The organism is Anabaena sp. UHCC 0253 (assembly GCF_009712085.1).
In the GTDB taxonomy this organism is placed as follows: Bacteria; Cyanobacteriota; Cyanobacteriia; order Cyanobacteriales; family Nostocaceae; genus Dolichospermum.
This window is the reverse complement of sequence record NZ_VILD01000001.1, coordinates 425,458-466,811: the sequence shown is the minus strand read 5'-3', so window position 1 is coordinate 466,811 and position 41,354 is coordinate 425,458. Positions and strand designations below refer to the sequence as shown.

Genomic DNA, 41,354 nt, shown 5'->3' with positions numbered 1-41,354 from the left:
AGATTTTAGACAAAACTCGATTAACAGTAAATGTCCACAAATTAGGATTTACTGGTTTGAAGCTGAAGAAATTTTAGATAAAAAATTTAATGTCACTCCAGAATTTTCATCTTTGCAAAATCTTACTTTTATTATTAGTTTAGGAAACACACAAACGGATATTCAACAATTAATTCAATCACTGAATCATCTTACCCATATCACACTGTTGACAACTCAGTATTCGGTATGTAATTATAAAAACGATGATATATTTACCAGTACTATATCCATTTCTCCCCGTGAGGCTTTTTTTGCTAATAGTGAAATTCTCCCTTTAGAGAAAACCCAAGAACGGATTTGTGCAGAAATTATTTGTCCTTATCCTCCAGGAATTCCTGTATTAATGCCAGGAGAATTAATTACAAAATCAGCTTTGGAATATCTTCAACAAGTTAAAATGACAGGGGGATTTATTACTGGTTGTGGAGATGAAACTTTGCAGACTTTAAAAGTTGTGAAGTTATGAAAAGTAAGATCCACGATTTCTAACTTTAAATTTATGGCGTTGCTGATAGCCTGCGTGGCGATAGCCATATTGAGGTATGAAATTCCTAAATTGAACTTTAAAACTCTTACCTTTGCGTCTTTGCGCCTTTGCGTGAGACTAAAATTCATACCGTTAATCAGCAACGCCAATTTATAATATAGTTACAACATAAAAAAATCGAATATTTGCTTGTATAATGTTATAAATCAAGTAAGAGTGCTATAAAATAAGAATACAGAATTAGGTTTTAAATCAATGCAGATAAAAACTTTCGTTTTTGCAGCTTCACTTTCCTTGCTTACTAATTTTAGTCTACCTGCTTTCGCACAAACTCCAGCTAGTTCCATTCAAGAAGCAGAAAAAATCAATAACGTTAAAAAATTATTAGATATAACTGGTTCACGAAATCTTTCTCGCAAAATAATTACGCAACTAATAGATAGCTTGAAAGCTGAATATCCCCAAGCACCTGCAAAATTTTGGGATACGTTTATGGCTGAACTAAAACAAGATGAAATGATAGATGAATATATCCCCATTTATAGCAAATATTTTACTAATGAAGAAATCAAAGGAATTATCGCATTTTACGAAACACCATTAGGAAAGAAAACATTAGCTGTGATTCCTCAAATTTCTAAGGAATCTACAGCAATTGGCATTAGATATGGTAAACAAGCAGCCGAAAGGGCATTAGAAAAATTGAAAAAAGAAGGATATATTAGTCCTGATAAATAAAACTCCATATCAACTAATGATCTTTTTTCTCCTAACTCCTTCTATAGTGCAGTAGTAGCTGCTGTTTCTTCCTCAAGTTCATAACCATGGGCTAATCTTTCCATAGCACTGTCAATCAAATCTAAACCTTGTTGGACAGTTTCTACTAAACTTAATTTCCCCCGCAAATCAGCAGCACCAACAAAGCCTTTTGCATACCAAGTCATGTGTTTACGAGCTTGACGTATCCCCCTATCTCCCTTGTATTCCCATAGGGCAAAAAGATGTTCTCTGGCGCATTCTAAGCGTTGAATTGGGTTAGGAGATGGTAGTAATTCTCCAGTTTTCAAGAAATGATCAACTTCACCAACTAAAAACGGATAACCTAAAGTTCCACGAGAACACATTACTCCATCTGCACCCGTTTGTTCTAAACATTTTACCGCAGCTTCTACAGAAAAAATATCCCCATTACCAATTACAGGAATTGATAAAACTTCTTTGACTTTAGCTATCCATTCCCAGCGTGCATTACCATTGTAACCTTGAGAGCGAGTGCGTCCATGGACAGTAATCATTTTTGCACCCGCATTTTCCATGCGTTTAGCAAAATCAAGAATGGTAATTTCATGATCATTCCAACCAATGCGGGTTTTTACTGTCACAGGAACATCTACTGCTTTGACAACTTCTCGCACAATTACTTCGGCAATTTCTGGTTGACGCAATAAGGAAGAACCACCCCCATTTTTAGTAATTTTATTAACAGGACATCCCATATTAATATCAACAGTATCTGCACCTTCAGCAACGGCTTTTATTGCTGCTTCTGCTAAAAAATCGGGACGACAATCAAATAGTTGAATACTGATAGGTCGTTCTTGAGGATCTACTTCCATTATTTTTGGTAATTGGTTAACATAGTGTAAACCTGTAGCATTTACCATTTCTGTATACATCATAGATTCTGGTGCATAACGACGCACTAAGCGACGAAATACCATATCTGTCACCCCCGATAATGGAGACTGTAAAACACGGCTTTTAACTTCAAATGAACCAATTTTTAGAGGGGTGGATAGTCTAGCTTGGAGTTCGGGAGAAAGGGAAATCATGGTAGGAAATGAAAATACAAATTATGTGAAAATTCTAGAGGAATCCTGTTTGATTTTTGTAGGTTGAGTTAAGCGACAGCGCAACCCAAAAAATGCTTATAAATGTTGTTTTACATAAAGGAAAAGGTAAAACCAGATTTTTCAGGAATCATTGAGGATTCTTTGATGTAAGTAGGTAGATGCTAATCAACCCAACTATGTAACGAACTGTAAATTACCCAAAACTGTTGGGATTGCTGCGTTCCACTCGCAATGACATAGTTATAAGTTTTCCCACCTACCTACTTAAGTTATTAGTTAGGGACCGAGGAAAGGAGGATATACTGAAACTATTCTAACTGATTTGTGGAAATTTATCAAAATAGAATTTATGATTCAGAATTAAGTACCTAATTAGGAAATTTTAGCTATTTATGAAGACTAGGAGTCAGGGTAGTTAGATCATCAATGTTTAACTTGATATTGGTACAAATGGCATCTAAAGGTAAATCATTTTCATCATAACCAAAGGGATTTTCTATTTCTAAACCAATTGCTTCAATACCTAATAATGTAAAACTGACTAAAGCAGAAATAAACCCTGTCCACCAACCAAGACTTTGTACTATTTGAAATGGTAAAAGAAAACAATATAATAACAATAATTGTTTTAAGTGAATAGCATAAGCTAAGGGCATTGGTGTTTTCAAAATCCGTTCGCAAGCACCTAAATTATCTACCAATAGATTTAGTAATGATTGTAAAGATGCTAGTTGATAACTATTGATGCAATTGCGGTTATACTGCTGTTCTAAATAATCACTAATCCAAAAAGCAACCTCTAAAGGTGGATTATTCATATTTTTTAATTTGATATATTTAGACTGGGATATTAATTCTTCTAAATCACTACTGATAGGTTCACCTCGTAAATGTAGTTTTGTTGATACTCCAAAAGCAACAAGTAAGTTTAAGGCATCAATTTTACGACTTTTATCTTCTGGTTCTTTTTCATCAATAGATACCCAAATTTGTCGGGCTAAATTACGGATAGCATTAACCATTGAACCCCAGCTTTTTCTCCCTTCCCAAAAACGTTCATAAGCTGTATTGGTGCGGAATACTAATAATAAACCTAAGACAATACTAGGAATAACACTACCTAAAATAGGTTGAGAAACGGGAACTTTAAAATGATAAAGGATAGAAATTAATACCCCAAAAATTCCAAATAAAATCACCTGTTGGTAAATTGCAGAAATTACTGAACCTTTGATTCGTAAAGCGGTTTGCAGCCACTGTGCTTCTTTCCGTACCATAAAATTTTCCTGTATATCCAATATGATAAAATATACAGGCGATCGCTACACCTGCCAATACCTAATTAAGGTTTTAATTATTGGTGTTGCTAAATGAAAGTATGAATTTGTTTCACGCAGAGGCGCAGAGGACACAGAGGAATAAGGGTTTGAGAGGTTTTTTACGTTAGGTGGTTGAGTGTTTTTTTATTTGGAAGTCCCTAAGAGAACTCTAAGATACAAGGTTGGGTTAAGCGACAGCGAAAACCAACAAATACTTATAAATATTGGGTAACAAGAGCGTCACTCGATTTTGGATTTACAATTTTGGATTTGGGATTTACGTTAGCGAAGCGTACGCAGCGCAGCGAGTATTTTTCCGTCAGTAGAGGACGGGGAACCTATACCAAATTTTCTCATCTAAAATCTAAAAGTGCATGGTTTAAAACTCTTGTAGAGACTTTCCTTATTCTATTCAAGACCTAAACTTTCCATGAGTTTAGTTAAAGAAATGCCATGTATTTTTGCCAACTCTGCCATATATTCTATGCGCTGTGCTTGTAATCTATCTATCTGTTCACCTAGATATAATAATGCTTGATATTCTTCTTTCGTTAATGTTTCTACTTCTCTTTTATCTATCAAATTTTCATAATTATTATGATCTATGACCATATCTTGATGTGTTTTCAAGAATAATTGTACTTCATTTTTTAGCAACTTGGTTGCTTTTTTGTGAGTAGACAAAATCACAAGTTGAGAGATAAATTCTTCTAAATTATTGTGGGTTAATTGTTCAGCAGCTTTAAGCAGTTGTTCTGAAGATAATTGAACTTCAATGTTTATGCTTGGCATATTTCTCAACTCATCAGCTAGATTGTCAATATTTTATCAAGTTTTGAGTATCTCTACAAGATAAAATACAGCAGATTTCAGGTAAATGAGGTACAAAGTTTAAGAACAAAGCTTTGTCAAAGCCAGACTTTCAACCAGTTCTCTGTTCCCTGTTCTCTGCTGTCAGTGCGATTGAGTAGCTTCCTTGTAACTCTGACAACTCGGAAAGTTGTCGAAATTTAAGCACATCGCACTTAAAAACTAAATGTTACGTAAAGTTGTTTTTTGTAAAGTAATATTAACTTGATGACACAGATTTTATCCAAACCAATGAGAGGTTTGACAATTGGGTTCAACAGTTTCACAAAGGTAATTACTAATCCAGTCTGATTTATCTCTGATAATTGAGGAAATACCTTCATGAATTAACTTTTGTAAGTGTAGTTGTTGTTCTAAAGGATAAAGAGGTAACTTACTCCGAAAAGAGTGAACTTGAACATCATCATTGAGTAGTAAGCTATGGGAAATTTGGTTATGAAAGCAAGGAAGACGATGAATAACGAAGGAAATTAACTCTTGACGTAAATCAGGAATTGCAAAAGCTTGTTGATAAGGTTGGTATGGATATGTATCTAATACACTGTTAATTTCACCGATAACGGCTTGCTGTGTTAGTTTAATTACTGTTTGCATGATTTTTATCTCCTGTTTGTTAAAGTTAGTAAATTTGTTCAACAGAGTTTTTACTGTTATTTTACGAAATTTATCCCTACAAACTTTTTTACGGCAAGGCTTTTTGACTTTAATTTGTTGTATATTAGCCGTTAAGATATATGACTTTAGCTCCATAATAATAATTATGCCAAATTTCTTTGGCTCTCATAAAAAAATACACAAAACGCAGTATTAACCATTAGGGATCACTTTTTGGCACTTATTATAAATATTAATTATGGTTAAAATTACTGGAAATTTAAACTTACTATGTACGTTACATAACGGGCAAAAAGTTGATAAATTTCTGGTTATTTTTGTAAAAAATAAATAGAGAGGAATACAAAAGGCTGAAATCTGCTACTGATCTTGGTGGGGGAATGAAGGAAAGAAGAAAAACAGTTAAGAGTTCTCCATTTCTTGTTCCCTTCTTAGGTAGAATAGGGTACAGACAAGCTGCACGGAAGAGAGGAAGGGAAATTGGAAGAACTCAGGGCGGTATTGGAACTAGCCACGGAAGAAGAACTACAGGACTTGACAGCAATTCTGTTTAGTCGCAAGTTTAACCCCTTAGATTATGTTCACACACCCGAACCCATAACAGTGCAAAGCCAAGATCGGCAAGCTTGGTTAGATGCAATAGAAGATCGGTTTCGTTTTTTAGCGGCTGATGGGATCACGGTATTACGGCGACGTACTGATCAAGTAACTTACCGACAAGCCTTAATTCAAGTATGTAAATATCTCAAAATTCACTATTATCAAAATTTAACAACAATTGATTTAGAAGCCGAGGTATTTTTGCATCTGTTAGGAAAGGTTTGGAAAAAACTACCAGAACAAGAAAAACAAGAATTAACTATCAAGGTGCAACGTCAATTAGTAGAATCAAAACTTAAACAACCATTACCTTTATCATTGCAACATGATCCTTTAGGATTAATTTTTAAAGGTGGTAGCGCCTTAGCTGTCACTTCTGTGATTCAACCTTATGTTCTCCAACAAATTGCGCGTCAATTTGCTATTCACTTTGCTACTTATCAAGTAGCTAAAGAAGCAGCAATTACAGGGACAGGATTAGCAACTAAACAGTTTCAAAACTATGTAGCTTTACAAATTTCCCGACGGGGGATGACAGTGAGTGCAGCCCGTTATAGTGCTGTTCGTAGTATGTTTGCTTTTGTGGGTCCAGTGATGTGGGCTTGGTTTTTTGCTGATTTGGGTTGGAGAGCGATCTCCACAAACTATGGCAGAATTATTCCTACTGTCTTCACCCTCGCGCAAATTCGTCTTACCCGTACAGAATGCTGGGAAATCGCTTAAATAAAACTTTTTATCATCCAAACCCCCGCTTACAAACCCCTTGGAATTGGCTGCAATTTGGACTAATATCTTTCCCCCTGAGTCCATTTTTAGGCGGTCTTTCTATAGTTGTGGCATCATCATTAACGTGGCGCAAACAACACCGGATTATTAGCCAGAATCCAATTCACAAGGGATTTGCTCTTTTGAGTATCTTACTACTCATTACTACCGGATTTGCCTCTCATAAACTAGAGGCTTTTTTAGGTTTATTCAACTTAGTCCCCTTCTTTTTCTTTTTCACTGGACTCACACCCCTAATTCAAACACCAGCCCAATTAAGACAAATCTCTTGGATAATGGTGTTTGGTTCTGTACCTGTTTTAATAATAGGTTTTGGGCAATTATTTCTTGGTTGGAATTTCCAATTTCAGTTTCTCTGGATTGTCTTTGATTGGATAGTTGCACCAGAACAATCATTATCAGGACGCATGACTTCTAACTTCATGCACCCTAATACTTTAGCCGCTTATTTAGTAACTATTTTTATTTTGGGTTTAGGTTTATGGCTAGAAAATTATCGCCAACTCAAACAAAAAAATCGCCTGATTATCTTTTTAACAATTGCGGTATTTGCGAATTTTATCGCTTTGATTTTAACTAATTCTCGGAATGGCTGGGGAATCACTATCTTTGCCTGTTTAGCTTATGCCTTATATCAAGGTTGGCGGTTAATTGTTGCTGCTATTATTAGTATTTGCAGTAGTTTTCTATTAGCAGCTTTTGCCCCTTCACCCATTTCCCAATTTTTCCGTAACTTCGTTCCCTACGGAATTTGGGCGCGGTTAAATGATGATATGTTTCCTGATAGACCAGTGGCATTAATGAGGAAAACCCAATGGGAATTTGCTCTTAATTTAACTCAACAACATCCTTTAACTGGTTCAGGTTTACGCAGTTTTGGTGGACTGTATAAAACCCAGATGCAAATTGATGTTAACCATCCCCATAACCTATTTTTAATGCTGTCTGCGGAAACTGGTTTAATTACTACTTTACTATTTTATGGGTTACTAATTTGGATATTAATTGCAGCTAGTCAACTTCTCTGGAAATCCCCATCTATAGAACCAAAAAATCGCCTAATATTCTTTAGTTATATTATCACTTTTATAAGCTGGATATTATTTAATACTGTTGATATTACTATTTTTGATATTCGGTTGAATACTCTTTCTTGGATTTTTGTCGCTGCATTGTGTGGAGTTATGTATCAATATAGCAGGAAATAGGGAAAAGATGCAATCTTAATAATAAGATATCTACAGGTATTGGATCAAATCTTTGAATTTACTAATGATGGAAATAGTCAACCGTATAGTATATCCATTTAAAGTGCCATTTATGGCAGCATCCCAAATTTATTGGTTGTATCTGCTTTCAACTATAATACTGGCGACAATACTATATATATTTGGTTTACCCAATCGTGACAAGGAGAAAAATTTACTAGAATACCTTTTACCCAAAGAAATTTATTTACATCCTTCATCTATTACTCAATACAAATATTTTTTTTTGATTTCTTTATTCGAGATATTTTTCGTAGTCCCAGCAACAATATATGTAGCAAAAATTGCCGACATAACTTGCGAAAGTATCACACAAATTACAGGAATCACCACACCTTTTTTATTAACGCATCCCCAATTGTGGCATCATATCATATTCAGCATTTTTGTAGCATTATTAGGTGATTTTGCTAATTTTTTCTACCATAATCTTGCTCACAGAATCTCAATTTTGTGGGAATTTCATAAAGTACATCATTCAGCCGAAGCCCTCACACCATTGACGGTATATCGTATTCATCCATTTGAGATGTTTTTAGGTACAACGACGATTGTAACAATGTCCAGTTTAGGAACAGGTATTTGGTTCTACTTATTTGGTAATGGGATGAAAGAGCTATTAATTTATGGAGTCAGCTTTGAGATTTTTATCTTTTATTTAGCAGGTTATAACTTGCGTCATTCTCATATCTGGTTAGCTTATCCTCAGTGGATTAGCCATATTTTCATCAGTCCAGCGCAACACCAAATTCATCATAGTGTAGATCCCAAACATTATGATAAAAACTTTGGTTATATTTTCGCATTTTGGGACTGGATTTTTGGTTCTTTATATGTACCAAAAAATTATGAAAAATTGGACTTTGGTTTATCAGATGGTGAATCAACCTTATTTAATAGTGTCACCAATATGGTTTTACAGCCTTTGCGAGCAATTAGACAGAGAATCAGCAAAAACTCAGTATAGATATAACAACATGAGATATTCTCAAAATAAGTGCATTCATCACCTTTTTGCAGAGCAGGTAGAAAAAACACCTGACGCGGTAGCAGTAATATTTGAAAACCAACAATTGACCTACAGAGAATTGAATGCAAAAGCTAATCAACTGGCACATCATTTGCAAGCAATGGGGGTAGGTCAAGAGGTATTGGTGGGTCTATGTATAGAGCGTTCTCTAGAAGTAATAATAGGAATTCTTGGTATTCTCAAAGCGGGTGGAGTTTATGTTCCCTTAGATCCTGCTTATCCCCAAGAACGCCTAGCATTTATGTTAGAAGATACCAAATTACCAATTCTTTTAACTAACGTGCAATGGCTAGAAATTCTTCCTGTTATGAGTGCCTCAGTCATTTGTCTAGATGCAGATTGGCACGAGATTGAAAAACAAAGTCAAGTAAATCCAATTAGTGAAGTACAAGCAGAAAACCTGGCTTACTTAATATATACTTCTGGTTCTACTGGCAAGCCAAAAGGAGTACAAATGCCTCATGCTAGTGTTTGTAATTATCTTGAGGCGATCGCTAAAATATTACCAGTTAATAGCCACGATATTTATCTGCACACAGCATCTTTCTCTTTTACTGCTTCAGTCAGACAATTATTCTTACCTTTATCCCAAGGTGCAACCAGTATTCTGGCTACTCGTGAACAAACAAGAACTCCTTTAAGCCTATTTGAATTAATTCAAAAACGTGGTGTTACCATTTCTGACGGTGTACCTTCTGTATGGAGATATGGACTAATTGCTTTAGAAAGTTTAGAGCCAAAATATACACAAGCCCTGAGCGAATCAAAATTAAGATTAATAGTATTTGGTGGCGAATTATTACCCTATCAACTAATTAAAAAGTTACACAACCTGTTTAAAACACCACCCCTGTTTTTTAATATTCTCGGTCAAACAGAAAGTATTGGACATGGTTTTTATCCCATTCCAGACGACTGCAACCTTGAAGATGGATATGTACCAGTTGGTTATCCTCTCCCAGATATTCAGCAGATTTATCTACTCAACTCCCAACTTGAACCAGTAAAAATTGGTGAGTCTGGAGAAGTACATATTGCGGGTTCTACCTTAGCACGAGGCTATCTGAATCGCACCGAAGCAAATGGGGAAAAATTCATTATTGATCCTTTTAATTCTCAACAACGACTTTTTAAAACCGGGGATGTTGCCCGTTATTCAATTAATCAAAATTTAGAAATTCTTGGTCGGATTGATTTTCAAGTAAATATCCGAGGAATGCGGGTTGAACTGGAAGAAATTGAAGCAGTAATTAAACTCCATCCTAGTATTCGAGAAGCTGTCGTTTCTGCCAGAAAAGATGTATCTGGTGGTCAGCGGTTAGTTGCTTATATCGTAGTCAATAATCAAGATTTTAATTTGGGAGAATTACGCAATTTTCTTGCTAGTAAACTGCCAGATTATATGATTCCCCATACCTTAATGGTCATGGAGCAATTACCAATTTTACCTAATGGTAAATTAGACCGTAACAGTTTACCTGAGCCTGATTTATCGGCGATTCAAAGTCAATTTGTTCCTCCGCAAACACCTATACAAATAATTATTGCTAACATCTGGGCAGAAGTTTTAGGAATCGAAAAAATTGGCATCCATGATAATTTTTTAGAATTGGGTGGACATTCCCTATTAGCAAGTTTAGTTATATCGAGATTGCGTGAAGCACTATCCCTAGAATTATCAATTGCCAGTTTATTTGCCGCACCAACAATTGCCACATTTAGTGAACAAATTGGCACTTCTGTTCAGAATTTACTGCCAACCTTAGAACCAGTTTCTCGAAATAGCGAATTACCACTTTCATTAACCCAGCAGCGTTTTTGGTTTCTTGATCAAATGGAAGGACCAAATCCTGCGTACAATATTGTCAGAGTCTTGAATCTACAAGGATTACTTAACTTTACGGCACTTGAAGGGGCGATCGCCACAATTATTAATCGTCATGAAACCCTGCGTACCAGTTTTGGAATTACCGATGGTCAACCCATCCAAATTATTGCTGATAAATTAGCATTTACCTTACCTGTAATAGATTTACAGGAATTAGCAGAAGATGACAAAATGGCTGAAGCACAAAGATTAATTACTAATGAATATCTTCGCCCTTTTGATTTAGCTGAATCATCTCTCTTAAGAGTGACATTAATCCAATTGGGAGAAAAATCCCATCAGTTATTAGTAATAATGCACCACATCATTTCTGATGCCTGGTCAGCAGGAAATTTTCTCCAAGAATTATCGGTTATTTATTCAGCCTTGACAGCGGGTTTACCTTCTCCCTTAGCTGAATTATCAATTCAGTATGCCGACTATGCTTATTGGCAGCGACAATGGCTGGAAAATCAAACCGCACAACTTGATTACTGGAAACAACAATTAGCAGATATTCCCGCAGTAATTGAATTACCTACTGATCAATCACGGACAGCAATTCAAACCTTTCGCGGTGATCTCCAGAAATTTCAATTTGATTTCCAACTCACTCACAAACTTAAAAGCCTCAGTCAAAAATCGGGTTCTTCCCTGTTTATGACACTTCTCACTGCTTTTGTGATCTTACTTTCCCGCTACAGTGGTCAGGAAGATATTGTCATTGGTTCTCCCATTAGTAATCGCAATCGTGTCGCGTTAGAGCCATTAATTGGCTTCTTTGTGAATACCTTGGTTTTACGAACTCGTCTGGAAGGAAATCCCACATTTATAGAATTACTCCAACAGGTGCGACAGATGGCACTTGATGCTTATGCTCACCAAGATATCCCCTTTGATCAACTTGTAGAAACCCTCCAACCTCAGCGCCACCTCAGTCATAGTCCCTTATTTCAAGTCATGTTTGTATTGCAGAATTCTCCGGTGTCAAAACTGGTATTAGGAGATTTACAAGTTACACAAATAGAATTAGCAAAAGCGACAGCGGGGGCAACTTTTGATTTAACCTTATCAATGCAGGAAAAAGATTCAGCATCAGGAACTGAATTGATAGGTGCATTTGAATATAATGCTAATTTATTTAATGCTGATACTATTGCCAGGATGATTGAGAGTTTTCATACCTTAGTTGAGGCAATTGTGGCAGATCCTCAAGAGCAGATTAGAACATTACCTTTACTAACAGCATCCCAAAAGCATCAGTTATTAGTTGAATGGAATAATACGGGAACTGATTATCCCCAAAAATCCATTCATCAATTATTTGAGGAACAGGTTTCCAGAACACCTGATGCAGTGGCATTAGTGTTTGAAGATCAGCAATTAACCTACCAACAATTAAACTTACAAGCTAATAAACTAGCTCATTATTTGCAGTTTTTGGGTGTAGAACCAGAAATATTAGTGGGTGTCTATTTAGAACGTTCATTAGAAATGATAGTAGGATTTTTGGGCATTTTAAAAGCTGGTGGTGCTTATGTGCCACTTGATCCTAACTATCCTCCAGAACGCCTCAATTACATGGTGGCAGATTCACAAATGCCCATTATCTTAACTCATTCTTTATTACTCCCACATTTATCATTAACCCTAGAGCAACCGCAAACTAAAATTATTTGTTGGGATAAAGATTTAGAAATTGAAAGTATTGCCAGTCAGAGTTCCCATAATCCTATTAATAATTTTACACCTGAAAATTTAGTTTACATAATCTATACTTCTGGCTCTACAGGCAAGCCCAAGGGAGTCTGTGTTCTGCATCAGAGCGTAGTCCGATTGGTAATCAATACCGATTATGTGCATCTACAACCAGAAGATACCATAGCTCAAGCGGCAAATACTGCTTTTGATGCCGCGACCTTTGAAATATGGGGAGCATTGCTTAACGGGGCAAAATTGGTGATTCTTGACCAAGATACTGTTACATCAGCCCAGAATTTAGCCAATAGTATCCGCACTACAGGAATTAATACTCTATTTGTGACTACGGCTCTATTTAATCAAATTATTCAAGAAGTACCAACAGCCTTTCAACCCTTGCGCTATTTATTATTTGGTGGTGAAGCTGTAGATCCGCATTGGGTACGACAAGCGATAAATAAAGGTGCGCCTGAGAATTTATTACACCTATATGGACCTACAGAAAATACCACCTTTTCAACTTGGTATCCTGTGGAAAAAGTAGAGCCAAATGCGGAAACAATTCCCATCGGTCATCCAATTGCCAACACGGAAGTTTACGTACTTGATTCCTATCACCAACTTGTTCCCATAGGCGTACCAGGAGAATTGTACCTTGGTGGTGATGGGTTGGCGCGAGAATATTTTCATCGTCAAGAATTAACTCACGAGAAATTTGTCCCTCATCCTTTTAAACCTGGAAAACGCCTTTATAAAACTGGAGACAAAGTTAAATTATTACCCGATGGAAATATTCAGTTTCTCGGACGGATTGATTTTCAAGTCAAAATTAGGGGTTTTCGGATTGAACTAGGAGAAATTGAGACGGTATTAACCCAACATCCTCAAGTTCAGCAGGTAGTAGTTATTGTCCGCGAAGATCATCCAGGCAACAAGTATTTAACGGCTTATATTGTTAGCGAAACAGAAACATTGACCAGTAGCAAATTACGTCAATTTCTCAAAGAACATCTGCCTGAATATATGATACCTGCGGCTTTTGTGATGCTCAAAACCTTACCTCTAACTCCTAATGGTAAAGTTGACCGGCTGGTTTTACCAAAGCCAGAAACAACAAATTCAGAACTAGAAGCCGCTTTTGTTGCCCCAGGGACTGCCCTAGAAGCAAAATTAGCGGAAATATGGTGTACGGTATTACATCGGGAGCAGGTGGGCATCTATGATAACTTCTTTGAATTGGGGGGACACTCTCTCCTGATCACATCTGTAATATCTCGCATTCAAGAACATTTTTCCATAGTTCTGCCCCTGCGTTCTCTATTTACAGCCCCGACTATCGCCGAACTTAGTCAAGTAATAATTGCACATCAACTGGATGCCATAACAGTTGATACCTTACCACCCCTTGTCCCTCAAGCACGAGACACTTATATCCCCCTGTCTTTTGCACAAGAGTCTATATGGTATTTACAACAATTAGCTCCTGAAAGTTGCGCCTACAACAGCTTCTTTATTTTACGTTTCACTGGCTCTCTTTCTGCAACTGTGTTGGAGTCCAGTTTCAATGAAATAATTCGTCGTCATGAAATATTACGCACGGGTTTTACGATGGTAGAAGGTCAACCTGTACAAGTAATTACCCCATTTCTGACTATCCCATTAGAGATTATAGACTTACAAAACCTACCCTTGATAGAGCGAATATCTGAAGCAGAAAGACTAGCTGCGCTGCAATATAATCACCATTTTGATCTGGCTTTAGTCCCTCTCATCAAAACCAGTTTATTGCGACTAACTCCAGAAGAACATTGGTTGACAATCAATATGCACCATATCATCACAGATGGCTGGTCATTTGGTCTGTTGTTGGAGGAGTTAGGAATCCTCTATGCAGCTTTTATGAATGGTTTACCTTCACCCCTACCCGAATTACCTGTTCAGTACGCAGATTTTACCCTCTGGCAACGGCAATACTTTAATGAAAAGGTCATAGAAAAGCAACTTGCTTACTGGCTACAAAAACTAACTAATACTTCACTAGAATCTGATCAGGTATCTAGCAATCAGCTACAGTTGAGTAACAAAAGCACCAGCGCAGCTATTTATTCTGTGATTCTGCCAGCAAGTCTTGTGGTATCAATCGAAGTTGTCTGCCGTTCTCAAAGGGTCAGCATCTTTGCGATCATTCTCACTGCTTTAAATATACTTTTGTTCAAATACAGTGGACAAAACGACATTTTAGTAATGGCAACTATTGGTAATCGGAGTGCGGTGGAAACTGAAAAAATGCTCGGTTGCTTCATCAATGATGTAATTTTGAGATCCTATCTTCACTCTGAACAAACCGGAATTAATCTTTTAGAACAAGCCCAAGAAACCCTCACAGAAGCAATCAACAATAAAGAGATTGCTATTCAAACAGTCATTGACGCTATCACCAGTAAACAACCATTGAATATCTCAGCATCCCTAACTATGTTACCTCCACAAAATTGGCATAACTGGATGTTAGATGTTGACTTTGTATCAATTAAGCGCGATCGCAGCTTATGGGTTCAGGAAATTCCTCTAGAACTTTATGTTTCTTCACCTTCTGTAAATAATCCCACCATGGAAATTAAAGTCTTGTACAGCCAGGAGTTATTTACAAATGAAACCATCGAGTTTCTGTTTAGTTATTACCAGGAAATTCTTCAGCAGCTCGTCCAACACCCAAACAGCCAGGTTTCTGAATTTGCATAAATAAAACGGACTAAATAATTCTAGGTTTGTAGTGAGGACTTTAGTCCTCATTTAAGGGCTGAAGCCCTTACTACCAAATCATCGCAATATTTTGGTCTTACCGCCGTATAGCAGGAAAATGAGAAATAAATGCTACATTTTAAAATACGTCTGGCCACAAATTAACCAATAGTCAATGTTGCTATGTTAAAAAACAACCCACCAGAATTGAAAGAACAGCCCAGATTTGGATTGTCTCTATTTAGGTGGACCAAGTATTTCTCCAATCAGGAAGGAGAGATAACTCAAAGCATGAGTGCTTTTATTTTGATCTGGGTTGGCCAGGTGTTATCTCTGGTTGGCTCTCGCATGACCACTTTTGCTCTAAGTATTTGGGTTTACCAGCATACTAACTCAATTACCCAGTTCACTCTCCTAATTCTCTCAACGAGCTTACCTGGGATTATTATCTCCCCCATTGCTGGAGTATTTGTTGACCGCTGGAGTCGTCGCTGGATTATGATTATTAGTGACTTCTGCGCTGGTCTGTGTACCCTAACTATTGCCTGGTTATTTGTTAGTGGTAATTTAGAAGTCTGGAGTTTGTGCCTAATTAGTGCTATTAGTTCTGGTTGCAGTGCCTTTCAAGGGCTTGCCTATTCTTCCGCTACTACATTACTCGTACCTAAAGAACAACTTGGTCGTGCTAGTTCGATGACGCAGATTAGGTTGGCTATTGCGGAAATTCTCTCACCAGCAATTGCGACTGCGCTGTTAGCAACTGTGCAAATTCCGGGAATTGTTGTTATTGATTTAGCAACATTGTGCTTTGCCCTAATCTGTTTGTTATTAGTTAATTTCCCTGAAGTTCAGATCGCAGAAACTAATACAGAAGAAATTGGTTTCCTCTCTTCATTTTGGCAAGAAGTCACCTTTGGATGGAATTATTTGATTGAGCGGCCTGGACTGATTGGGTTAGTAATATTTATTGCTATCAGTAACTTCCTCATCGGTTTCGATGAAGCTCTAACTACACCTTTGGTACTTTCTTTCACTTCCGTTCAAGGTTTAGGGACAATCTCTTCTATTGCTTGTTCGGGGATGTTAGTCGGCAGTTTAATTATGATCTTTTGGGGGGGACTAAAACGCCAGATCAATATAATATTTTTCTCGATGTTTTTTTTGGGTTTATTCTATGTTTTAGCTGGCTTGCGTCCTTTACCTATTCTATTTACTATCTCTGATTTCTTCATATTTTTGATGGTTCCAATCATTAATGGTGCAATTCAAGTAATTTTCCAAAAGCAAGTTGCTCCAGAAGTGCAAGGAAGAGTCTTTGCGTTTCGCAGTGCAGTAAGTCAGGGATTTCTGCCACTTTCTTATTTGATAGCAGGACCACTAGCTGACCGAGTTTTTGAACCTTTAATGGCTGCTGATGGTTTAGGCGCAGCTAGTATTGGAAAATTTATTGGTGTTGGGACTGGTCGTGGTATTGGTTTGATGTTTGTGATTATGGGGATATTTAGCATCTTAGTCACCTTTATTGCTTATTTGTATCCCCACCTGCGCCAGATGGAAGATGAACTACCTAATCCCATTCCGGAAAAGGATGTTTTAAAAGTCTAAAACCGAAATTGTAGAGACTTTCCAAATTTCATAGATATAGTCCCTAAGTGTAAAATGGGAATGTCCGTAATTAAAACCTTATGCCTAGTACAGCTAATTTTCTGCAATACACCCAATGGTGTGGGATTGCGACGATAGTATTTGCAGTCTTGACAATCCTGGCTTTCATTTTCAAATGGGGCTTCCGCTTTCGATTGGTGGGAACAACAGGCTTTATGCTGGTACTGACAGGGGGATTATTTTCACTTTCTCTCGTTCCCCTGAGTCGCACAGTTATTCCCGGTGCGGTCAAGTACACCTTAGTTTATGACAACGGTTCTAATCAAACTGTAATTGTCACCCCACCAAACATTACTCCTACGGAATTAGAAGCTACTTTACGTCAAGCAGCTAGTAATCTCTATTCTTATGGTCGCTTAGGTAGTGGCGGAAACAAGCTACTGACAGTCCGCGCTCGCACTATTATTCACCCTGAAATAGGGTTGTCTGTACCCGTGTACTTAGGTCAAGTAAAACGCACTTTAGCAAGTCGTGAAGATTCAGAAATGGCAGTAGAAGTTTATTTAGACAAGTTTGCTGAATTACCAAAACCTACGGCTTCATAGGTGACAGGTGACAGGTGACAGGTGAACCAGCGCGGTCTTGGGGGTTTCCCCCATGAGCGACTGGTGAACCCGAAGGGTGACAGTGAATTAATTGGTAATTGGTAAATTTTTTCCCCCTGTTCCCTGCTCCTGACTCCTTAATTCTGCTGTATATTTTTCCTATTACCTATTTGTATATTTTTTTGTCTTCTATAATACAATAAAGGTTATTTTAAAATTTGATTAAGTAATATCAATAGTTTTGGCAAAATAGTGATCATGTCTAATCAACATTCTACTGAAACTTTATCTACTCAAACCACTAGCTCATTTTTTAGCCTCAGCGTTTCCCCTGGAAAAGTAATTCGCGGTGCGGGTGTGTTGTCAATAGTCGCGGCTGAAGTTGCTAATTTAGGAACTCGTCCGTTAATTATCACAGGAAACCGGACTCTCAATCTTAGCCAAGAGAGTTTACAATCTCTTTTCCAATCCCCAAAATTACATAGTATTTCTGTCTCTTATGGTGCTGATTGTTGTGAAGCTAGTTTGACAGCTTTACGTAAAGCAGCCAAGGAACATCAGGCTGATCTAATTATCGGTATTGGCGGTGGTAAAGCCTTGGATACGGCTAAATTAGTCGCCCACCAATTGACATTACCAGTTGTGACAATTCCCACATCTGCTGCTACCTGTGCGGCTTGGACTGCCCTTTCTAATGTATATTCCGAAACAGGGGCGTTTTTGTATGATGTAGCTTTATCTCGCTGTCCTGATTTGCTGATTTTGGATTATAATTTAATTCAGACTGCACCTCAACGGACTTTAGTAGCAGGAATTGGGGATGCGATCGCTAAATGGTATGAAGCATCAGTGAGTAGTGGACATTTACAACAAACTCTCATCATTGCCGCAGTCCAACAAGCGCGAGTTTTACGAGATATTTTATTACAAAAGTCCGCTGCTGCTTTACAATCCCCAGGTAGCGAAGTGTGGCAAGAAGTTGTAGATGCAACTGTACTCCTAGCTGGGGTAATTGGGGGACTAGGAGGGGCGCAATGTCGTACAGTCGCTGCCCATGCAGTTCATAATGGTTTAACCCACATTTCCGGGCATGGTAGCATTCACGGTGAGAAGGTTGCTTATGGTATCCTAGTACAACTGCGGTTAGAAGAAATGATCCAGGGAAATCAATTAGCAGCGTCAGCAAGACAGCAATTGTTGAAGTTTTATGCAGAGATTGGACTACCCCAAAGATTAACAGATTTGGGATTAGGTAATATCACTCTGGCTGAGTTACAAACAGCAGCGGAAATTAGTCTAGAACCTAATTCTGATATCCACCGTTTACCGTTTAGTGTAGCGTTGGAACACTTAATGGCCGCAATGGTTTCTACTACTGCACCAAATCAATTAAAAATTAAAAATTAAAAATTAAAAATGGGTAATTGGTGATTGGTAATGGGTAATTGGTGATTGGGAAAATTTTTTCTCCCTTTGCTCCCCTGCTCCCTGCTCCCCTGCTCCCTTTGCTCCCCTGCTCCCTGCTCCCCTGCCCCCCTGCCTGTTCCCTATTTATTTCGAGGTTATAGAATGAGTCTGAGTTGGATTAGTCCCGCAGAACGGATACAAAAATTGCCTCCTTATGTATTTGCCCGTTTGGACGAATTAAAGGCTAAGGCTAGAGAACAAGGCTTAGATTTAATTGATTTGGGTATGGGAAATCCTGATGGTCCCACTCCCCAACCAGTAATAGAAGCCGCAATAGCAGCTTTGCAAAATCCCGCTAATCACGGTTATCCACCATTTGAAGGAACTGCTAATTTTCGCAAAGCTATTACTCAATGGTATCATCGCCGTTATGGTGTAACACTTAATCCTGATAGTGAGGCTTTACCCTTACTTGGTTCTAAGGAAGGTTTGGGACATTTAGCGATCGCCTATATTAATCCTGGTGATATTGTTTTAGTACCTTCACCATCCTACCCTGTCCATTTCCGTGGACCGATTATTGCTGGGGGAGTTATTCACAATTTAATTCTTAAAGAAGAAAATAACTGGTTAATTGATTTAGCTGCAATTCCTGACGAAGTGGCCAGAAAAGCCAAAATTCTCTATTTTAATTATCCTAGTAATCCTACCGCAGCCACCGCCCCCCGCGAATTCTTTGAAGAAATTGTCGCTTTTGCACGGAAGTATGAAATCCTTTTAGTTCATGATTTATGTTATGCAGAATTAGCTTTTGATGGTTATCAACCCACAAGCTTATTAGAAATTCCTGGTGCAAAGGAGATTGGTGTAGAATTTCACACTCTTTCTAAAACTTATAATATGGCAGGTTGGCGCGTTGGGTTTGTTGTCGGAAATCGTCATGTTATCCAAGGTTTGCGGACACTCAAAACCAATTTAGATTATGGCATTTTTTCCGCTTTGCAAACAGCAGCAGAAACCGCTTTACAACTTCCTGATTCTTATTTACATGAAGTGCAACAACGTTACCGCACTCGTCGAGATTTTTTAATTGATGGTTTGGGTAAATTAGGGTGGAATATTCCCAAAACCGAAGCAACTATGTATTTGTGGATAAAATGTCCTCTGGGGATGAATTCCACCGATTTTGCATTGCACGTTTTACAGCAAACTGGTGTAGTGCTGACTCCTGGGAATGCCTTTGGTATTGGTGGTGAAGGCTATGTAAGAATTAGTTTAATTGCAGATTGCGATCGCTTGGCTGAAGCTTTACAAAGATTCAAAGAAGCAGGGATTTACTATCAACCTGAAGTTGCTATTTCTGCGTGATAATTAAGGTGAATATACAATCTCAAAAGAATTAAGGTTATGACAATTCTGGAAAAAGTAGTAACTACGATGCAGCAGTTACCTATGGATCAACAGCAGCAAGTTCTACGTTTTATTGAGTTTCTGGTATTTGAATTAAGAGATAAAGAAGTTCAGGAAAACTATGACGTAGTTAATCAATCTCCTGAAAAAGCAACTGCAAACAATCCTAAAACTTCTCCTCATGATCTCCTGAAAAAATGGGAAGGTGTTATTGAAGGTGGGGTAGATGATCTTTCCTTTAATACAAAATATATGGAAGAATATGGGCAGAAATGAATCAGCAAATAATTCTCGATACTGGTGTTTTAGTTGCTTATTTCAGGAAATCTGATCGCTTTCATCAATGGGCTGTAACTCAATGGAGACAGGTTGATTTACCTGTATTCACCTGTGATGCTGTGATTTCAGAAGCTTGTTTTCTTTTTCGTGATTTACCTCATATTCAACAGGGAATTGTTGAATTGATTGAGGGTAATGTAATTACGATCTCTTTCGATTTGCAAGGAGAAGCAAGTAATATCAGACATTTAATGAATCGTTATGAATCTGTACCAATGTCCTTTGCTGATGCTTGTTTGGTAAGAATGTCTGAACAAATACCTAATAGTGCAATTATGACTTTAGATAGCGATTTTAAAATTTATCGTAAAAACCGTAATGAGGAGATTTTTGTAATTCAACCATAATCGCTTGGGTGAAGCTTTACAAAGATTCAAAGAAGCAGGGATTTACTATCAACCCGAAGTTGCTATTTCTGCGTGATAATTAACAATTGATTCCTTCTAATTCTTCCTGAACGCCTTCTTTTTATCTGTCACCTTCTTTTTGCATTAGTAAAGAGGCGATCGCTTCATCGCACCATTCAATCCACATAGTTTCGTAGCGAATCCCGCACCGCAGGGTGAGATAAATGTGTCTTTGCGGACGAGACAGATGATCTGGATCACCAAATTCTAGTTCGCGGGAGCGATAGGACTCCAATTTCTGCTGATGGAATTGCTTGCGTCGTTCAACTTCACGGATGAGGATATCTTCAGAAACGATAAACCCACTGCGTACTTTCACTAGTAATTCTTCACGGATTGCAGTTGCTTCCGAGGGTTCTGTAATCCAAGAAATTAGTTCTTGTCTACCTGCATCGGTGAGAGAATAGATTTTCTTGTCGGGACGAACCGATTGTGGTAATACTTCCACTTCTACCCAGTCCTTTTCCTGCATTCGTGCCAGTTCTCGGTAAATCTGCTGAGAGGTGGCTTGCCAGTAACAACTTACTTTTTCATTAAATTCCTTGCTCAAATCATAACCAGTCCGAGGAGACTGAAGCAAGATGCTGGCGATCGCATGGGCTAAACTCATAATTCTTTCTTGACATAGACAACTAGTTGTATATAAACTTTGTGATATACAACTATTTTTATAACAATTAGTTGAATATTGCAACGCTTCTTTCTTGTCAACGTAGCACAAAAATGAGTGGCCAGCTTATGGAAACCCAAGCTTGGGAAATAGTACAGGTGGGAGAGGAGGAGACTGCCTCAGCTTTGAAGCATCCCAAAAAGATCGGAGTTAGGAATCTGCTCATTGCGAGTGGAATGATAGTAGCGATCGCCTTCGGGGTATATGAACGCTTATCTGCTCAACAAGAAGTTGCTGTTTCTGCCCCCTTAACAGTGCAAGTCGTCAAACTCAAACCTGTACAGTCATACCAAGTGACGCGCTTTTATACGGGTGAAGTAGTGGCCACTCGCCGCAGCGAATTGGGCTTTGAACGAGGGGGAAAAGTCATTGAAATCATCTTTAATCGTGGACAAACCGTAGAAAAAGGCGCAGTGATTGCCCAGTTAGATACGCAAAACCTCAAAGCACAATTAGCACAATTAGCAGCACAAAAATTGCGTGCAGTCGCAGAATTAAGAGAATTGCAGAATGGACCACGGAGAGAAACCATTGCTGCTGCACGTTCTCAAGTGGCGGATTTAGAAAATCGGTTGCGGCTGGAAAATATTCGCCGCGATCGCCGCCGTTCCCTGTATCAAGAAGGAGCAATTTCCCGTGAACAGTTGGATGAAGTAGCATTTAATCGGGATGCCCTCGCCGACCGCCTAGCCGCTGCTCAGAGTGAATTAGAAGCATTGCAAAACGGCACACGCAAAGAACAAATCGCCGCCCAAGCCGCTACGGTAGCTCAACTTCAAGCCAGTATGAGCGACGTGGAAATCAATATTGAAAAAAGCACCCTCCGCGCTCCCTTTCGTGGTGTGATCGGGGAACGGAATTTGGATGAAGGCACTGTGGTGCAAGCAGGACAGCCGATTGTCCGCCTAGTGGAAAAGCTCACCCCTGAAGTAGAAATTGGCGTACCGCCCCAAGTTGTACAAACCCTGAAAGTGGGGAGTCGTCAACAGGTGCAAGTGGGGGAATCAAATTGATACTGCCCAAGTTCTGGCTCATAAACCAGAGATCAACCCCCAAACCCGGACTCGGACAGTGGTTTTGCAATTGATGACTACCAATCAAACCATGCCAGCATCAGGAGAAATCGCCCGTTTGCAAGTCGAACAAATGGTATCTACCGAAGGATTTTGGTTGCCAGTAACCGCCTTAATTAAGGGAGAGAGGGGATTATGGTCTTGTTTTGCGATCGCCTCAGAAGGAGACACCTATCGTATTGAACGGCGGGATGTGGAAGTTTTGTATACCGAAGGCGATCGCGTTTTAGTGCGTGGCACAATTGTTGCTGGGGAAGAAGTTGTCAACAGTGGTACTCACCGCTTGGTTTCTGGGCAAGTTGTGAAATTAGTGGACAGTGAGCAGTGAACAGTTATCACGCCAATTTAAGAATATGTCTCACGCAGAGGCGCAGAGGACACAGAGGAATAAGGGTTTGAGAGGTTTTTGCGTTAGGTGGTTAAGTGTTTTTTTATTTGGAAGTCTCTGATCTCTATTGACTGATAACTGATATGGCACAGCTATTTTTTCGCAATTTGCGCTTACTATTGTTGGCAATTTTCCTGATTGTGGCTTGGGGAACTGTCACTTTTCAATCTCTACCCCGACTGGAAGATCCTGAACTGACTTCTCGTTTTGCTCTAGTTACTACTTTTTTGCCAGGAGGAACGGCTGAACGTACGGAATCTCTGGTTACTGATCCCGTTGAAGCCAAGATTGCTGAAATTCCAGAAGTCAAAAGCTATGAGTCCACGTCACGCGCTGGGGTTTCCACCATTTCCGTAGATTTACTCGATAGTGTGAGTAGAAACCGTGTACCCTTGGTGTGGTCAAGAGTGCGGGATAAGTTGCGGGAGGTGCAAGGGGAATTGCCCAGGGAAGCCAGTGAACCCAAATTAGATGAGGGAGAAGTGCGTGCCTATGCTCTCCTAGCAGCCCTGACTTGGGAACAGTCTGATGCACCAAATTACGCCATTTTGCAGCGACGGGCAGAGGTGTTAAAAAATGCTTTGCGATCGCTCTCTGGTACAGATGAAGTGGAGATTTTTGGCGCACCCCAAGAAGAAATTACGGTGAATGTGAATACAGAAACTCTGGCTAGTTTGGGAATTACTGCCTCAGAATTAGCAGGGCAAATTCAACAAAGCGATGCGAAAACTTCCGCCGGACAGTTTCGCGGTGACAATACTCTGCTCTATGAAGTGCAGGGAGAATTGGATACCCTGAACCGTTTGCAGCAAATACCTGTGCGCTGTTCTAATTGTGAATCTAACCGGGAATTTCGCCTTTTAGCAGACATCGCCACTATTGAAAAAGGAATTGCTACACCGCCTACAGAATTAGCATTTACATCAGGTAAAGCTGCGATCGCTGTTGGTGTTTATGTCCAGCCCCAATATCGTCTGGATCGCTGGGCTGTAGACGCACAGAAGGTTCTCGATAGCTTTCGGGCTGATTTACCCAAGGGGATACAGTTAGAGATTGTCTTTGATCAGAGTCGTTATGTAACGGCGCGGTTAAATAATCTCATCGGTAATTTGCTGTCTGGGGCTTTGATGCTGTTCGTGATTTGCATTATCATGATGGGCTGGCAACAGGCATTAGCTGTACAAATGGCACTGCCGCTTTCGGTAGCGATCGCCCTCATTGTTATGGGGTTGTTGGGTATTCCCTTACATCAAATGTCGGTAACGGGGCTAATTGTGGCTTTGGGTATTCTGGTTGATAATGCGATTATTCTCGTGGATGAGATGAATATTCGTCTAAAAGCGGGAATGTCTTTAGAAACCGCCATTGCAGAAACCGTGCAGTATCTCCGCGCTCCTTTGTTGGGGGGGACATTAACTACTGTATTTTCTTTTGCACCTATTGCTTTACTTCCCGGTGCAACTGGTGAATTTGTTGGGACGATTGGTTTAAATGTAATTGTGGCAGTGTTGGCTTCGCTGTTGGTAGCATTAACGATTTCCCCAGCCCTCACCGCGAAAATTTATCAGTGGCATCATCGTCGCTCGTTCACCTCTAAAGGCACGATTAGCAAACAAGGATGGTGGCAAACCGGATTTTCTCATTCTGGACTCACGGACTGGTATCGTCGTTCTTTGCAGTGGTCTTTGAAGTATCCTAAACGCGCGATCGCCCTAACGTTGATTTTACCAGTTATGGGGTTTACCCTCATGACTACTTTAAGTTTACAATTCTTTCCGGCTGCTGACCGCGAACAATTCATAGTGGAGTTAGAATTGCCTCCTGCTAGTTCTTTAGGGCAAATTCAGCAGTTGACACAAGAGGTAGAAACTACCTTACGCAGTCATTCTGAGGTTCAAAAAGTGTATTGGTTTTTGGGCAAGAGTGCGCCGAAAGTCTATTATAACCAACTGACTAATCGGGAGAACGAAAGCAGTTTTGCTGGGGCAATTGTGCAGATTAATGGCATTGCGGCTGATGGCTTTATTCGCAAATTGCAAACGGAATTTAACAGCGCCTTTCCTAATGCTCGTGCGTTGGTGCGTCTATTTGAACAGGGTCCACCTTTTGAAGCCCCAATTGAGTTACGAATTTACGGCTCGGATGTTGATCGTCTCCAACAATTAAGTGAGCAACTCCGGGCTATTTTGGCAGAAGTTCCCACTATTACCCACATTCGTACTCGCATCAATGATGTGCTGCCCCAACTGTCCCTAGATATTGACGAACCAGAAGCGCGATCGCGGGATTTAAGCCGTCGAGAAATTGCTCAACAATTGCAAATCATCACGGAAGGGGTAAACGGTGGCACGATTTTAGAAGATAGCGAAGAAGTGCCTGTGCGAGTCCGTCTGAGTAATAGCGATGGGCTACGCCCCGCCAGAGGCGGACGCTCTAACTTGAGCCAATTGCAATCGGTGAATCTCCTACCGAGCGATCGTAACGGCTACATTCCCTTAGAAACCGTTGGTAAACTCAGTTTAATCCCCAAAAATGCCGCCATCACTCGCAAAAACGGTCGTAGAGTCAGCACAGTGCAGGGCTATCTCACCGCCGGAACGTTACCTGCTAACGCTCTCGTTGATTTTCGCCAACGTTTGCAAAAGTCTTTCTCGTTGCCTCAAGGCTATAGTCTGGAATTTGGTGGTGAAGAAGCAGAACGTAATAGCGCCACTGGTGGACTACTCGGTTACGGTATTGTGCTAGGAATTGCCCTGGTGGTAACTCTTGTACTTTCGATGAATTCTTTCGCCCTTGCGGGTTTGATTGGCATGGTGGCGATTTTATCCATCGGTTTGGGCGGATTATCGGTTTGGCTGTTCGGCTATCCTTTTGGCTTTAATCCCATCATCGGCACGGTAGGATTGATTGGGGTAGCCGTGAATGATTCGATTACTGTTCTCACTGCCCTTAAAAGTGATACTCTGGCACAGACAGGCGATAGATCAGCGATGGTGGAAACTGTTATTCATACTACGCGCCATGTTCTCACAACTACATTTACCACTATGGCAGGTTTTATCCCCCTGATTCTTGGTGGAGGTGGATTTTGGCCTCCTTTGGCTGTGGTGATTGCCGGTGGTGTGGGTGGTGCAACTATTCTTGCACTTTACTTTATTCCCTCTGCCTATTTATTATGGCGATCGCCTCAAAACTCCCGACATTCTATAAAGTTTTCTTAATTTGTACCTATTCTCAATGTCAAATATTTCTGGACAATTTCACGAGCAGATACATAATTTTGTTGTTCGTCTCAAAGCCAAAGTCGGTTAAAACCGACTAGAATCTAGTACACAACGGCGTAAATCAACCAAGCATTAAGAATTCTCAAAAAGCTTGTATCATCTGCTTTTTTAATTTTTAATTTTTAATTTTTAATTCCGCCCTGCGGTACTAGTCTAATTTACTGAAGGAACATTTAACAATCACATCCTGTAAATCCTTAAATCCTGAAAATCCTGATTCTGACAATCATTACTATAAATCTAGTTCAATTTATTAAGTGATATCTATAGCGATCGCACCATACCATACAATATAAAAATTACCCATTACATAGTATTTTAAAATTTACAGGATGTTCGTTGAAATCACATAGTCATATTATACATCTGTTATATTTCCACAAATCACCTACCAAATATTTGCTTAATTGCAGATTCCATCGCCAAACGTCCATTTGCACTGCGCCAAGGTGGAATTATTATTAGTGATTTTATTGCTAAAAATATTCCCCAGGCTTTATACCAAATTTTATCACGTAGCCAATAGGAATTAGCTGTGGCCATTATCACTAGTCCTTTCTCTTCTAAAGAATCAGATTTTGCTACAAGTGACTGAGCCATATTGAGATAAAAAATTGATTGTTGCTGATTTTTTAAGTAAGAATAACAAACGGATAGATTCACCGCAGTTGTAGCTGGATAACCTTTAAGATTCAGTTTTTGCATTATCTCTAATGCTTTTTCAAAATAGAATAAAGCCTCTTGATATCGTTTCAAATTATAGCAATAGAGTACACCTAAATCATTTAATATTATTCTTTCATGAAATTTATCACCCCTCTCCCTTGTAACCATTAATGCTTCTTGCATATATTTGATAGCCTGATTAGGTTGTTTTAACATCACATAGCATTCCCCTAAAATCTCTAATACGAAATATTTACTAAATATATCATTACTTCTTTTACAAATCTCTAGCTGCGGCAGAAGATATATTAATACTTGATCATATTGACCACGATTCAAATATATTTGACTAAGATTGCTAAGACACAAACTTTCTATTTCCTCGTTCCCTAAATTCCTAACTATATCTAGTGCTTGTAATAGATAATTTAATCCTTGTTGTTGATAATTTTCTTTACCTTGATTTAGTCCCCAAAAATAATAAAAGTATCCTAACCCATTTAGGGCATAACCTTCTTGTTCTCTATCCCCAATTTCACGAGAAATATCTAATTGTTGTTGAAGATAGGCGATCCCTTGAGAACAGTTTTGTTTAATATATTGGATCTCTCCAAAACCACCTAAAACAAGTCCTTCCGCTTGACGATTATTTATTAACCTAGCAAGTTTTAGTAATTCTTGATAGTAATTTAAAGACTGATCATAATCACTAAGATTATAAAAAGCTCTACCTAATCCATACAAACAAATCATATCATAATCAGAGTTTACCTTTCCTAAAAGTGCTTGATATAATTCAATTTGTTTTCGATAGTAACCCCAAATCCGTAATTGTTCATGTAATGCTTTAGAAATAGGACAAAATGATAAAACCTGTCCAGCTTTTTGCCATTCTGCAACCTCACACAAATGATGGAAAACTTGCAAATAGCGATTTATTTTTTGCAAATTGTTCGCATTTTCTGGTGGTTCATCTTCCAAGGTGAGGAAATATTCAATAGCAGTATAATTATCAAGTTGATTCAAAGAAACAATCTCAAAATCAATTTCTAAAGCTTGATATAATTGTTTAGTTTTAGTTAAAATTGACATGAAATAAACTATGTAAATAAAGTTTGACGATGTTCTAAAGCTACACTGCGAATTAAATTATGCAATCCTAAAACACGATTATTTTCATGATTAATAGACGTTTCCACTAAAAACCGTGCCAATAAATCATCTAAAACTTCCTGTTGTTGTACCTTACTGTAAATCTGATCTTTTAGCCGTTTAATATAGCGATTTAGTTGTAGTAACCAAGCACTATCTTGGACAGGACAACGGTATGTTGCTGCTACACAAATCAATAAATAAGCATCAGCATTTTGATTTTTCAATCTCTGAAAAACTGCGTCTACTCTCCGCCGATAAACCTCAGCGCGGATTTTTCGCGTTAATTTATGTAACTTCCAATCATCATCTACACCTTCTAATTTTATCCCTGATTCTGCTGCTAATAAATGCTGTTCTACTAACTCAATTTCATCACCAACATTTTGCCAAAAAGCACGAGCATTACTACCAAAAGACTCGACAATTTCACCACTAATGACACGCAAAGTTAGAGGATGTCCTTTATATATTTTGCCAATTCTGATTAAAATTTGCCTATCTTCTGAATCCGAACTCACATCTAAGCCAGCTTTAGTAAACAAATCAATTTGTTCATCTTCTAGTAAACCATCCAAGATTTCTCGATGATAAGAATTAGGATAACGAGAAGCTAAAGTTTCGATTTTACTGGGTAAATCTTGAGAAGTAACAATTAATCTACTTGCAGAAGATTCTATAGTTAAAAACCTCTCAAAAAACCTAGTCCACCATTCATCTTCAAAATCTCCCCAACCATCATCACTTGCTGTTAATAGTGCTTCTAAAGAATCAATTAGAATTAAAATACGTTCTTCTCGGAAATGGTTTATCAATTCTTTGAGGATGTTTTCTGTTTGGTTATCTGTAATTAAAATTCCTAATTCTTCTAACCATCTAACCGCAATATTTACAAAGTTTTTAGGACTATCATCACTATCAAAATTTACTCTTAAAATCTTATTAAATCTGCATTGAATATCGTCTGCAATGCGTTCAGATAGGGCTGTTTTACCAATTCCTGTAATTCCTAATAATACTAATAAACGGCAACTTCCTTGAACTTTTTTGTTAAAGAACTAACAAGATTTTTTCGGCCTACCCAACCATGATCATAAACAGGCCAATTTGTGATTTTTTCAGGTACAAGCTCAAAAATATTCTCCCAATTTTCCCGCCAGTTGGGAATATCTAACACATCACAGTAAGTTTCAGCGGTGCTTCTAATCACACCATCACCAGCATGAAATTTAGTAAAGGTTTGACGATGTTGATTTTTTTCAATTGCAAAACTACTAATTGATTCAAAGCTCTTTAATGCTTCCTGAACTAACTTGTGTCCTATCGTGGTTAACCGATAAAGTTTTGGTTTATTTCTCGCCATCTCACACACTGGATTGCACTGAGAGAATGATACACGATTAGTCAACAACTATACAATACAACGTACAAACAACGCACAATTAGCTAGTGACTTGAACAGATGAAATATTTTATACTCTTAGCGAAAGTGAAATGAATATCAGGGTTTAATCTTGTTTATTATAGTTCACTGCAAAAAATCAAACTCCACATTTATAAACTTCATTGCTACCACCAAGTGGATAGGAGATATGAAATATATTAAATTTTTAATGATTGTCCTTTCAACTTTTTCTTTCGTTAGTTGCTCTTCAACAACGAAACCTTTAAATTCATCTTCGCCAAATCCAGTATCTCAAAACTCGCCAAAAGTTCCTACTATAAATCCTTTTGAGAAATTATCATTTCCACAATCTTCTTGTGGAGATCCATTAAACAATACTTCTTCCTCACCTGTTCAAATGTACCCCGTCTTATTAGATTATAGTGAAAATAATTTGAAAAAAATTAAACAAGAGTTTTGTGCAGATGCATTTATCAAAAATCAATCTACAGGTAATTCTAAAAAAATCCAGACTGCTTTGTTCAAGGACATTGATACAGCCAAGAAATTTCAGGAATTTATTCAAAACAAAGTAGGAAATGCTGAAATTGGAGATATTGTGTTAATCGAGGGTATCTATTCTAGCCCAACTGAATTGAATACAAAATGTGGTGAAACAAAACAATTCTACGATCTTCTCATATCTAGTGAATGTCCACCAGATTTAGATAAAGACTCTCGTCCTGATTATAGAAATATAGTTGTTACTTTTAAAAATCCTACCAAACAAGTAAGAACAATTACATTTGAAGGTGATATAAGCTTTCAACCAACCATTGAGTTAAAAGATCGCCCTGATTTTGGAGAATATTATGAATATTTTCGTGTCAATAGACTGAGTTCTAGTATTCCCGAAGTTTTGACTACAGTAAAGTTTAAACCAGGACAAAAAATTCAACTTAGGAAAAGAAATGGTGGTATTGACGACTTTAGCTATTTTTTAGGTACTGGTAAGCATTCTTTTAAATATCAAGAAGTTTCTGAAGTAACTCTAGCTTGCTTACCTCAACTTGCTACTAGAGGATCTAAAAGTCAGATTTTTGGTGTTTCACTTGAACTGAGTTGTGGGACTAGACCTAACCCTGAACCTGAAGAATATCTACTCAGAACTAAACCAAGGGATTGGATTAATATTTGGAATCGAGCAGCAGATCCTCGAATTATTTCTTTCAGCACTACTTATAAAGGTATAGAGTTTACTTACACTAAAAAATTCGTCGCCTCAGAAAATGAAGGGTTTAAAGGACCTGAATCTTTTAACTTACCTCCTCAATCAAATAAACCTTACAAAATTAAAGTATTTATACCTTAATTCATATTGACTAAGTGATTCAAATTTTCTTTCACAGATATTAACCTTGCTAATAGTTTCAAAAACTTGATGTTCACTCGGTTTAATTCTGGAGAAATAGGTGAAGTAAGAGTTATTTCAACTAAACCTTAAATAAGTAAGAGCAATTTTAGCAATTCAAGAAGGAAAATTAATATGTTTATTATCAAACAAATGAAAAAACTACAAACATTCATATTACTAGCCGTCATATCTTGCCTGTAATGATTTCTTGTAGTTCTGATAGTTCACCTCTTTTTCCTGTCTATATTTCTGGAAAAATTGGTTATATCAATACACAAGGGAAATTGGTGATTGATGCCAAATTTGGAACTGGAGGAACTATAACCAGCAATTTCTCCGCAGATGGACTTGCTGCTGCCAGTTCTAATAATAAATGTGGTTATATTGATAAAACTGGAAAAACAGTTATTAATTTTATTTATAATACTTGCTACGATTTCTCCGAAGAATTAGCATTAGTTAGTGAAGTAATTAATAGCATGAAACAAGAGTATAAATACAGCTATATTGATAAGTCTGGAAATACCGTGATTGATTTTGAGAAGCTCGGTTTTAAACTTTATAACCCTTCTAGTTTTGACTCTCAACCTCTAAATTTTTCTGAGGGGCTTACTCTATATCAGATGAAAGATCAAGATAAGTTGGATCGTATTGATCAAAAGGTAGGTTTTATTGATAAGTCAGGGAAGATTATTATTCCCGCCCAATTTGCTGGTGCAACAAAATTTTCGGAAGGACTTTCACTTATATTCTTCAAATTTAGAACAAATGATGATGAGAGTAGCACCTTCGGTTTCATTGATAAAACAGGTAAGTTAGTTATTGATCTCAGTTCTACCGATATCACGTTAGTTTCTCTTTTTTCAGAAGATTTAGCATCAGTCATGAATAAAAATAACAGGAAATGGGGTTTTATTGATACAACAGGAAAGATAGTTATTGAACCTCAGTTTGATTTAGTAGGTCAATTTTCAGAAGGACTTGCAGAAGTCGAAGTTAATAACAAATGGGGATTTATTGGTAAAAGCGGAAACATAGTTATTAACCCAACATTTGAAAGAGTACAAAAATTTTCAGAAGGTCTAGCTGCGGTGCGTCTTAATGATAAGTGGAAGTTTATAGATAAGAATGGAAATACAGTAATTAATCTTATTGATGAATATCCAGAAGAACCTTTTTCAAATGGACTCGCACGAATAGGTAATAAAAACTCTGAATATGGTTATATTGATAAGTCTGGAAACTATGTTTGGAAACCTACTAAGTAAGGCTTTATAAATCAGAAATCACAATTAACTTACTCATACTAGGATCTCATCAACTGTATCGTTGGGAACAGGTTCATCTCTATTGTGGAATTAGCAAAGAATTTGTAAGTAACGAATATGTAATTAATTCTGTTATGATACTTATATAGGAATCATATTTGATTTATGAAAAAAATAAGTATTGTAGGGTGCGTTATGGATTTCATCCTAACGCACCGTTATTAAGGCTAAGAAATCATTATTAACTAAAGTTAATCTAGCACGAAAATAGCCACGATCTAATAAAATTTTCTCTTCCACAATGGCGATTTTAATAATGATGCAGCTAGTGGCTAATTTAATTTTTACTGTATTAATATAATCTTGTATTTCCATTATTTAAATAGAGATTAAATTTAAATATTATTTTGAGCATTTGTCCACATTTCATAAAATACACTCCATTCAAATAAATCTATTTCATCTCCTAACTTACCTGCTTTAAACTCTTTATAGAAGTCACTAGAAGACATTTGATATTTTGTCTCAAAATTCTTTAACCGTTGTTCTAAATCTAAAATATCTTGTTGTATTGAATTTGCTAATAGGGAAGATGATTTAACAGTATTAATTTTGCTTTCTAAAAGTTGTCTTTCTTCTGGAGATAAAGAGAGAATGATTTGAGTGATAGATTCAACTAATTGGGTATTCATAATGTAATTCTCCTTGGTCCGCAATTTTTATTTTCATTATATCTCATTTAGATACATAGCAAATTATCCGCGTCCATCTGCGTCCATCTGCGTTTAATTATTACTGCTTGTACCTCCCTTGAATAGGAATGGCTATACTGAAAATAAAAGTGCGATCGCCATTATTTTATCTTTCATAAACATTACATATTATACCATGAAACGAACAAACAACGCACAATTAACTAGTGACTTGGGTACATGGTGGATTTTATACTCTTGACAATACAGCTTGATATTTTAGATTTCCTCTCATCCTCATTTCCAAAATTAAGGTAATACACATGAAAAATCTAGTCAAACTCACAACAGTAACTCTTTCTTTAGTCACAATAATAGGAATTGCCAAAGAAGCACAAGCATCAACTTTACACAATGGTTGGAATTACGCAATTGATTCTTTCAATGACTCTACATATAGGACATATTCTGGTAGTCCTACTAGCGTTGGTGGAGGGACATTTGAAATTTATGGTCTAGCAATGAAGGATGATGTTCAGGGTAACAAAGTCACCTTCGCTATTAATTCAAATTTAGCGAGAGATGGTGCAATAGTTCCTGTTGCTAGTGGATATAGTCATATCGGTTGGGGTGATTTATTTATTCAGACTGCTTCGGGATTATTAGGAGTTAATTTTACTGATGCTAATGATTCTGCTGCTAGTTTAGGATTATATCAAGTCGCTGCTACAAAAAGTGTAGCTGTTGCTAATGACGGTTGGCCTACTAATAGTTCCTACACTAATTTTGTAGCTAGTAAAGGTGGAAATCCTAATCTGGGAGATTTAGCTCAACATCAATCACCTTTTGGTAATACAACTAATAGTGTAATTGCAGCAGGACAATGGATTGGTAATATTCTTCCTGCTGATTTAAGTGGGATAAATTTCGGACATTTTGGTGCTTTTGGTTCTCAAACTTTTGGATTTAGTATTGAGCGTTCTTTAATACCTTCAGGAGATATTTTAGCTTGGATATTCCAAGAGTGTTTTAACGATGGAGTAGCAATGGTAGCAAATATTTCTGAACCCCCAGAAGAACCACAAGATGTTCCTGAACCTTCTACTTTAATAGGAATGATTGCTTTAGCTGCAATGGGTATATTCTCTACTAGAAATAAACAAAAGAATAAGCAGCTAGTAGTAAATGCTTAATTTCTGTTAATGATAGCTTTTCCAGATTTTTAATATTTAGCGATCGCCCTCTAGCCACTTTGACTTTGCGATCGCTATTTCTTATATATTCCCAAATTAAACTTACAAACAACGCACAATTAGCTAGTGAAATAAATAGATTGTAAATCAATCAAAAAATCATAGACATCCTGATATGTCTACGGTACACTACGCTATTAGACAAAAATAATCTGTGTTTATCTGCGTTTTCTATCTTATAAATCTCGATTCAAACAAAAAAGCTATAATAAAATTTGGATAATTCTTCTGTTGAATATTTTTATAAATTAATGATTACTCCTACAAACACAACTCTTCGCTTAATTACAGAAGGTTTTCATGCCCTATCAGATCCTATTAGAATCAGCGTTATAGAACTTCTGCGTCAGCGTGAACTTTGTGTATGTGATTTATGTGATGCTTTAGAAGTAAGTCAGTCAAAACTTTCTTTCCATCTCAAGACTCTCAAAGAAGCCAATTTAGTTAATAGCCGTCAGGAAGGACGATGGATTTATTATAGTTTGAATCTTTGCCAATTTCAAATTTTAGAAACATATTTAGCCGAATTTCACCTCAATTCTGTATTTTTATCTCCCCGTTCTCAGTGTGAATAGTAAGCTGATCATTCTAGAGGACTAATATTTTATTTGTGAACAAGGCTAAGAAATAATACGCACAAACATATGGTTTGAGTGTCAAAATATAGATAAGTACCAGCTAAGTCAAGCTGATTTTCACCTATTTTTAATTAATCCTTAACGATCCCTTATTTATATCTTAACTTAATTTAGATACTTTCTAGATGATAGAAGGCATTTTTATCCATATCACACCATGGTGTTTATATCAAATAAACACCATTTTTTAGCAACAACATCAACCTAAAAATATAACAATGACAACTACACTACAACTTCATCTTAGTGGCACTATTCAACTCGATGGTGCAGAAATTTCTGATTTTGATCCCAAATCAAAACGTTTATTTGTCACAGGAGAAGCCGCAGGTAAACCAGTTATTCAAGTTATAGATGTTGCTGATCCTTCTAACCCTACAAAATTCACAAATATTGATCTTTCTAGCATTGGTGCAGGAGTACAAAGCGTTGCTGTTAGAAAAGGAATAGGAACTGCAAATAGTATTATTGCGATCGCTATTTCCGCTGAAACTAACACCAACAATGGTAAAGTTGCGTTCTATGATGCAGCCACACTTACTAAACTTTCAGAAGTAGAAGTAGGTGCTTTACCTGATATGCTCACTTTCACTCCTGATGGTAGCAAACTACTCGTTGCCAACGAAGGAGAACCTAACGCAGATTATAGCATTGATCCAGAAGGTTCTGTTAGCATTATTGATGTTTCTGGAAATATTGCTGCTTTAGATCAGAGTAAAGTTAGCACTGCTAATTTCCATGCTTTTAACGGTCAAGAAGCAGACTTAAAAGCAGAAGGAATTAGAATTTATGGACCCAATGCTTCTGCTGCACAAGATTTTGAACCAGAATATATAGCAGTTTCTCCAGATGGGAAAACTGCATTTATTGTCCTCCAAGAAAATAACGCTTTTGCCGTTTTAGATATTGCCACTGCTACCATTACTAAAATCGTTCCCCTTGGTTTTAAAGATCATAGCTTACCAGGAAATGGTTTTGATGCTAGTGATAGAGATGATAAAATCAATATTCAAAATTGGCCAGTCTTCGGAATGTATCAACCGGATGGGATTAGCTCTTTTGAAATTGATGGCAAAACCTATTATATCACTGCAAATGAAGGAGATGCACGTGATTATACTGCTTTTCAGGAAGAAGTTCGGATTAACAGTGATTCGGTAATACTTGACCCAGACGTATTTTCCAGTAACACCATTGCAGAACTAAAAAACGACGAAAATCTTGGTCGTTTAACTATCACTAATACTCTTGGTAAAAACGCAGATGGTAAATTTGAAAAATTATACACTCTTGGCGCACGTTCGTTTTCTATTTGGGATGATCAAGGTGAATTAGTATTTGATAGCGGTGATCAACTTGAACAAATCACCAAACAAAGAACTCCTGGATTATTCAATGCTAACAACGGCAGTCCGAATGACTTTGATACTCGTTCTGATAATAAAGGACCAGAACCAGAAAGCGTCATTATTGGCATAGTTGATGGTAAAACCTATGGATTTATCGGCTTAGAAAGAGCCGGTGGTGGTGTAATGGTTTATGACCTTAGTAACCCCACTAACCCTAAGTTTGTCCAATATATTCGCACAGAAGGTGATATTAGTCCTGAAGGTTTAAAATTCATTTCGGCGCAAGATAGCCCCAATGGTAAACCTTTATTAGCAGTAGCTAATGAAGTTAGTAATACTGTGAGTTTTTATGAAATAGGACAAGTCAAACTTACTAATTACGACTTTACAGATTTACCCAAATTAGGAACAACCAGCAACAATGAAGATATTTTTTTAGGTGGTTTTTCTGGCTTATATTTTCAGGGAATTGCTGCTAATGGTAATTTAAAATTTGTTACCCATACAGATAGAGGTCCCAATGGTGAAGCCACGGGACAAAATAGACCATTTTTATTACCCAATTTTCAGCCAGAAATAGTTAGTTTTGAATTGAATCGCAGCACCAATCAAATTACAATTACTCAAAGAACAGGTTTATTTCGCCCAGATGGTACTACTCCTTTAACAGGGCTTCCTAATTTACAAGCTGGTGCTGGTGGCACGGCTTATACTGATGAATTAGGTGTTGATTTAGCTGGTAACATATTACATAATGATCCTTTTGGTGCAGATTTAGAAGGGATTGTAGTTGCACCTAATGGTGATTATTGGATGGTAGATGAATACCGTCCAGCAATTTATCAATTCGATGTCAATGGTAAATTACTCAACCGATTTATTCCCCTTGGAACTGCAACAGCCGCAAATCAAACAGTAGGAACTTTTGGTACAGAAATATTTCCAGAAGTTTATGCTCAACGTCGCAACAATCGTGGTTTTGAAGCTGTAGCTTTAGAAGGTAATAAACTCTATGCTTTCATTCAAAGTCCCATTGATAATCCTGATGATGCTGTAGATACAGAATCAAAAAAATCTCGAAATTTACGCATTTTAGAATTTGATATTGTCACTAACCAAGTTACAGCCGAATATCTATATCTTCTCGATGATATTACTGGTAGTGGTAGTGCAAGAACTGATAAAATTGGTGATGCTGTATCTTTAGGTAATGGAAAATTTGCAGTTGTTGAACGAGATGATCGTAGTGATCAAACTGCTAATAAACTCATCTATGAGATTGATTTAGCTCAAGCAACTAATATCGATAATCCTGCTAATTTAACCAGCATACCCGCAGATAAAACTATTGAACAGTTATCTGTGGATGATTTAGCAGATGCTAAGATTACTCCTGTTAAAAAGAGGATTCTTGCTAATGCGGCTGATTTGGGTTATACCGGAGTTGAAAAGTTAGAAGGTTTAGCTCTAGTAGCTCGTAATACTTTTGCTATCATTAATGACAATGATTTTAATGTTGGTGGCACAAATATTCCTTCGAGATTGGGGATTATTGAATTACCCTATGATCTGAAACGTGAAGATTCTCTTATCGCTAATACGAACAATATCTTTACTATTAGAGGTGAGGAAAATAAGATTAGGTTAAAGGTTACGTTAAAAGAATCTAATGCTAATTTTGTCAATGAATTTGGTGTATTTATTGTTGATAATGCGGAAGGAAAAATAGACGGGATTTATCCAGGGCAAGCTGGTTATGATGAGGCAGCTTTTGCCAGAATTAAAGTTCAAGGACAAGTCATCCTTTCTGCTATTAGCAATCGTCCTAATGGTTTCAACATTAGCAATATTTCTAGGTTACTAGAATTTAATTCTAGTCAGCACGTAAAGTTCTATTTGGTGCAGAATAATACTACTGATGTTTTCAGAACTAGCACTAGCACAAATATCAATATCCTATTTGCAGATGTTTCTACTCAGACAATTACCAATTTAGGAGATGATGGTTTTAATCTTGCTTGGAAAGATGGTTCTGGGAGAAATGCAGATTTTAAAGATTTAGTTGTCGAAATTAAATCAACAACTGAACAGTTAACCTTGGGAACTGCATTACAAAGTCAATTTGAGGGAGAAGTTATTGATTTAAGAACTCAAGTAGGATTAGTAAAGGCTGATTTTTCTGTTTATCGAGAAGCAGCATTTAATAATGAAGTCTATTTCTATAGAGTAGATAATGCTCAAGGGCAAATTGGTGATTTACAAACTAATGCAAGTAGTTCAGCAGCTTATTTACAAGCAGCACTTAATAGTTTGATAAAAGATGCTCAAACTGGAGAGATAGTTAAATTAGCTGTTGGGAATCAAGGGATTTCCCAAATTAGTGCGATGATTGCGGCTGGATCAATTTTAGCCCCTATGATTATCGTTAATGGTACGTTATCTCAACTAACTGATAGCAACACTAATAATGATCCTAAGGTCTATTTTCCCTATCTAGGAATTAATTCAGATAAGGCTGATCATATTCGGATGTTAGGAGATAATATATTTGGCTTTGAAGATTTACCTAATGGTGGAGATAAAGATTACAACGATATTATTATCTCTGCTAAATTGAGTATTGCCTAAGTAACTATACCTGTTACCTGTCAATTATCAATTACCAACAACCCGACGTTGCTAAATTGGCAGATGATTTTTGGAGGTAGTAGAGACGTTCCATGGAACGTCTCTACTAAGGTCTTGAACGTATGCAAAATTATTTTCATCGCTAAAATCAGCAACGTCCAACCCTTCATTCCAGACCTAAAAAACAAATCCCTGCAACCTTCTCAGATTACAGGGATTCATTATTTTTATTTGGTGGCGGGAAGTGGATTTGAACCACTGACCTTCGGGTTATGAGCCCGACGAGCTACCAGGCTGCTCTATCCCGCGTCGCTTTCGTCGCTTGTCTCTCGACTTCTTTAATATAGCGCGAAGTCAAAAGTTTGTCAACTACAAAAGCGATAATTCTCCAATTACTTCCAAACGCTTGTATTTCCCCAGGTTCATAAATTTCTCGGATAGGCTTTGGGCAATGCTAGGGCTAATCCAGCCCATTTGTTGGAGGATGTGAATAGCTACGGCATATTTAGCGCGTTTTGAGCCATCCATGACTTTAATTGCTAATCCCATACCTTCACCAAGTCGGCTAATGCACTGTACTCCTTCCGCTCCGGATTTACTCACTAATTCGCTAGGAGTTAGGCGCATCAATTCTGTGTCGAATTCTCCGTTTCCGGCGACCATTGTCGGATGATGGTTCATGGCGCGGACAATGCGTTCCATATCCACGCTATTGCTAGAAGCCAGGACAGCATATAAAGAGGCCATTTGACTGAGTTGCATTAAATATGTAGGTGCCCCACAGTCATCATGGGCGGTGAGAAACTCTTCTGCTGGCATTCGTAGTAATTCTGCTACTTTGGTGATAATTAACTGTTGGACTGGGTGTTTACGATCCAAATAGTTAGTTAATGGCCAATGGCGTTGCTGACAAACAGCTAACATTCCCGCGTGTTTACCAGAGCAGTTATATTCGAGAGGACTACGTTTACCTTCAGGAATTGGGCAATGGAGGGCATTTATGTCAATATCTGCTCGCCACAGGATGTTAAATACCTGTCTTACCTGTTCTATACTGGCTTTGTGGGAACTGGTAATAATGGCTAAGTCTCGATCGCTCAATCCATAGCGTTCTAATGTGCCTGTGCTAGTGACAGCCAGTGCTTGAAAGGGTTTGAGGGCTGAACGGACAAATGCAGCAGTTTCGGCGTTACCAGCCACAGAAAGCACCCGTCCCCGGTCATCGCTAACAACAGCCTGGACTATATGCCGAGATTCGATAATACCTTCACGCAGTAACCGGACTTCCAGTGCTGCGGCTTGAGTTCTTTTTCCCATTGTCATGGGTTTATATCTATTTTGTTTGTGAATGTCAGTTGTCAGTTGTTAGTTGTTGGTTGTCAATTGTCAATTGTCAATTGTCAATTGTCAATTGTCAATTATTTTACCAATGACTATTTATAAAAAATGCCAAAGTATCGTACCAATGAGATACATGAGAGCCAAAGCAGCAAAGGTAATTTGCAGGCGTTGGATAATGGGTTTAATTTCGTAGGTAACAATTAGGCGATCGCGGGTCAGGACTTCTTGGGGTTTTGTCCAAGTTTGTCCATCGTACCATCCTGATTCTTCATAGAATACAGTGGGACTATTAAGGCGATCGCGCACATAGAACCAACCTAAATATAACCGCACCAATACCAGAACTACACTTACACTAGCAGCAGCAGATCCGCAAATGAGAAAATTAAAAATCTGCTTTTGGGGGGAAAAGCTGGCTGCGGCTACAGGTCCTGCTACTAGCCAAGACCAAGCCCAAATCCAAAAAATTTTCTTGGTGTAGTTGCCCCAGCTTAAGGTACTATCCCAAAATAGCCAAGAGTTTTTTAATTCTTCATATTCATTGAGCGGTTGTTGTTCTGTCGGAACTGGGCAATTCTCAAGGGAGGATCGCATCATCTTGGTTAACCCCCAACATTATCGGAGTTTGGTATGACAATACGTTCGGCGTGTCCCCAGAACGCTTCTAAATTATAAAACTCTCGTTCTCTTGGCATCATGATATGGACGATAACATCACCATAATCTTGTAGAACCCAAGTTCCATCAACTTTCCCTTCTGTTCGTAGGGGTCGTCGTTGCCATTCAATTTCCACTTGTCCTTCGATTGCGTCAGCGATCGCTCTGACTTGTACCTTAGAATAACCAGTCATCATCACAAAGTAATCAGACAGGTAAGAAATATTTGCCACGTTTAGCAAAATAATTTCTCCAGCTTTGCGTCCTAAAGCCGCTTCAGCAATGGTTAGAGCTAAATTTTCACTTGTAGCCTCTATGTCAGTTTTAGGTCTGTTTACAGGGGTCTTTGTCAATGGAAAATTTCTTTGAAAAGATTCAGTCATAAGACCTTGCGGTAAGTGGGAAACTCAGTCACTTTAGAGCTGAGAGGAATAGTATGGCTAACGCCACGCTACGCTATCGACATGGCTCACCAGCCACGACACGAGCGGTTTTAACCGCCTTAAATATTTCTTCATTACCGCCTTGGAGTTGGGCAATTCGG

At 37.8% G+C, this 41,354-nt stretch carries 32 protein-coding genes, 1 tRNA gene and 1 pseudogene; 20 read left to right on the top strand and 14 right to left on the bottom strand.

The window, feature by feature from the left end:
• Both FJR38_RS02075 and FJR38_RS02070 read left to right on the top strand, forming a co-directional pair.
• A pseudogene (locus tag FJR38_RS02075) lies at positions 1–508 on the top strand (arginine decarboxylase); the annotation flags it as partial.
• 276 nt (positions 509–784) lie between these two features.
• Positions 785–1,267 carry a DUF2059 domain-containing protein gene (locus FJR38_RS02070; protein WP_168494815.1) on the top strand — a complete coding sequence of 161 codons (483 nt, stop codon included), beginning with the start codon at positions 785–787 and terminating at the stop codon, positions 1,265–1,267.
• A gap of 41 nt (positions 1,268–1,308) precedes the next feature.
• Here the strand turns inward: FJR38_RS02070 and dusB are convergent, their stop codons facing one another.
• From dusB to FJR38_RS02050, 4 genes are all read right to left on the bottom strand, one after another.
• Positions 1,309–2,361, bottom strand: coding sequence for a tRNA dihydrouridine synthase DusB (gene dusB / locus FJR38_RS02065; protein WP_168535116.1), 1,053 nt, complete (start codon positions 2,359–2,361; stop codon positions 1,309–1,311).
• 407 nt (positions 2,362–2,768) lie between these two features.
• A complete protein-coding gene (locus FJR38_RS02060) occupies positions 2,769–3,659 on the bottom strand; it encodes a bestrophin family protein (RefSeq protein WP_168535114.1) in 891 nt (296 codons plus the stop codon).
• Between the two features lie 450 nt (positions 3,660–4,109).
• Positions 4,110–4,493, bottom strand: coding sequence for an STAS/SEC14 domain-containing protein (locus FJR38_RS02055; protein ID WP_174763851.1), 384 nt, complete (start codon positions 4,491–4,493; stop codon positions 4,110–4,112).
• A gap of 297 nt (positions 4,494–4,790) precedes the next feature.
• Positions 4,791–5,165 carry a hypothetical protein gene (locus FJR38_RS02050; RefSeq protein ID WP_168535112.1) on the bottom strand — a complete coding sequence of 125 codons (375 nt, stop codon included), beginning with the start codon at positions 5,163–5,165 and terminating at the stop codon, positions 4,791–4,793.
• Between the two features lie 501 nt (positions 5,166–5,666).
• On the opposite strand from FJR38_RS02050, the gene FJR38_RS02045 reads away from it, so the two are divergent.
• The 10 genes from FJR38_RS02045 to FJR38_RS02000 all read left to right on the top strand — a co-directional run bounded on the left by FJR38_RS02045 (position 5,667) and on the right by FJR38_RS02000 (position 20,893).
• Entirely contained in the window at positions 5,667–6,509 is an 843-nt protein-coding gene (locus tag FJR38_RS02045; protein WP_168535110.1) for a YaaW family protein, read from the top strand.
• Positions 6,491–7,780 carry an O-antigen ligase gene (locus FJR38_RS02040; RefSeq protein WP_168494825.1) on the top strand — a complete coding sequence of 430 codons (1,290 nt, stop codon included), beginning with the start codon at positions 6,491–6,493 and terminating at the stop codon, positions 7,778–7,780. The genes FJR38_RS02045 and FJR38_RS02040 overlap by 19 nt, the downstream gene beginning before the upstream one ends.
• A gap of 112 nt (positions 7,781–7,892) precedes the next feature.
• Positions 7,893–8,807 (top strand): sterol desaturase family protein, encoded by a 915-nt coding sequence (locus FJR38_RS02035; RefSeq protein WP_254445266.1) that lies wholly within the window; start codon positions 7,893–7,895, stop codon positions 8,805–8,807.
• Positions 8,808–8,817: 10 nt separating this feature from the next.
• On the top strand, positions 8,818–15,180 hold the full coding sequence (locus tag FJR38_RS02030; protein WP_168494829.1) for a non-ribosomal peptide synthetase: 6,363 nt from the start codon (positions 8,818–8,820) through the stop codon (positions 15,178–15,180).
• 291 nt (positions 15,181–15,471) lie between these two features.
• Positions 15,472–16,785 (top strand): MFS transporter, encoded by a 1,314-nt coding sequence (locus tag FJR38_RS02025; protein WP_254445267.1) that lies wholly within the window; start codon positions 15,472–15,474, stop codon positions 16,783–16,785.
• An 80-nt stretch (positions 16,786–16,865) separates the two neighbouring features.
• Positions 16,866–17,390 carry a Ycf51 family protein gene (locus FJR38_RS02020; protein WP_168494833.1) on the top strand — a complete coding sequence of 175 codons (525 nt, stop codon included), beginning with the start codon at positions 16,866–16,868 and terminating at the stop codon, positions 17,388–17,390.
• A gap of 258 nt (positions 17,391–17,648) precedes the next feature.
• Positions 17,649–18,797, top strand: a complete 1,149-nt coding sequence (locus tag FJR38_RS02015) for an iron-containing alcohol dehydrogenase family protein (protein ID WP_168494835.1) — start codon at positions 17,649–17,651, stop codon at positions 18,795–18,797.
• A 162-nt stretch (positions 18,798–18,959) separates the two neighbouring features.
• Positions 18,960–20,165, top strand: coding sequence for an aspartate aminotransferase (locus tag FJR38_RS02010; RefSeq protein WP_168494837.1), 1,206 nt, complete (start codon positions 18,960–18,962; stop codon positions 20,163–20,165).
• A 39-nt stretch (positions 20,166–20,204) separates the two neighbouring features.
• Complete coding sequence (locus FJR38_RS02005; RefSeq protein ID WP_168494839.1) at positions 20,205–20,483, top strand: hypothetical protein; 279 nt, start codon at positions 20,205–20,207, stop codon at positions 20,481–20,483.
• The gene (locus tag FJR38_RS02000) at positions 20,480–20,893 is read left to right on the top strand and encodes a type II toxin-antitoxin system VapC family toxin (RefSeq protein ID WP_168494841.1); all 414 of its coding nucleotides are present in this window, start codon (positions 20,480–20,482) and stop codon (positions 20,891–20,893) included. The genes FJR38_RS02005 and FJR38_RS02000 overlap by 4 nt, the downstream gene beginning before the upstream one ends.
• Before the next feature lie 121 nt (positions 20,894–21,014).
• Here FJR38_RS02000 and FJR38_RS01995 read toward each other — a convergent pair whose 3' ends face one another.
• The gene (locus FJR38_RS01995) at positions 21,015–21,563 is read right to left on the bottom strand and encodes a PadR family transcriptional regulator (protein ID WP_168494843.1); all 549 of its coding nucleotides are present in this window, start codon (positions 21,561–21,563) and stop codon (positions 21,015–21,017) included.
• A gap of 113 nt (positions 21,564–21,676) precedes the next feature.
• On the opposite strand from FJR38_RS01995, the gene FJR38_RS01990 reads away from it, so the two are divergent.
• The 3 genes from FJR38_RS01990 (at position 21,677) to FJR38_RS01985 (ending at position 26,305) form a co-directional block, all read left to right on the top strand.
• Positions 21,677–22,636: an HlyD family secretion protein gene (locus FJR38_RS01990; RefSeq protein WP_254449315.1), complete on the top strand. Its 960-nt coding sequence runs from the start codon at positions 21,677–21,679 to the stop codon at positions 22,634–22,636.
• A gap of 73 nt (positions 22,637–22,709) precedes the next feature.
• On the top strand, positions 22,710–23,024 hold the full coding sequence (locus FJR38_RS28005; protein WP_254449314.1) for a hypothetical protein: 315 nt from the start codon (positions 22,710–22,712) through the stop codon (positions 23,022–23,024).
• A 143-nt stretch (positions 23,025–23,167) separates the two neighbouring features.
• Positions 23,168–26,305, top strand: a complete 3,138-nt coding sequence (locus tag FJR38_RS01985) for an efflux RND transporter permease subunit (RefSeq protein WP_168535108.1) — start codon at positions 23,168–23,170, stop codon at positions 26,303–26,305.
• A gap of 447 nt (positions 26,306–26,752) precedes the next feature.
• On the opposite strand, the gene FJR38_RS01980 is transcribed toward FJR38_RS01985, so the two are convergent.
• The 3 genes from FJR38_RS01980 to FJR38_RS01970 are packed head-to-tail and all read right to left on the bottom strand — an operon-like array spanning position 26,753 to position 29,549.
• On the bottom strand, positions 26,753–28,126 hold the full coding sequence (locus tag FJR38_RS01980) for a tetratricopeptide repeat protein (protein WP_168535106.1): 1,374 nt from the start codon (positions 28,124–28,126) through the stop codon (positions 26,753–26,755).
• Positions 28,127–28,134: 8 nt separating this feature from the next.
• A complete protein-coding gene (locus FJR38_RS01975; RefSeq protein WP_168535589.1) occupies positions 28,135–29,193 on the bottom strand; it encodes an ATP-binding protein in 1,059 nt (352 codons plus the stop codon).
• Between the two features lie 11 nt (positions 29,194–29,204).
• Positions 29,205–29,549, bottom strand: a complete 345-nt coding sequence (locus FJR38_RS01970) for a hypothetical protein (RefSeq protein WP_168535104.1) — start codon at positions 29,547–29,549, stop codon at positions 29,205–29,207.
• Positions 29,550–29,778: 229 nt separating this feature from the next.
• Here FJR38_RS01970 and FJR38_RS01965 point away from each other — a divergent pair, with 229 nt between their 5' ends.
• Entirely contained in the window at positions 29,779–30,942 is a 1,164-nt protein-coding gene (locus FJR38_RS01965) for a hypothetical protein (RefSeq protein ID WP_168535102.1), read from the top strand.
• A 242-nt stretch (positions 30,943–31,184) separates the two neighbouring features.
• The gene (locus FJR38_RS01960; RefSeq protein ID WP_254449339.1) at positions 31,185–32,252 is read left to right on the top strand and encodes a WG repeat-containing protein; all 1,068 of its coding nucleotides are present in this window, start codon (positions 31,185–31,187) and stop codon (positions 32,250–32,252) included.
• A gap of 207 nt (positions 32,253–32,459) precedes the next feature.
• Here the strand turns inward: FJR38_RS01960 and FJR38_RS01955 are convergent, their stop codons facing one another.
• The gene (locus FJR38_RS01955) at positions 32,460–32,627 is read right to left on the bottom strand and encodes a hypothetical protein (RefSeq protein ID WP_168534715.1); all 168 of its coding nucleotides are present in this window, start codon (positions 32,625–32,627) and stop codon (positions 32,460–32,462) included.
• A gap of 20 nt (positions 32,628–32,647) precedes the next feature.
• Entirely contained in the window at positions 32,648–32,944 is a 297-nt protein-coding gene (locus tag FJR38_RS01950; protein ID WP_168535098.1) for a hypothetical protein, read from the bottom strand.
• Between the two features lie 323 nt (positions 32,945–33,267).
• Between FJR38_RS01950 and FJR38_RS01945 the strand changes: the two genes are divergently transcribed.
• The 3 genes from FJR38_RS01945 to FJR38_RS01935 all read left to right on the top strand — a co-directional run bounded on the left by FJR38_RS01945 (position 33,268) and on the right by FJR38_RS01935 (position 38,812).
• Entirely contained in the window at positions 33,268–34,137 is an 870-nt protein-coding gene (locus FJR38_RS01945; protein WP_168535096.1) for an XDD3 family exosortase-dependent surface protein, read from the top strand.
• A 311-nt stretch (positions 34,138–34,448) separates the two neighbouring features.
• Positions 34,449–34,772 carry a metalloregulator ArsR/SmtB family transcription factor gene (locus tag FJR38_RS01940; RefSeq protein ID WP_168535587.1) on the top strand — a complete coding sequence of 108 codons (324 nt, stop codon included), beginning with the start codon at positions 34,449–34,451 and terminating at the stop codon, positions 34,770–34,772.
• A gap of 281 nt (positions 34,773–35,053) precedes the next feature.
• Complete coding sequence (locus tag FJR38_RS01935) at positions 35,054–38,812, top strand: choice-of-anchor I family protein (protein WP_168535094.1); 3,759 nt, start codon at positions 35,054–35,056, stop codon at positions 38,810–38,812.
• A 232-nt stretch (positions 38,813–39,044) separates the two neighbouring features.
• Here the strand turns inward: FJR38_RS01935 and FJR38_RS01930 are convergent.
• From FJR38_RS01930 to rsfS, 4 genes are all read right to left on the bottom strand, one after another.
• Positions 39,045–39,121, bottom strand: a tRNA-Met gene (locus FJR38_RS01930).
• A gap of 60 nt (positions 39,122–39,181) precedes the next feature.
• On the bottom strand, positions 39,182–40,135 hold the full coding sequence (locus tag FJR38_RS01925) for an asparaginase (RefSeq protein ID WP_168535092.1): 954 nt from the start codon (positions 40,133–40,135) through the stop codon (positions 39,182–39,184).
• 114 nt (positions 40,136–40,249) lie between these two features.
• Positions 40,250–40,750, bottom strand: coding sequence for a CGLD27 family protein (locus FJR38_RS01920; RefSeq protein WP_168535090.1), 501 nt, complete (start codon positions 40,748–40,750; stop codon positions 40,250–40,252).
• Between the two features lie 5 nt (positions 40,751–40,755).
• Positions 40,756–41,193, bottom strand: coding sequence for a ribosome silencing factor (gene rsfS, locus FJR38_RS01915; protein WP_168494864.1), 438 nt, complete (start codon positions 41,191–41,193; stop codon positions 40,756–40,758).
• Positions 41,194–41,354 lie beyond the last annotated feature (161 nt).

Coding starts and splice junctions, on each gene's coding strand:
- FJR38_RS02070 (WP_168494815.1), top strand. CDS start 785: ATGCAGATAAAAACTTTCGTTTTTGCAGCTTCACTTTCCTTGCTTACT.
- dusB (WP_168535116.1), bottom strand. CDS start 2,361: ATGATTTCCCTTTCTCCCGAACTCCAAGCTAGACTATCCACCCCTCTA.
- FJR38_RS02060 (WP_168535114.1), bottom strand. CDS start 3,659: ATGGTACGGAAAGAAGCACAGTGGCTGCAAACCGCTTTACGAATCAAA.
- FJR38_RS02055 (WP_174763851.1), bottom strand. CDS start 4,493: ATGCCAAGCATAAACATTGAAGTTCAATTATCTTCAGAACAACTGCTT.
- FJR38_RS02050 (WP_168535112.1), bottom strand. CDS start 5,165: ATGCAAACAGTAATTAAACTAACACAGCAAGCCGTTATCGGTGAAATT.
- FJR38_RS02040 (WP_168494825.1), top strand. CDS start 6,491: ATGCTGGGAAATCGCTTAAATAAAACTTTTTATCATCCAAACCCCCGC.
- FJR38_RS02035 (WP_254445266.1), top strand. CDS start 7,893: ATGGCAGCATCCCAAATTTATTGGTTGTATCTGCTTTCAACTATAATA.
- FJR38_RS02030 (WP_168494829.1), top strand. CDS start 8,818: ATGAGATATTCTCAAAATAAGTGCATTCATCACCTTTTTGCAGAGCAG.
- FJR38_RS02025 (WP_254445267.1), top strand. CDS start 15,472: ATGAGTGCTTTTATTTTGATCTGGGTTGGCCAGGTGTTATCTCTGGTT.
- FJR38_RS02020 (WP_168494833.1), top strand. CDS start 16,866: ATGCCTAGTACAGCTAATTTTCTGCAATACACCCAATGGTGTGGGATT.
- FJR38_RS02015 (WP_168494835.1), top strand. CDS start 17,649: ATGTCTAATCAACATTCTACTGAAACTTTATCTACTCAAACCACTAGC.
- FJR38_RS02010 (WP_168494837.1), top strand. CDS start 18,960: ATGAGTCTGAGTTGGATTAGTCCCGCAGAACGGATACAAAAATTGCCT.
- FJR38_RS02005 (WP_168494839.1), top strand. CDS start 20,205: ATGACAATTCTGGAAAAAGTAGTAACTACGATGCAGCAGTTACCTATG.
- FJR38_RS02000 (WP_168494841.1), top strand. CDS start 20,480: ATGAATCAGCAAATAATTCTCGATACTGGTGTTTTAGTTGCTTATTTC.
- FJR38_RS01995 (WP_168494843.1), bottom strand. CDS start 21,563: ATGAGTTTAGCCCATGCGATCGCCAGCATCTTGCTTCAGTCTCCTCGG.
- FJR38_RS01990 (WP_254449315.1), top strand. CDS start 21,677: ATGAGTGGCCAGCTTATGGAAACCCAAGCTTGGGAAATAGTACAGGTG.
- FJR38_RS28005 (WP_254449314.1), top strand. CDS start 22,710: ATGACTACCAATCAAACCATGCCAGCATCAGGAGAAATCGCCCGTTTG.
- FJR38_RS01985 (WP_168535108.1), top strand. CDS start 23,168: ATGGCACAGCTATTTTTTCGCAATTTGCGCTTACTATTGTTGGCAATT.
- FJR38_RS01980 (WP_168535106.1), bottom strand. CDS start 28,126: ATGTCAATTTTAACTAAAACTAAACAATTATATCAAGCTTTAGAAATT.
- FJR38_RS01970 (WP_168535104.1), bottom strand. CDS start 29,549: ATGGCGAGAAATAAACCAAAACTTTATCGGTTAACCACGATAGGACAC.
- FJR38_RS01965 (WP_168535102.1), top strand. CDS start 29,779: ATGAAATATATTAAATTTTTAATGATTGTCCTTTCAACTTTTTCTTTC.
- FJR38_RS01960 (WP_254449339.1), top strand. CDS start 31,185: ATGATTTCTTGTAGTTCTGATAGTTCACCTCTTTTTCCTGTCTATATT.
- FJR38_RS01955 (WP_168534715.1), bottom strand. CDS start 32,627: ATGGAAATACAAGATTATATTAATACAGTAAAAATTAAATTAGCCACT.
- FJR38_RS01950 (WP_168535098.1), bottom strand. CDS start 32,944: ATGAATACCCAATTAGTTGAATCTATCACTCAAATCATTCTCTCTTTA.
- FJR38_RS01945 (WP_168535096.1), top strand. CDS start 33,268: ATGAAAAATCTAGTCAAACTCACAACAGTAACTCTTTCTTTAGTCACA.
- FJR38_RS01940 (WP_168535587.1), top strand. CDS start 34,449: ATGATTACTCCTACAAACACAACTCTTCGCTTAATTACAGAAGGTTTT.
- FJR38_RS01935 (WP_168535094.1), top strand. CDS start 35,054: ATGACAACTACACTACAACTTCATCTTAGTGGCACTATTCAACTCGAT.
- FJR38_RS01925 (WP_168535092.1), bottom strand. CDS start 40,135: ATGACAATGGGAAAAAGAACTCAAGCCGCAGCACTGGAAGTCCGGTTA.
- FJR38_RS01920 (WP_168535090.1), bottom strand. CDS start 40,750: ATGATGCGATCCTCCCTTGAGAATTGCCCAGTTCCGACAGAACAACAA.
- rsfS (WP_168494864.1), bottom strand. CDS start 41,193: ATGACTGAATCTTTTCAAAGAAATTTTCCATTGACAAAGACCCCTGTA.